Here is a 57671-nt window from a genome sequence, read left to right as displayed (position 1 = left end):
AAAAGTTCCTGCAGGATGGCTTATAGAACAGGCTGGTTTTAAAGGAAAAACCTTTGGCACTTATGGAGTACATAAAAAACAAGCCTTAGTATTGGTGAATTATGGTGAAGCAAAAGGCACAGAAATTTTAGCACTTTCCCAACTTATTCAAAAAACTATAGCGCGTATTTTTGATATTAATATAGAAGCTGAAGTCAATATAATGTAAAAAAAAGCCTCAAATTAATGAGGCTAATGTTCACTACAGAATAGTTTTTTGAAAATGCTATTAATCAATTTTTCTATCAAGGAAGAAAAAATTCTATTCCACAGAAATTATATGTTATCGGAATAAATTCCGTTTTAGTATTATTTTACTAATTTTACTATCTTAATCTTATATACGTATGAAAGTTATTTTTAGACGTTTTAAAATTCATTTTTTTTTAAATAAATATTTAATTACAAGCTTTTGAGCAATTCTTTAGAACAACAAATCGTCGACTTACTAGCGAAAGGCGACAAAAAAGCATTAAATCTTCTTTATGAAAATTATGCAGACAGTCTCTATGGAGTTATTTTAAAAGTGACTATCAATGAAGAATTAGCTCAAGATGCACTCCAGGAAACTTTTGTCAAAGTTTGGAAAAACGCAAAAAAATACGATGCTAAAAAAGCCAAATTATTTACCTGGCTGTTTCGAATTGCTAAAAATACAGCCATTGATAAACTAAGAAGTTTTAATAATAGATTTGAAAAAGAAGTCCAAATTGACAAATCTAACGTATATATCTTACCGACAGCAAGTTTAAACCAAGATGTTTTGGATTTAAAGGAGCATGTTGCAAGATTGGACGAAAAGTATCAAATAGTCTTGAAAGCATTGTTTTTCGAGGGAATGACCCAACAAGAAGCAAGTGAAGAACTAGACATTCCGTTAGGTACAATTAAGTCCAGATTAAAAATAGGATTACGAGAACTTAAAAAGGTCTATGATCCAGAAATAAATTAAAAATGGAAAAAAAATTACATACTTTTTTTCAATCTGGTTTACTTGACAAGTATATACTAGATGAAACTTCTGCTTCAGAAAGCCTGAAAGTAGAACATTACATTGAGACCTATCCAGAAGTGGAAAGCGAGTATTTAAGGTTACAAGATAACCTTCATATATTAGCTAAAGCTGATGCTGTTGAAGCTCCTAAATTCATTTTAGATCAAATTAAAAATGAATTAGAAGAGGAAGAAACACCTGTGATTACCTTAGAGACATCTAAGCGAAGAACACCTTGGTATAGTATTGCTGCAAGTATTGTAGCGCTATTATTTGCTGGTGGATACTACATGAAAAATGAAGAAAACAAAGCTTTACTTCAAGAAAATCAAGTCGTAGTTGAAGAGATTTTTGACTTAAGAGATGATATTGAGAACAACAATGCAAAACTTGACAATTTAATGCGTCAATTTTTAAAACTCAATAACCCTGAAACAGAAAAGTATGTCTTAAGAGGTAACGAAAGAGCAAAAGAATTAAAAACAGTAGCTTATATTAATGCTGTTGAAAAAACATCTATGATTGATGTGGTCTCTTTACCTCAATTATCTGAAGATCAATTTGTACATGTATGGGCAGAAATGGCAGACCATTTTGTTAGCCTTGGTATTATTGATCCATCTGAAAAAAACATGCAATCTTTACCTTATATGGAAGATGCTTTAGGCATAAGCCTTACAATTGGACCTAAAGAGGACACTAAAAATGCAGATAATGCTGTTGCAGAAATTGCTTTAAAAGGTAAAAACAATTAAGCATCACCTGAATAAAAATAAAAAGCCACTTTTAATAAAAGTGGCTTTTCTTTTTTTATGCATCAAAGTTAGTCTTTATCAAAAAATGCTTTATGAATAAATCCAGCTACAATAGCACCTGCAATTGGAGCTAACCAAAACAACCACAATTGGGCTGTAAACTCACCTCCAGCAAAAAGAGCCTGACTTGTAGAACGCGCAGGATTCACTGAAGTATTAGATATCGGAATACTGATTAAGTGTATTAAAGTTAAAGCCAAACCAATAGCAATTCCGGCAAAACCTTTTGGAGCTTTTGGATATGTACTTCCCAAAATAATAAGTAAGAAAAATATAGTTAAAATAAACTCAGTAATGAGTACAGCCATCATACTATAACCTCCTGGTGATAATTCACCATAACCATTTGCAGCAAAACTTCCAATGTCTACAAAATCAGATTTTCCAGTTAAAATCAAATACAATGCTCCAGCTGCAACACAAGCTCCTATAACTTGAGCAATGATATAACCTATAAGATCCTTGGCAGGAAATTTTCCTCCAGCCCATAGACCAAAAGACACTGCAGGATTAAAATGTGCTCCCGAAACATGACCAACGGCATAAGCCATAGTTAATACTGTTAAACCAAACGCCAAAGAAACACCTACAAAACCGATTCCTAATTCTGGAAAAGCAGCTGCAAAAACCGCACTACCACATCCTCCAAACACAAGCCAAAATGTTCCGAAGAACTCTGCTAATAATTTTTTCATAATGATTAATATTAGTTAGTAAAAAATTTAAATTATTAACTTTTAGACACTTAAACCAATCGATAAGTCACAATTCATTTAAATTAAAGCATATTACTATGATCTTTATTTATCATAAAAGATTCAAAATCTTTACCTTTGCATAAATTAATTACTCTGGAGCATCTTGGGCATTAAACCAATGACATTAATCATAGATGTAACAGCTTTTAAATAAATGATTTCCTAAAGCAAATGAAACTTATTCTTATTACATTATTACTTTTAGGCTTAGCCGTAGCTGGTATAGCTATAAAATTATGGGCAAAAAAAGACGGAGAGTTTGCTGGTACTTGCGCTAGTCAAAACCCAATGCTTAACAAAAATGGCGACGCATGTGGATTTTGTGGAAAGACTCCTGATCAATTTGAAAATTGCAACGAACCGCAACACTCATAATTGTTGATGCTGATTTTTGAAATTCTCTTCTACAGCTTCATTGCCATTGTAGCGATTCAACTTATTTATTACGGAATTATCTTTGGAAGTTTTGCAGCTCATACCCCTGTAATACCTTCAGAAAAAAACATTGGTGTTTCAGTCATTATCTGCGCAAAAAACGAAGCCGACAATTTAAAGGAAAATATTCCACTTATTTTAAATCAAAACCACAAGTTGTTTGAATTGGTTCTTATCAATGATAATTCTTCAGATAACAGCTTGGAGGTTATGGAAGGCTTCAAAACGCAGCATAACAATATCAAAATTGTTGATGTTAAGCCTGTTGAAAAATTTTGGGGCAATAAAAAATATGCGTTAACCCTCGGTATCAAAGCGGCAACTCATGAGTTTTTATTATTTACTGATGCCGACTGTAAGCCGCTTTCTAATCGGTGGATTTCAGAAATGACCAATCGGTTTAGCACTACCAAATCAATTGTTATTGGTTATGGACCTTATAAAAAAATTAAAGGTTCTTTACTCAACTTACTTATACGATTTGAAACTTTCATGACAGCTGTTCAATATCTGTCATATGCTAAATTAGGCCTACCTTATATGGCTGTAGGAAGAAACCTTGCATATAAAAAAGCTCAGTTTTTTGAAGCTAATGGTTTTATGAACCACATGAATATCATGTCAGGTGATGATGATCTCTTTGTTAATCAAGTAGCTACAACATCTAATGTAGTTTTATGTGTTTCTAAAGATAGTTTTACAGAGTCTATACCAAAAACGACATTCAAATCTTGGATACTTCAAAAACGAAGACATATTAGTTCTGCAAATCATTACAAACCGCTACATAAGTTTTTATTAGCGCTTTTTTACTTGTCACAAGTTTTATTTTGGACGCTAGCAATTGTACTATCACTACTTACATTTCAATGGAAAATTGTAATCGCTTTAGTGGCTATTCGATTTATTGTTCAGTACGTTACACTCCTTTTGATATCAAAAAAACTCAATGAGAATAGATTATTATTTTTTCTTCCGCTTTTAGAAATTTTATTAATTACTTTTCAATTCTTTATATTTATAAAAAATCTCATATCAAAACCTCACCATTGGAAGTAAAAGACGCGATAGAAAGAGCCAAAAAGAATGATCAAATTGCGTTCAACTTTCTATTAGACACCTTCTGGAATCCTGTTTATGGGTTTCAACTTAAGCGTACCGAAAATGAAAATGATGCTGAAGACATTACCATTCAAACTTTTTCAAAAGCTTTTGACAAAATTCATACTTATAAGGATACCTACGAGTTTAAAACATGGTTATTTACTATTTCAAAAAACATTCATATTGATTTAGTTAGAAAGCAAAAATCTACAATCACAAGCCGGTCAAACAGTGACGAAGAAGATGATTACTTTACTATTATAGATGCATCTCCTTCACCTGAAGATAAATTGATTACTGAACAAAACTTAGCGAAATTACTACGAGACATAAAAAAACTAAAACCACATTATCAGGAAGTCATTAATCTAAGATATTTTCAAGAATTAAGCTATAAGGAAATTTCCGAACATTTAAATGAACCCATGAACAATGTTAAGGTGAAACTGTTAAGAGCAAAAAAATTACTGGCTGAGATTATTAAAAAAGAATAATGGCTTTAAGTTTTAAAAAAATAGGTCCAGGATTACTATTTGCAGGTGCTGCTATTGGCGTATCTCATTTGGTTCAATCAACAAGAGCTGGTGCGGATTTTGGTTTTGGACTCATTTGGGCCTTACTTTTGGTCAACATTTTTAAGTATCCTTTTTTTCAATTCGGACCCCGTTATGCCATGGCTACAGGTGAAACTCTACTGGATGGTTACAAAAAGTTAGGTAAAGGTGTTTTAATAACTTACTTTATATTGAGTTTTGCAACGATGTTTACCATACAAACTGCTGTAACTATTGTCACTGCAGGATTGGCATCGACAATCTTCGGAAATTTTATTTCAACAGAAATCTGGACTGTTATCATTTTAAGTGTTTGCTTTATTATTTTAACTATAGGCAAATACAACTTTTTAGATCGACTCATGAAGATTATCATCATAACACTGACCATTAGTACCATCGTAGCTGTTTATTTTGCATTTCAAGGCGCAACACAAAGTATATCTTTACAACAAGTGTTTCCTAATGCTCTAGAATTTGGGTTCTTAATTGCTTTTATGGGTTGGATGCCTGCACCTTTAGATATATCAATCTGGCACTCACTTTGGGCTATAGAAAAGAAAAAAACAGAACAAGAATATTCAGTAAAATCATCACTTTTTGATTTCAACGTTGGTTATCTAGCGACAATTATTTTAGGTTTAGGCTTTTTAGCTTTAGGTGCATTAGTCATGTTTCAAAGTGGAAGTAACTTTAGTGGAAAAGCTGGAGAGTTTTCAAATCAGCTAATTTCCATGTACACCAAAAGTTTGGGAGACTGGTCTTATATTATTATTGGTATTGCAGCATTTACAACCATGTTTAGTACAACTTTAACAACACTAGATGCTTCACCGAGAGCTATGGCTAAAACCACCAGTCTTCTCTTTGGCAATATTATAAAGCGAAGTTACCTGTTCTGGATTTTGCTTTTAATTCTAGGATCTATACTCATTTTCTTTTTCTTCAAATCTGAAATGGGATTACTCATTAAAATTGCAACGATTTTGTCATTTTTAACGGCTCCTTTTTATGCCATAATCAATTATAAACTAATTAGTAGTCACCATACACCAAAGGCCTGGCGACCTTCTAAAAAGCTTCACGTTTTAAGCTGGATAGGCATTGTATTTTTAATTGGTTTTGGCCTATGGTATCTGAGCATTTTATAACATTTCATTAATAATTTACTTCGTATCTTTGCAATCCATAAATACAATACATGGATACAAACATTGCATCAAAATCAACAGCCATTCGGGAACCAAAACCAAAATGGCTTCGTGTAAAATTACCTACAGGTAAAAAATATACCGAATTAAGAGGTCTTGTCGATAAGTATAAATTAAATACAATTTGTACTTCGGGAAGTTGCCCAAACATGGGTGAATGTTGGGGAGAAGGCACCGCTACATTTATGATATTAGGAAATGTTTGCACGCGTTCATGTGGGTTTTGTGGTGTTAAAACAGGCAGACCAGAAACGGTTGATTGGGACGAACCTGAAAAAGTGGCGCGTTCTATTAAAATTATGCAAATCAAACATGCTGTATTGACAAGTGTTGATCGAGATGACCTTAAAGACATGGGAAGTATTATGTGGAGTGAAACTGTTAAAGCCGTTAGACGTATGAATTCTGAAACGACTTTAGAAACACTTATTCCTGACTTTCAAGGTATTGAAAAGCATATTGACCGAATCATAGAAGTTGCTCCAGAAGTGGTATCGCATAATATTGAAACTGTAAAGCGTTTAACTCGTGAAGTTCGTATTCAAGCAAAATATGAAAGAAGTCTAGGCGTTTTAAAATACCTAAAACAACAAGGACAACGTCGAACAAAATCTGGAATTATGCTTGGCTTAGGTGAAACCCGTGAAGAAGTTATTGAAACTTTACACGACCTCAAAGCTAATGATGTGGATGTGGTGACTATCGGACAATATTTGCAGCCAAGTAAAAAACACTTACCTGTTAAACAATTTATCACTCCCGATCAGTTTGAGGAATACAAACAAATAGGTCTCGATCTCGGATTTCGTCATGTTGAAAGTAGTGCTTTGGTGAGATCGTCTTACAAAGCTCAAAAACATATTAATTAATGATTCGTGTTGCTATTAATGGCTTTGGTCGTATTGGGCGTCGTGTGTTTAGACTTATTCAAGACCGAGAAGACATCCAAGTTGTTGCCATCAATGATCTCGCCGATGCTAAAACATTAAGTCATTTACTTAAATATGATAGTATCCATGGTGTTTCGAAACAAGATATTTCGTATACTCAACATGATATAGTGCTTAGTGGAAGAGCGATACCTTTGCTCAATTCTAATCATCCAAAACTTATAGATTGGTCACCATTTAACGTAGACTTTGTTATTGAATCTACTGGAAAGTTTAAAACGTCTGAAGACCTCATCCACCACATTAATAATGGTGCCAAGCGTGTCATTTTATCAGTACCTCCAGTTGAAGATGATATAAAAACTGTAGTGCTTGGTGTAAATGATCATGAAATTTCTGGAGATGAACTTATTATTTCTAATGCATCTTGTACTACTAATAATGCAGCACCGATGATTTCGGTAATCAATGAACTTTGTGGCGTAAAACAAGCATATATTACAACAGTACATTCATACACTACTGATCAAAGCTTACACGATCAGCCTCATAAAGATTTACGCCGTGCCAGAGCAGCAGGTCAATCTATAGTTCCTACAACAACAGGAGCAGCAAAAGCATTGACTAAAATTTTTCCAAAACTATCCGATGTTATAGGAGGCTGTGGCATTAGGGTTCCTGTAGCTAATGGCTCATTAACTGATATCACGTTTAATGTTGAAAAAACGGTTACTATAGATGATATCAATCTTGCGTTCAAGACAGCCGCAGAAACACATTTAAAAGCGATTCTACAATATACCGAAGACCCAATAGTATCTATAGATATTGTTGGAAATTCTCATTCCTGCATATTTGATGCGCAGATGACTTCTGTAATCGGAAATATGATAAAAATAGTAGGCTGGTATGATAATGAAACAGGATATTCTAGTAGAATTTTAGATTTAATTTGCAATTTATCGATGAAATAGTGTCTTTTATCGAATAAATATTTATATTTGTCCAAATGAAAGTGGCCAAATATGTCCCAAACCAAATACTACATAGTTGCTTTTTTGATGTTTTTTTCATGTGCTCTATCTGCTCAAACCAATGAAAATGAGGATATAGAAGTGCTAAAAATGCGTATTCAAAACACCATAACCAAATCAGATTATGATAGGGAACGAGGTGATTATTTTAATGCAAAAGACAATCTAGAAAATGCTTTAGAACTTGCTATTAGTATAGAAGATCAGAAAAGTCAAGGTATTATCCATACCAAAATTGGAAAACTTCAATTTACCGTTAATGAGTTTGATAAAGCTTTAATATCACTTACCAAAGCAGCAGAAATTCAACGAGAACTAGATGACAAACCAAATCTAGCGATTACCTATAGTATCAAGGGTGTACTTCATGCTAGTATGAAAGAATATAAAGATGCATTAGGTTATCTAAGATCGGCTAAAACTTTATTTGAAGAAGAGGATTTAGAAATCAATATTCCAGAAGTTACACTTAATCAAGCCAAAATATATTTAAAGTTAAAAGATTATAAACAAGCAAAATCATTGTTAGAAAAAACGATTGTTTCTGCTAAAAAAAATAATCAGAATGATATTTTAGCCAGTGCATTAATTTTTAGTGGTAAAGCCTTAGATAAACTTGGAAATAATCAACAAGGAATCAATTTAACTAACGAAGGTTTAGACATTGCTCAAGCTAATGAACAAATTGAAAATATTAATGAAGGCTTACTCACATTAAGCAAAATTTATGAAAATGATAAAAACTTTGAATTAGCACATCAGTATCTTGAAAAGCATGTTCATTTAACAGATTCAATTTTAAATATTCAAAGAGCAAATTTATCACCAGAAAAACGCGCAGAGTATATAGATACGTACAATGCTGCTGAATTTCAAAAACTCAAAACGAAAGTTGAAGAACAAGAATCGGATAGCAACCTGGCAAAAATCACTACCATATTAAGTATTGCCTTAATTACGATTTTATCTTTACTCACCTTATCGCTTTATAAAAACAATAATATTAGATTAAAATCTAATAATATGCTTCAAGAAAAGAATGACGATTTAATTGAAGCAATGAAACGTGCCGAACTGGCATCAAAAACTAAGGCTAACTTCCTTTCGACAGTAACTCACGAGTTAAGAACACCACTGTATGCCGTTACTGGTTTAACCAATATGCTATTAGAAGAAAAGCCCAATCCTGAGCAAATTCCACATCTAAAGTCTCTTAAGTTTTCAGGTGATTATCTATTGACATTTATAAACGATATTCTTCAAATTAATAAAATTGAAGCTAATAAAGTAGAATTGGATCCTGTATTATTTAACCTTAAAACCAAGGTTGAAAATGTATGTTCTGCCTTAAATAATTCGGCCTTAGACAATAACATTCAAATGCATTATGATTATGAAAAAGGACTTCCAGAAACCTTTATTGGTGATAATCTAAAAATTTCTCAAATCCTCATCAACCTCATTGGCAACTCGATTAAGTTTACAAAAGATGGTGATATATGGGTAAGAGTGTATAGCATTTCAAAAAATAACAACGACCATATTCTTCGCTTTGAAATTGAAGATAATGGTATAGGTATATCTAAAGAAAAACAAGACAATATGTTTGAGAGCTTCTCCCAAGGCTCTATTCAAATCAATAGGAAATACGGAGGAACAGGTCTTGGCTTGTCTATCGTAAAAGGTCTTATTGAAATATTAAAAGGAAAAATCTACCTCAAAAGTGAACTCGGAAAAGGCACAACATTCTTCTTCGAAATTCCATTAACCTACGCTCCAGAAACTGTTGAAATCAAAAAAGAAGATTATTCTAAAAACATTAGCAAATTGGACATTAGCAACATTAAAATCTTAATTGTCGAAGACAACAAGATTAATCAAATGATCACTAAAAAGATTCTCAATAAAATGAATCTGGAATGTGATATCGTAGACAATGGTGAAGCAGCCGTAGAGAAAGTTAAACAAAACGAATATAAAATCGTTTTAATGGACATTCATATGCCTGGAATTAGCGGATTAGAAGCCACTAAGATTATTAGAACCTTTGATAAAGAATTAACCATTTTTGCACTTACTGCGGTAACGCTTGAAGACAAAATGCACGAATTTGACGAAGCTGGGTTTGATGATATTATCTCTAAACCATTTAAGCAAGAAGACTTTGAAAAGAAATTGTACGAAGTCTTAGCCGAGAACCAAAATTCAACAGCGTCATTTTAATTTGAACCTACAAATGCTGTCACTTGTTGCTCAAACGCATTATGATTATCTATTTGAAATCGTATCGGTAAATAGTATATAGAAGACGTTTGAGATAAAAATTCACCACGTAACCTTACATAATCCTTCTCTGTAGTTAACACAATTTCTTTCTGTTTTAAAGTCTCAATTTCTGAAACTGAAAAGCTATGATGATCTTGATATTTTAAATGTTCAAAAGCTATCGACTTAGCTGTTAAATAATCTAATAGCGGTTGCGGATTAGCAATTCCCGTAACCAATGTCACTTGCTTATCTTTCAACTGAGTTAAGGGAAAGCGTTCATGCTCATTACATACATCTTCAGAATAAAATATCGAACTGAAGTACACCGACTGATGACTCAATGGCTTAAGCTTATTTTTAATGTGTTCTTTTTCTGATACTGAAAGCGACTGCGGACATTTAGTAACCAAGATCATATCAGCACGCTTTGCTCCTGCCCTTGGCTCTCTCAAATCACCTGTAGGCAATACGATATCATCAACATATAAATTTCCATATGATGTTAAGAGAATATTCAAACCCGCTCTCACTTTTCTATGCTGAAAAGCATCATCTAATAAGATAACATCTGGCTGTACTTTACTAAGGAGTTGAGAAATTCCATGCTGGCGATTTGCATCAACACTAACGACAACATCATCAAATTTTTTATAAAACTGAAAAGGTTCATCACCAATAGTTTTGGCAGTTGCATTATCATCTGCAATAATAAAACCAGAGGATTCACGCTTATAACCTCTACTCAATGTTGCTACCTTATGTTTTTCTTTCAATACCCTAATCAAATATTCTATTGTAGGTGTCTTTCCTGTTCCACCAGTGCTCAAATTCCCAACACATATGATTGGAAAATCATAAGATCTTGATGACATCCATCCCAGATTATAAAATTTATTTCGCAACCAGGTGATGCCAAAATAAATAGGAACAATAGGAAAGAGTATTTTTCTAAGTAGCTTCATTAGAACGAAGTTAATATTTTATATTTGTTTTTAAACTAACACTATAAATAATATGAAAGTTCAAGATGTGATTAACCACTTAGAAGCATTAGCGCCTTTAGATTATGCTGAAGATTTTGACAATGTTGGACTCCTCGTTGGTGATAAAAATGAAAACCTAACTGGTGTCCTGGTTACTTTAGACACTCTAGAAGCTATAGTTGATGAAGCTATTGAAAATAACTGCAATCTTATCGTGAGTTTTCATCCTATAATTTTCAAAGGGTTAAAATCACTTACAGGAAAAAATTATGTGGAGCGTACAGTCTTAAAAGCTATTAAAAACAATATTGCTATTTATGCAATCCATACCGCTTTAGACAATGCACTAAAAGGAGTTAATGATATCATATGTAATACTCTGGGTTTAGAAAACAAATCTATTTTAATACCTCAAAAAGGAACCATTAAAAAACTAACTACCTATGTTCCTATCGCAAATGCAAATACTTTAAGAACTCAACTGTTTAAAGCTGGCGCAGGAAACATTGGCAACTATGACCATTGTAGTTTTAATACTGAAGGTACTGGTACTTACAGAGGCAATGCTAGTTCAAATCCAACTTTAGGAAAAAAAGGGGAACTTCATGAAGAAGGAGAAGTACAAATTTCAATGACTTTTAATAAGCATATAGAATCAAAATTATTAAGCACCTTGTTTGAACACCATCCTTACGAAGAAGTCGCTTTTGAAGTTTCTACACTTGATAATTACGATCAAAATATTGGCATTGGCATGGTTGGAGACCTAAAAAAAATGCAATCTACAGAGGCTTTTTTTGAATTTGTAAAAGAAAAAATGAATGTATCATGTATCAGACATTCCAAAATCATAAAAAAATCAGTACAGAAAATTGCGGTTCTTGGAGGTTCAGGAAGTTTCGCGATTTCAGCAGCTAAGCGTGCTGGAGCGGATGTTTTAATTACGGCCGACTTAAAATACCACGATTTTTTTTCCGCAGAAAACACTATTATTTTGGCAGATATTGGTCATTATGAAAGCGAACAATTCACAAAAAACTTTTTAGTAGACTATCTCTCAAAAAAAATCACTAATTTTGCAGTCGTTTTATCAACGACAAATACAAATCCGGTAAAGTATTTATAAATTATGGCAAAAAAAGCTGAAGCAACTGTTGAAGATAGGTTAAGAGCACTTTATGATTTACAATTAATAGATTCTAGAGTTGACGAAATTAGAAACGTGAGAGGTGAATTACCTCTTGAGGTTCAAGATTTAGAAGATGAAGTTGAAGGTTTAAATACAAGACTTGAAAAGTTAGCAACTAATCTCGATTTAATTGACGATCAAATTAAATCAAAAAAGAATTTAATTGAAGAAGCTAAAGCGCTTATCAAGAAGTATTCAGAACAACAAAAAAATGTTAGAAATAACAGAGAATACAATTCTTTAACAAAAGAAGTTGAGTTTCAAGAATTAGAAATCCAATTAGCTGAAAAGCATATTAAAGAATTTAAAGTTCAAATTGAACAGAAAAAAGAAGTCATTGACGAAACAAAAGGTCGACTTAAAGATCGTAAGACACACTTAAAACACAAGCGTGGTGAGTTAGATGCTATCTTAGCCGAAACTCAAAAAGAAGAAGAAGCTTTAATTAAAAAATCTGAAGATTTCCAAAAGAAATTAGACGAGCGTTTAGTAAATGCTTACTTACGTATTAGAAATAATGTAAAGAACGGATTAGCTGTTGTACCAATTGAAAGAGGTGCTTCTGGAGGATCATTTTTTACCATTCCGCCTCAAATTCAAGTTGAAATTGCTTCTCGTAAAAAAGTAATTACAGATGAGCATAGTGGAAGAATATTAGTTGACGCTGAATTAGCTCAAGAAGAAAAAGAAAAAATGGAGAAAATGTTTTCTAAACTTTAATATCCGTTACACCTATACATTTAAAGCCTTTATCTCATTTGATAAAGGCTTTTTATTTTAATAAAACTTTCACATACTTTACATTAAGGTTTCTTATCTTATTACGACTCATAGAAAAAGAAAAGAACACATGAATAAAATCATATCTACGTTAGCAGTAATTTTACTATTTAGCTGTCAAAATAATGCACAGTCCAATACAGCACAAAAAGCAGTAATTAATGCCGAACCTGTTGAAGTTCCATTAGAAAACGGAAAAGCCAGAGCTTATTTTGCCAGCGGTTGTTTTTGGTGTGTTGAAGCGATTTATGAAAGTGTAAAAGGTGTAGAAGAATCCATTAGTGGATACGCTGGAGGACATACCGATAATCCCACTTACGAGCTAAGCAACACAGGAGCAACAGGTCATGCCGAAGCTGTTGAAATCATTTATGATCCTAATGTCGTAAGCTTTTCAACATTAGTTGATGTCTATTTTGCATCTCAAAACCCAACGCAAGTTAATGGCCAAGGACCAGATCGCGGTTCGCAATACCGTTCAATAATTTTTTATCAAAATGAAAATCAGAAAACTATTATTGAAGAAAAAAAATTAGCACTAGCCAAAAAACTCAATGCTAAAATCGCTGCAGAAGTTTATCCATTTCAGAAATTTTGGGTTGCAGAAGATTACCATCAAGATTATGAAAAACTGCATCCAAACCAAGGCTATATCAGAAACGTTTCTATCCCTAGATTGCAAAGATTTAAATCTAAAATGCCTGAAGTTTTGAAAGAAAATTCACATTAAAAAATTCGTTTTATCGATAATATTTGTTTTTTTGTCGACAATATATGTACTTTACCGATTCAGTAATTAGAGATTACCCAAATCTAAAATACATTTATGATGAAAAAAATTACCTGCTTACTACTTTTTGCGATGCTTTCTAGTGTAGCATTTTCACAAACACCTGGCGTTTCTGAATTTTCAAATCCTAATGGCTATATCGAATACATCCCTGGAAATTTACCAATAATTATATCTGCTCCTCATGGAGGTGTCATCAATTCTGGTGAAACCATTGGTGGAGTTTTCTATCCTGATGAGGATGCTAATTTACCCGACAGGACTTGTGGAAATAACGAAAGAGATGATAATACGGATGTACTTGTAAGACGTATTCAAGATGAAATATTTGCTCAAACAGGCGGATACGCTCATGTTATTATTAATAATTTACATCGCTCAAAAATGGACCCAAATCGTATAGTTAGTCAGGGATCTTGTGGTAATAGTCATGCAGCATCTTACTGGAGTGATTTTCAAAACTACATCAATGTTGCAAGCCAGTCTGTAGAATCAAACTGGGGCAAAGGTTTGTATATTGATCTACACGGACAAAATCATACAGTTCCTAGAATTGAAATTGGGTACAACATTTCGGCTTCAGAATTGAATGCATCAGATTTAAATAGTGCTTCAATTGTAAACAAGTCTACAATAATGAATCTTGTATCAACAAATTTAAATGGTTACACTCACGAAGAACTTGTTAGAGGTGCATTTAGTCTCGGACAATTGTTTCAAGAGGCACCAGCAACATTTTATAATTCGATTGACCCATCTGGCTCAGATACCAGTTATCCAGGATGTGGTGTAACATCAGGTTACAGAGCGGTTCCTAGTAATTCAGATTATGGAGATACAAGTTGTGATGATACAACTCCACATAGCTACTCCTACTTTGATGGAAATTATTACAATAACAGAAGGCACGGTTCAGGTGATGGCACTGGAGGACCTGCTAGCGTTGGAGGAAGCGGAACAATCGATGGCATCATGACCGAAGTTAACAGACGCGTAAGAGATTTGGGAGCTCCTTATGATTCTAACCCAAATACTTTAGAGCCGTTTGCTATTGATTATGCCCATGTGGTTCTGGAATACCTGAGCATACATTATGATGATTTTTCAAGTTTCGATTATGCCACCACAAGCTATGACATTACAGATGCTGATCCTACTCCTGTAGTAACTAATGGAGGCCTTTCTGGCGGACTTTATTTAAGTACGCCTTCAGGTTTAGTGATTGATCAAAATACGGGAACAATAGACCTTTCAGAATCTACTGCTGGGACCTATACTATCACCTATTCGGTAGGACCTAATTCAACTATTACTGCACCACACAGGTATTATAACACAGCAAAAAGTATTGAAATAACTAATAATAATTTAAGTATTTCAGAAGAAACTGCCTTATCAGTAAAACTGTATCCAAATCCGACTTCAGGCATCATAAACTTTGAATCGAACACTCAAATTTCAGAAGTTAAAATTCATAGTGTTCTTGGTCAACGTCTTGTCGTAAAAAGTATTAATAATAATGAGTCATCAATAGATATTTCTCAATTAAGAACAGGTTCATACCTCATAACGTTTTATATTGATGACAAATCTGTTGGATCAAAATTAATTGTAAAGCATTAAATTTTAGTTGCTTTAATCTCAAAAATAAGAGGATATAATTTATCCTTTGTCACATAATTGCCAGATTCGGTTTCGACTAAATCTGGCAATACATTATACGGACTTTCATCATATTCATTGAGATAGTCGATATGTAAACCAGCTTCGGTAAGAGCGTTTATGACTTCACTCAAACCATGATTCCAGCCGTATTCTTTACTCATCATTTTTGAATCCTGATTGGCATACGTTCCTTCATATTCTTCATATATGGCTTCCTCTTGCATGTATCCATAGCGCATTACTGGTGTTTCTTCTAAATAATCAAACATCCATACTATGGGATGAAATTCGACCATATAAAATATCCCTCCTTTATTTAAGCGCTCTGCAATCATTAATCCCCAAGGCTTTAGATCTGGTAACCAGCCAATAACTCCATAGGATGTATAAACAATATCAAAAGTAGATTTTATATGTTTTGAGGTATCTAAAACATTACAACATACAAATGTAGCCTCGAGCCCTAATTCGTCATTTAACGCAGTGGCAAGCTTAATGCCTTCATCACTAATATCAACTCCAACACAATTGGCTCCCAACCTACTCCAACTCAGCGTATCCTGACCGAAATGACATTGCAAATGCAAAAGCGTTTTCCCTTTAACATCTTTAAGCGCATTATGTTCGTAAGACATTAATGAAGACTTTCCTTTTTTAAAGGCCTCTAAATCATACATTTCACTTTTAGAATGAACTTTTACCTTCTCATTCCAAGTGGCTTTATTAACTTCAAAATAATCTTCATTCATAACTTTAGTAATTTGACCCTAAAGTAATAATTACTTCTGAAATGCAGATATTATCCTACCTTTACAAAAAAACTAATGACACGATTATTGACTTTTTTGCTTGTAATTACAGTTTTGATATCCTGCAAGCCAGAATCTAAAGCGCAAAACCATACAACTGAGACCATTTCCGAAAAACAAATCGAAGTAACAGTAGCCGAAAAAATAGCACAAGCTCACGGTTATGACCATTGGAAAAACGTTAATACAATTGAATTTACGTTTAATGTCGATAGAGGCGATAAGCATGTTCAACGCTCTTGGCAATGGCAACCCAAAGCGGACTATGTTGTATCGATGGTAAGTAAAGACTCGATATCAATGTATACAAGACAAGCTCCTAGCAACACCATAGAAACTATTGACCCGAAATTTATAAACGTTGATAAAAGCTTTATCAATGATAAGTTTTGGTTGTTAATACCTTTCCAAATAGTTTGGGATGATGGTACAACGCTATCTGAGCCGATAAAAGCAGTCGCTCCAATAGCTAAAACTGAAATGAATAAAATCATTTTAACCTATAGCAATGAAGGTGGTTATACTCCTGGAGATGCCTATGATATTTTTTATGATGAAGATTTTATAATTCGAGAGTGGGTTTTTAGAAAAGGTAATTCTGAAACTCCTACAATGACTACCACTTTTGAAAATTACGAAGACTTTAATGGGATTAAAATTGCTAAAGATCATAAAATGGCTGACGGCAATTTTAATCTGTATTTTTCAAATATTAAAATTCAATAGATTAGTATTTATCTGACATCTTAAAAAAATAAAGTTTCATTTTTTTGTAATCAAAACATCCAATTAGCGACTTATTGACGTATATAAAGTATATTAATATTCCGCCATTGGCGTCCATATATATTCAAAGCGCTTCAATTATTTAGTTGAAGCGCTTTTTACTTATCCTTGAAATCCATCTTTAACATGCGCACCATCACAGTATGGTTTATTTTGTGAAGCGCCACATCTACAAAAAGCAGTCGTTTTATTTTTTGTATCCTGACTGCCATCTTTATAGGTTACTTTTAATGTGCCATATACCAATAGTGGTCCGTTTTCTAAAACTTCAACTTTGGTTTCTAATACTTCGGCTTCTTGCGTATCTTCTCCATTCATATAATACCCAAGAGCTCCGGAAGGACATGCTTTTACCTGATTTACTAAAGCTTCAGAAGAGGCCGCATTTATTTTAATCCAAGGACGTTCTTTAGGCTGAAACACCTCTCCCAGCCCTTTTACACATATTCCTGAATGAATACATTTTTCGGCTTCCCAAACGACAGTAACATCTCCATTACTATATTCTTTAACTTTTCCCATAAGACGATCATTTCTTTAAAGATAGTAAAAAAAGAGATTCATTTTTTCATCTAAAAATGCCGCTTTCAACAGTTCATTCCTTTCATAATTATTCTTACTTTTGTTAGATACCATAAAACCAACAACTTTGTCTAATTATAAACTAGGTCTTGAATATGCGCTGCAGCAAGATCAAAATGACGAATTTTCCACATATCGAAATCAATTTCATATGCCAAAAGATGCCGATGGCAATGAGCTCATATACATGACTGGAAATTCGCTGGGATTACAACCTAAAATCACAAAAGACTATATTAATCAAGAGCTTGAAGACTGGGCTAATCTAGGAGTTGAAGGCCATACTGAAGGCAAAAATCCGTGGTTACATTATCACGAGTTTTTAACTCAAACCATGGCTGATATTGTTGGAGCCAAACCTTTGGAAGTTGTCGTTATGAACTCTCTTACAGCCAACCTTCATTTTATGATGGTGAGTTTTTATAAACCAACTCCTAAACGTTATAAAATTTTAATTGAAGCTGATGCTTTTCCAAGTGACAAATATGCTGTAGAATCGCAGTTGCGTCATCATGGCTATGATGACAAAGAAGGCTTAATTTTGTGGAAAGCCCGAGAAGGTGAAGAGCTAGCCAATTATGACGATTTAGAAACTATTTTAAAACAACATGGTGACGAAATTGCCTTAGTTATGATTGGTGGAGTAAACTATTATACAGGTCAGTTTTTTGATTTAAAACGCATCACGCAATTGGGACATAGCTATGGTTGTATGATCGGATTTGACTGTGCACATGGCGCCGGAAATGTGCAATTAAACCTTCATGATTCTGGAGCCGATTTTGCGGTGTGGTGCAGCTATAAATACTTAAACTCTGGACCAGGAAGTTTATCTGGAGCTTTTGTTCATGAGCGTCATGCCAATCGAAAAGACCTCAACCGATTTACAGGCTGGTGGTCACATAACAAGACTACCCGTTTTAGAATGCGTGACGACTTTGACCAGTTACCTGGTGCCGAAGGCTGGCAACTTAGTAATCCGCCTATTTTATCTATGGCTGCTATACGTGCATCATTAGATGTGTTTGCTGCAGCAGGATTTGATAAATTATGTCAAAAATCGAAACAGCTTACAGGTTATTTTGAGTTTCTTTTAAATGAACTCAACAATTCTGATATTAAAATCATTACACCTAGTAGTCCTGACGAACGTGGATGCCAACTATCCATCCAGGTTAAAAATGCCGATAGAAGCTTACATACAAAACTTACTGAAGCTGGTATCATAACCGATTGGAGAGAACCAGATGTGATTCGTTGTGCACCTGTCCCACTCTATAATTCCTTTAAGGATGTTTACGGATTTGTAGAGCGTTTAAAAACAATATTGAATTAAATAATGAGATTCTGAAACAACTTCAGAAGAACAACAATTATATGCATAAACAACAAAACATATTAATCATTGGAGCTGGACTCTGCGGAAGCTTACTCGCGTTACGCCTGGGTCAACGAGGTTATAACGTAACGGTTTATGAAATGCGTCCCGATTTACGCAAAACAGATATTTCGGCAGGACGATCCATTAACTTAGCATTTTCTGATCGTGGCAATAAAGCCATGAAATTAGTTGGCATTGAGGACAAAGTAAAATCGCTTTGTATCCCAATGAACGGACGAATGCTACACGATAGAGAAGGCAATACCTTTTTATCAAATTATAGCGGTAGAGATCATGAGTACATCAATTCTATTTCTCGAGGCGAGCTTAACGGCCTCCTATTAACCGAAGCCGAAAAACACGATAATGTCACCATTTATTTTAATAAAAAATGTAAATCGGTAGATTTTGAAAAAACAACAGCACTGTTTCAAGATTATGAAACAAAAGATGAGTTTATCGAAGATGCAGATACCATTATTGCAACTGATGGTGCTGGTTCTGCTTTGCGTAAAAGTTATTATTTAGGCAAGAAGTTTTTATTCAGTTTCTCGCAAGATTATCTCACGCATGGTTATAAAGAACTCTCTATTTTACCTACGGAAACTGGAGATTATAAAACCTATAAAAACGCATTACACATTTGGCCTCGAGGTGATTTTATGGTAATTGCCTTACCAAACTTAGATGGTAGTTTTACAGTCACTCTGTTTTTGAGTTATGATGAAGGCGAATATAATTTTAATAATCTTACTACTCCTGAACGTGTGACCGAATTCTTCCAGAAAGAATTCCCAGACGCTTCAGAACTTATGCCAAATCTTGTTGAAGACTTTTTTGAAAACCCAACAGCACCACTCGGAACGGTTAAGTGTTCGCCTTGGCATTACAAGGGCAATACCTTACTGATGGGAGATTCTGCTCACGCTATTGTCCCTTTTTACGGGCAAGGCATGAATGCGTCTTTTGAGGATGTTGTAGAATTTGATGCTGTTTTAGATAAACATGATGGGGATTGGGAAACTATTTTTTCTGAATATGAAAAAACCAGAAAAAAAGATACCGATGCCATTGCCGATTTAGCTATTGATAATTTTCATGAAATGAAAGACCATGTCGGACAAGCCTTATTTCAGGAAAAACGAAAAATTGAAATGGCGCTTGAAAAAGAGTTCCCAAATGATTATGCATCAAAATACAGCCTAGTCACTTTTAATGAGCACATCGGTTATCGTGAAGCTATGCTTAGAGGTCGTGCTCAAGATAAGGCCATACTCAATATGCTAGCAGATGGTATCATCTCTACTGCAACACCTATTAAAACGATTTTAGACAAAGTAAAAAGTGAAACCGAAGCGATTTTAGAAGATGATAGAATTGCTGGATTACATTAAATAATTATGAGCGAAAACACCGTAACACCAAGAGGCGCTTATCCGCATGTTAAACAAGTTGGCGATTTTATTTTCGTTTCTGGAACCAGTTCTAGACGACCAGACAATTCTATTGCTGGTGTTGATATTATTGACGAGATGGGAACAAAACGCTTAAATGCTTATACTCAGACGCAAGAAGTTTTAAAAAATATTGATAAGAATTTACAAAAGGTAGGAGCCAGCCTTAAAGATGTTGTTGATGTGACTTCATTTTTAGTAAATATGAATGACTTTGCAGACTATAATAAAGCCTATGCAGAGTTTTTTGATAAAGCCACAGGACCAACCAGAACGACTGTTGCTGTTCATCAATTACCACATCCCGATTTGGTAGTTGAAATTAAGGTCATGGCGTACAAACCTAAATAGATTCGTAACATTTATTAAAAACAGACTACTAACTAATAGAATTACTTAAATTTAAATTCACCTCAAACCAACCATCACTTAGTCACTTTTAATTTTTTTAATTGTGATAAAATTCTTTCGGAAAATACGGTTAAACCTTCTCTCAAAAGGAAATACCTCTAAATACTTTAAATACGCCATTGGTGAAATTATCCTTGTGGTTATTGGTATTCTTATTGCGCTTCAGATTAACAACTGGAATGAATCAAAAAAAGAACAAGCGCAATTAAACGGGTATTTAAAAAACATCTCAAAGAATATCAAATCAGATATCGAAAACCTGACAATAATCAAAAATTTTAGAGACAGTTCCAGACTGGGTTCAAAAGAATTTTTAAAACTTACTGAAAGTCCGCAATTAATTGCCGAAGACTTACACTATTTTACCTCGACCTATCTTTTCAAATACAACAGCCTTTTTGATGTGTACTTTAAATCGGATAAGAGCGGATTTGAAGCACTCAAAAACTCTGGATATCTCAATAAAATTCAAGAGACAGAACTTGAAACCAAAATTTATAACTATTACAATATAGTTGCCGAAATTGGAGAGGAAGAAAAGAGCTTGAATAATTTTATTGAAGAAATGGAATATGACATGTTCAAGTCTGGTATCGTTCTTCAATATATCAATGTGCTTAAGGCGATTAACAAACAACCTACTGAAGCCCATTTAAAAAAAGCGCATGAACTTATGAATTTCCCTGCATTTAAAGGCGCCAACTTTAGGGTTTCTAGCTTAAAAAAAATTATGTCAAGCTATGAAAACGCCATTGATGCTGCCAGTGAAACTGTTGATTTAATTGCCGAAATGGTACCTGAAAATCACTAAATCATTTCAATTCAAAGCAATGAGTGATCATGAAAAATTAGACCTAAAAATAGAATTTCAGCTAAATAAAATTTAACTTGTAGGCTAGAAATAATAGTTCAAAAAATGAACATTCAAAACTACATTAACGGACATTTTCACAACCCCATTGACAACAACTGGATAGACAACTATAATCCGTCTAATGGCGAGATATATGGGCAAATTCCTAACTCATCTAAAGATGATGTTGAGAATGCTTACATCGCTGCGAAATCTGCATTTCCTGGCTGGTCGCAAACTGATTTAGAAGAACGCAGTCGTATTCTCATTAAAATTTCAGAGTTAATAGAAGCCCATCTTCAACGTTTTGCAGAAGCAGAATCTAAAGATAACGGGAAACCTGTTTCATTAGCAAAAGCTGTTGATATTCCGAGGGCAGCAAGTAATTTTAGATTCTTCGGAAACGCGATAACTCAATTTGCAAGTGAAAGCCATGAAAGCATAGGTCAGCAAGCTATAAACTATACTTTACGTCAACCTATTGGCGTTGTAGGTTGTATTTCGCCCTGGAACCTTCCGCTTTATTTATTTACCTGGAAAATCGCACCAGCACTTGCCGCAGGAAATTGTGTTGTGGCAAAACCAAGTGAAGTCACTCCTATGACCGCTTATTTATTAGGTGAAATTTGTAATGAGGCTGGCTTACCTAAAGGTGTTTTAAATATTGTTCACGGACTTGGTGGTTCGACGGGTCAAGCCATTATAGAACATCCAGATATTAAAGCCATCTCATTTACAGGTGGCACAGCAACTGGAGCTCATATTGCTAAAGTAGCTGCTCCAATGTTTAAAAAATTATCGCTTGAGTTAGGTGGAAAAAATCCGAATATCATTTTTGCCGATTGTGATTATGAAGACATGCTTGAAACCACTGTACGTTCATCTTTTGCCAATCAAGGTCAGATTTGCCTCTGTGGAAGTCGCATTTTTGTAGAAGCATCAATTTATGATAAATTCAAGTCCGATTTTGTTGCAAAAGTTAAGCAACTCAAGGTTGGACATCCTTCGGAAGCCGACACCAATATTGGTGCTTTGGTTTCTCAACCTCATTTAGAAAAAGTAAAGGATTATATAGACATTGCGAAAAAGGAAGATGGTACTGTATTATGCGGTGGAAATGATATTACACTTAAAGGCTACGAAAACGGATACTATCTAGAGCCTACAGTTATTGAAGTCCCAAATGATGAGTGCCGAGTCAATCAGGAAGAAATTTTCGGACCAGTAGTAACCTTAATGCCATTTCATACCGAAGATGATGTACTACAAATGGCCAACAAAGTCAAATACGGATTATCAGCGACACTGTGGACTAACGATTTAAAACGGACCATGCGTATGAGTCACCAATTACAGGCTGGTATTGTTTGGGTGAATACCTGGATGATGCGAGATTTAAGAACACCTTTTGGAGGTGTTAAAGCCTCTGGAGTTGGTCGTGAAGGTGGATTTGAAGCTCTTAGATTTTTTACCGAAGCTAAAAATGTGTGTATTAAATATTAAAAAAAACATATGAAAAAAATTATAACAATATTCGCCTTATTAATAGGCATGACAGGATTCGCTCAAAGCGATTGGAATCAAATAACCAAAAATGATTTTACTATTAATTATCCTGAAGACTGGGTTTCTAGTGACCAAAAACAAACGCCTGCGACACAGTTTCTTATTCTTGCAGATGAAAAATCTCAAGAAAGCGATAATTTTAGAGAAAACATCAACTTAAACTTAGAAGATTTAAGTGGCAAGAACATCAGTTTAGAAGCTTATGTCAAACTATCCTTAGAACAAATTACTGGTCAGATTCCCAGCGCTAAATTCTTAGAGAATAAAGCAGTTACAATTAACCAGCAAGAAGCGCATTCAATTATATGGACTGCCAATTTTGGCACTGGTATAAATGTCAAGTTTAAACAGGTATTTCTAATACATAAGGAAAAAGCCTACATATTGACATTCACATCCACAGCATCTGATTTTGATGATTACTCCTCTGTAAGTGATGCGATTATTAACAGCTTTAAATTTATCAACTAAATGAATCTCGAATTAAATAATAAATACGCATTAGTCTGCGGAAGTACAGCAGGCATAGGAAAAGCCACGGCTTTAGCCTTAGCTGAAGAAGGTACAATCGTGACTTTAATTGCCAGAAATGAAGACAAACTTAAAGCTACACTAGCCGAATTACCTCAGCATAGAAATCATGATTATATCGTTGCCGACTTTTCTGACCCAAAGACTTTAAAAGCTAAGGTTTCAGACTACATCTCTAAACATCACGGATTTCATATTTTGGTCAACAACACGGGAGGTCCGAAAGGCGGACCCGTTTTTTCTGCAGAAGTTGAAGAATTTGAACATGCTTTTACACAGCATTTAAAATGCAACCATGTGTTGGCACAGGCTGTAGTACCATTTATGAAAAGTGAACAGTATGGTCGTATTATTAATGTGATTTCAACGTCTGTTAAGCAACCTTTAGACGGTTTAGGTGTGAGTAATACCATTAGAGGAGCTGTTGCCAATTGGAGTAAAACACTGGCTAATGAGCTTGGACAATTTGGAGTTACAGTAAACAATGTTCTTCCTGGTGCCACAGGAACAGAACGTTTAACTGAAATTATAAAAAATAAATCTGCTAAAACAGGTAAAACAGAAGATGAAGCTGCGAATGCCATGAAAAATGCTGTACCTGCAAAACGCTTTGCTAAACCAGAAGAATTGGCTGACGCTATCACATTTTTAGCCAGTGAGCGTGCAGCTTATATTAATGGTATTAATCTTCCTGTTGATGGCGGAAGAACAAAGTCTTTATAAGTCTGAAAAATCGTTTTTTATTACTAATTTTATTGAATTGATGAATTTGCGTTAAGGATTGAAGCGGCATCCTCTAACGGTGACGTTAGAGATACAGCGGAAAGCCTGACCCTTTTAGGGTAACGCCCAAAATATAATACTATGAGCACATTATTTCCACCGATAAATTTTAAAGCCTGGATTGAAGAAAACCGCCATTTACTGAAACCTCCTGTTGGAAATAAAGTGGTTTGGAAAGATGGTGATTTTATTGTGATGGTTGTTGGTGGACCCAATAGCAGAAAGGATTATCACTATAATGAAACTCCAGAATTTTTCTATCAGGTTGAAGGTGATATGGTTTTAAAAGTGATTGACAAAGGCACGCCTAAAGATATTCATATTAGAGAAGGTGATATTTTTTTACTACCTCCAAAAGTACCGCATTCACCTCAGCGTGGAGCAAATACAGTAGGATTGGTTATTGAATATCCGAGAGAAAAAGGCGTTCAAGATGCGCTATTATGGTTTTGCGAGAACTGTACAACAAAACTGTATGAAGAAGATTTTACGCTCGATAATATTGAAACCGATATGCCTAAGATTTTTGACAAATATTATGGTGATACCGAAAAACGCAGCTGTCCGAATTGTGGCGAAGTAATGCAACCTCCTAAAAAGGTTCAAATTGAAGAATAAACGTATTTAGTTTTTAAATTAGATTTAGACTCCCAGCTATGGAAAAAAGAAAACTTAGAATAAATGGTCACTCTCATCTCCTTCCTTACCCGGAAGAAATTCCTCAATTTATGCAGGATAAAGGTATTTTTTGGGTGGATAAAGACCGAAAATTTATGCTTCAGAAAGATTGGAATCGTCCAATTACAGATTCGAGTTTCTTTTTAAATGAAAAGTTAGCCTGGATGGAGAACTTTAAAATAGACCATGCTGTCGTTTTAAATCTATCGCAACTTTATGGCAATGGGCTACGCGTTGAAGAAATGAAGCAAGCGCTACGTTTTCAAAATGATTTTAATGCCAAAGTACAACATGAAAACCCGAGTAAATTCACCTGTGGTTTTGTGGTACATCCTGGTTTTGTTAGAGGTGCCTGCTGGGAAATTGAACGTTGTGTGGAAGAGTTAGGCATGCAGCTTTTATGCTTACCAACGCACTATATGGATACCATTGGAACCTGGCGTTGTATCTTTGATGAAGAAAATGAGCCCATTTTTGAACTGGCAAACAAATACAATCTTGCTGTAGAAATCCATCCTTATGATGGTGAGAAATTTATCAAATTAGAGAATACGTCTTGGCGTTTTCATTTAATCTGGATGTTAGCCCAATGTGCTGATGCTTATCATTTTTTAACGCTTAATGGCTATCAGGATAAATATCCGAATATGCGAACCTGTTTTGCTCATGGTGGCCAATTAGCGCAAATAAATTTAGGACGCCGTATTCAAGGTTTTGATGGTCGACCAGATTTATTTGAAGGTAAAAGCCACCCTCGAAAAGCTGTAGGTCACAGAAATATCTTTTTTGACACCTTAGTACATGATACTGGCGGACTTCAACTCTTAATTAAAAATCAAGGCTATAAACAAGTTTTAATGGGATTAGATGATCCTTATCCTTTAGGAGAAATGGAAAGTGAAAAACAATCGTCGTATCCAGGTAAAATTTTAGATTTAGCTATGGATCGTGAAATCATTAATGAGACTGAACGCGATGCGATTTGGGAAGACAATGTTATTCAATGGCTTTGTGGTGATGATCAAAATGCGAAAGATAAATTAGTAAAACGTATTTTAGGATAATGCATTTTTTACCTGAAAAATTAGATGATTATATTGTAGCACATTCTGAAGAAGAACCAGAATTACTACAACAACTCACACGGGAAACGTACCAAAAGATTTTACAACCTATCATGCTTAGCGGACCTTATCAAGGTCGTGTGTTGAGTATGATTTCGAAATTAACTCGACCAAAAACCATATTAGAATTAGGCACGTTTACTGGTTATGCGACCTTATGTTTAGCTGAAGGTTTAGTAAGTGATGGTGAGATTCATACTATTGATGTTAATGAAGAACTTATCGACTTTCAGAGGGCTTACTTTGACAAATCAGATTATGGTGAGCGTATCCATCAGCATTTGGGAGATGCGATTAGTATCATTCCAACGCTTGATATGACTTTTGATCTGGTGTTTATTGATGCCGACAAACCCAATTATGTCAACTACTTTCATCTTATTATTGATAAACTGAATTCTGGTGGTATCATCATTTCTGACAATGTACTATGGCATGGAAAAGTTATCGCACCTGTTGACGATAAAGACATTTCAACCAAAGCTGTTTTAGAGTTTAATACATTATTAAAAACAGACAACAGAATTGAAACTGTGATGCTTCCTATACGTGATGGCCTTACTATTAGTCGGAAAAAATAAATTTAAGACACCTTAACCAATTTAAAATCGGCTTTATCATCATGTGATTTTGCCTGTTCGATATGCTCTGAAATGGTTTGAAAAAATTCATAATTATCAAATGGTTTTGTGATAATTCCGTTGAAACCTACAAGTTCATAATCGTCTCTTATTTGTTCAATATCGGCAGCTGTAAGTGCTAAAATAGGTGTTTTTGAATCGAATTTACGTATTTCGGTTGTTGCTTCATACCCATTCATCACAGGCATATTGATATCCATTAAAATCAAATCAAAAGTTGCATTTTTATGTAAATCTAATGCTTCAGAACCATTTTTTGCTATGACACATTCGTAGTTTTCACGTTGTAATAAATTTTGAGTCACAATCTGATTGATCTTATTATCTTCTGCTACCAAAATTTTATACTTCTTAGTTTCACCTATTGGACTGCCTTTAGACTTTTTAATTGTTATCGTTTCAGATTTGGCGTCTCTATCGATTTCAAAGGTTAATTCAAAACTAAAGGTTGTTCCTAAATTAGGTTCGCTTTCAACTTCGAGAGAACTCCCAAAAAGTTCGATAATATTTTTGGTAATAGGTAGTCCTAATCCCGTTCCCTGATAGTTTGTATTGTTGTTTTTATCTAATTGAGAAAAGTTCTCAAAAATCATTTTTTGCTTTTCTTTCGGAATTCCTGGTCCATCATCTTCGACTTCAAAACGTAAACTCACATCATCGCCTTCAATATTTAAAAGTTGAATTCTAATATGGATTTTTCCGTTTTCAGTAAATTTAATACTGTTCCCAATGAGATTGATTAACACCTGAGATAGTCTAACATTATCACATTTAAAAAACTCTGGTACATTTTTATCTATGTTTACCTGAATTTGATTGTTTGTCTCTTCTAATCTATAATCAAATGAATTGACAATATTTTCAAGCAGCAATCTGATATTAACCGTTACATTTTTGAGTTCTATTTTTTGAGACTCTATTTTTCCAATCTGTAAGACATCATTAACAAGGTTTAGCAGATAATCTCCTGAGTACTTTAACGACTTGAGAAACTTTGTGTCTTTTGCACTTAGGTCGTTATTTTTAAGCAATAATGATGTTAAACCCACTACACCATACAAAGGCGTTCTTAACTCGTGAGTTACATTAGAAATAAAATTACTTTTTAATTCTGACGATTTTTCAGCTTGATTTTTTGCAAGCTCCAACTCGTCATTTCTTACTTTTAAGATATTACTAAGTTTTCGCTTTGACACATAACTTTTATACATTGTAAGCAATGAAATAATCAATAAAAATACGGTGATTGATATGATGATATTCACATTTTTAATCTTGTTACTTTGTGCCAGTTGTTCTATACGTTCAGAATTTGCCAGCTGAGCTACATTTTTGTAATTCTCAATTAAAAATTTTGATTTCACAATAATATCCTGACGTGTTTTATCTTCATTTATAAACTCATCTCTATACGTATTATGCATAAGTAATGCCTGATAAGCTTCATTAGATTTTTCCAGTTGAGCGTAGGTTGAGGATAGCGATTTATAAATATCACTTAATAAGGCATTCTTATTGATGTGCTCTGCAGTACTTTTAGATTCTAAAGCGTTGGCAGCTTCACTATATTTAATTATGGCATTGTTGTAAAACTCTTTTTTGAAAAAATATTGCCCCTGAATGAAGTTCCATTGTGCAGTAGCATAGTTACTATCATCTATATACTTTAAATTTTCTTGAGCTCTAGATAAGTACACCAGTGTTTTACTAGAGTTATTAGCTGCTAGATATAGTTTTGACAAGTTCAATCTGATATTAAACAAAAGGACATCTTTCTGATCTTTATTATTGTAATCTTGAACATCATCTTTCATTGCGTATACGAGAGCTTTCTCAAAATAGGGAATTGGATCACTTGCTGGTGTTTTGTGCATCAACACTTTTCCTAAATTTAAATAAGCACTTGCAATTAAGAAGTTATCATCAGCTTTTTTTGAAACCTCAATTACAGTATTGAAACTAGATTCGGCTTTATCGTATTCTTGCATAAAGTCATAAATCTTTCCAACGGTAAAATTAGCAAGAGCATTACCATAGTTATCATTAATAGAATCGGATAAATGAATGGCTTGATTAAATATATTGAATGACTGAGCCATATCATTATTACTGAAATGACTTAAGGCTATTGTATTTAGGCTATCTATTTTATTGATAATGTCTCTTTCAGTTTGACTAAAAGATAAAAAGAAGCATAACAGAAAACAGCATAGTAATTTTGCTTTCATAGTAGGTCTAAGTTTGTTTGGGACAGTTAAAGTATCTTTAAGCTAACAACATTCAACAATATAATCGATGAATATACTTTTTTTTCGGTTGAACGTCATAATCACAAGTACAAAATCGACGAAATACATACTGGCTATCAATTCATTAACAAAAAAACTCTTCATAAACTGAAGAGTTTTTTATCGTTTATTTAATTGTTTTAATTACTGAACCGCTTGCCAAGCATCAATATTTCCATATCCAAAATTACTGCTTTTTGAAGGATAGAAATCGGCAGATTGCTTCAACCTGTTTAATACTTGTGTTCGGCTCCAATTTGGATACCTAGACCAAACCAAGGCTGCAATTCCTGCAGTAGTTGCAGTCGCTACAGATGAACCACCTGTATAACGTCTTTCGCCATTATAAAAACTTAAAACAGGAGGTGCTTTACTTGTATTATTATCACCTTCCATTATGATGGTAAAGTCAATTTTACTACCACTGTGGCAGGTATCACAACGATCGTAGTTATTGCCATCATCAACACCTGTTACTGCTACTGTTTCGCTCATTGTCGCTGGAAAAATCACACCAAATCCGTTTGTAAAACTTGTTGATGTTCCTCCAGCAGCAAAAATCAATTTACCTTTACTATAAGCATATCTTACAGCATCTTTAATATTTCCGATAGACCAAACATATCCAATAGACATTGAAATGATTTTAACATCACTCCTGTTTCCTAATTGTGTTAATGCTTTTGACACACCTTTTCGTTCATGGTAATCATTTAACAATACATCCTCAGTTGCACGATACGCTACTAAATTCGAATTATAAGCGACACCAACAGGCATACCATTATCGTTACGAGGAGAAGCCATAGTTGATCCCATAGCAGTTCCGTGACCACATTTATCATGCGGTCCGTCATAATTACTTGACCACCACCAATTCGAATCTATAAATGTTCCATACTTCTGAACAAAACGTCCGCTTGAATATCCATCATTTATCCCTGAAGCGTTTAGTAAACTTTGTGATGCCGAAACACCAGTATCAATTAATCCGATAGTTACACCAGATCCTGTTGATAATCCCCAAGCTTGCTGAATGTTATGCTCACTGAAATTCCATGCCACTTGAGCATTATTTGGACTTATAGTCGTGTAATGAGCCGGATTTATATAATCGCCATTTTTATCACATCCAGAACTAGATTTTCCTTCAACTTCATTATAAGTAAACTGGCTATAGCCATTTGGTTCCAAATATCGAACATCTTTATGTGCTCTAAGTGCGATTATAGTTTCTATATTTTCTACACCTATATCAATAACATTAAGGATATCCTGATCTACAAGTTTGAGTTTATTTTTATCAATTTGTTCATTGTCAAGAACTAATTCAATTAAACCATTTTTTTTAGCTTCTAAAACAGGGTCGCGTTCTTCGCTAAAACTCTGACCTTCATTTCCATAACCAATAGTCAATACATTTTGACCATGAACAACAGCACTCCATAAAAAATGGGCATCCTCATTACTCCAATCAAAATCACCTGTTGCTCTTAAAGTTTCACTAATACGATCATTGATTTGCTTAACAGTAAGTGGTTCACTTGGAAATTGGATGTCTTGAGATTCGGTTTCAATAAAAGCTTCTTCTTTAGCACAAGAAACTATGGTTATTGCCAGGAGAAGCAACACCTTAACGTACATTTTTTTCATTTAATATAATTTAGTGGTTAATGATGTTCTAAATATATTAAATAATTAATAACAATTCGTTATTAAAATTACGATTTCAGTAAAAAATATTATTGAAAATTACAGATACAGCAATTAAGGATTTCGTTTAACAGAACCTGTAAAGTCACCAAGTTCATCTTTTACCTTATTGATTTCTTCAGTGATGTCTTTGGTTACATCGGTATCGATACCTTGTTGTTCAGCTGTTTTAGTGATTTCAGATTTAATATCACTTGAGGCATCTCTTAGCATACGCATTCCTTTACCCATACCACGAGCGATATCTGGCAATTTGTCGGCACCAAATACCATCACCACGATAAGGAGAATAAACATTACCTCTGGTGCACCAATAAATAAAAATGTTGCTAATTGTATCACGATGCAAATATAAAGAGATGTTTTGACATTAATAATAGATTAACTGTTTATAAATTGATAAAATCTCATCAAAATTATTCTTTAGGCCATGAGTTATTTGAAATATTAATATCAGCTGTTCGTTTTTCAGGATCAACTATAAAAGATTCAATTTCTTTTTCCGAAGCAATTACTTTGGTGACTTCTTTATCATTAAATCGCCAGATTTGAGCAGGAAATATTTCGGTCTTAGTAGTACCATCTGTATATTTAAGTTCTAGTATAATTGGCATAACGAGTCCGCCAGGCTTTTCAAAAGTGATACTATAAAAGTATTTGGGCTGCTTTAGGTTTTTAAGTTCTTTTCTGGAGAAATTGTCCTTTAAAAAAGTCTTTAGATATGGAGAATTATCTGCTGATGAGCCTTCTCTTATACTATCGTCAAACTCGACACTTCCGTCTTCATGAAAATAGACCCAGTGTAATTGTTCTAAATTGAGGTTTCTGCTCAGTGCATAATTTTTAGCGTATTGATTAGGTTTTGAAGACACGTAATAGGTTTTTACATCTTTAATTCCAATATCTACCCAGTCTGTTGTATAAAACCATCCTCTCCAGAACCAATCTAAATCTACTGCTGAAGCATCTTCCATAGTACGAAAAAAGTCTTCAGGTGTTGGATGTTTAAACATCCATCGATTTGCATATTGCTTAAATGCATAATCAAACAATTCTGGTCCCATGACCACATCTCTTAAAATATTTAAAGCTGAAGATGTTTTAACATAAGCATTACTACCCGATTTATATAAATTTAACCCAGTACTCATAATTGGAGCCAACCGATCCTGATCTCCGCTCATATAGCGTATAGCCTTTGTTGCTGGTCCGCGACGTGACGGAAAAGCAACATCACCTTCAGACAATGCTTCTGGATATCTTTTTACAAAATCCTGTTCGGCTAAATACTGAACGAATGCGTTAACACCTTCATCCATCCATTTCCATTGACGTTCATCACTATTTACAATCATTGGAAAAAAGTTATGTCCTATCTCATGAATAATAACACCCATCATTCGGTATTTTGTATAGTCGGTATATTTTCCATTAGGTTCTGGTCTGCCGTAATTCCAGCAAATCATCGGGTATTCCATACCTTGACCAATTGCATGCACAGAAACCGCTTTGTGATATGGATAATCAAAAGTTCTTTCGGAATACGATTTCAATGTAGAAGCAACTACTTTTGTTGACCACTCTTCCCATAATGGATTACCTTCTTTGGGATACAAAGAGGCCGCCATAACCGTTTTGTCCCCAATAGCTACAGCCATCATATCCCATATGTATTTTCTCGACGTTGTAAACGCAAAATCTCTTACATTTTCAGCTAAAAACTTCCAGGTTTTTTTTGATTTTGCATGTCCTTTTTCTCTTACTTCCGCTTCTTCCTGAGTTGCTATAACCACTGGCTTTTTATACGATTTTTTTGCTGTTTCATAGCGTTGCATCATAGCTTCTGTAAACACATCTTCTCTGTTCATCAGTCGTCCGGTTGCATCTAATAGATGATCGGAAGGCACCGTAATATTTACTTCAAAATTTCCAAAGGATAACGCAAATTCGTCACTGCCCCAAAATTGAAAGTTTTGCCAGCCATCAACATCGTTGTAGGCTGCCATTCTCGGATAAAACTGAGCGATAATATAGTTTCTATTTCCATCGGGAAACAATTCATAACCTGATCTTCCTCCATCTTTAACATGATCATTAATTTTATACCACCATTGGATATCAAATGAAAATATATCACCAGACATCATTGGCTTAGGCAAATCAATACGCATCATCGTTTGATTGATTGTAAATGACAGTGGCTTACCATCTGTAGTGGTAACTTTTTCAATGTGAAATCCGCCATCAAACTCGTGTTCCATATAAGTGGAGGTGAAATTTGAAGGAGATACTGCTGGAATTAATCGGTCTGTTGTAATCGACTTTCTAGGTAGCTCTTTTGTCCTAACATTTTGATCTAACTGAACCCATAAATAAGACAATTCATCTGGAGAGTTATTAGTATAGGTGATGGTTTCATATCCATTTAAAACTGCAGTCTTATCGTTGATAGTGACATCAATTTTATAATCAGCCTGCTGTTGATAGTACGCAGGACCTGGTGCTCCTGACGCTGTTCTATATCTATTTGGAGTTGCAAATTCGTCATTAAGCTGTCTAAACTTACTCAGGTTCGTATGACCTGACTTAGTAACATCCTCGGCGTTTTGAGCTGATATATTAAAGCTGATAAACACAACTGACAACAAAATATATTGTATAAATTTCATAAATGTAAAATAAGTATCAAAAGTAGCTATTAATCTTCAGAAACAGAACCTGTATCTTCATACTCATAGAGTTTTTTAAGTAAAAATTCATAGGTTTTTAAACTGTTTTTAGCTGCACATAATTCTAAAGTTTTTGGGTCTTCAACAACATAATAAAAGAAGTCAATTTTTAAACCCGATTCAATATCATAACCATCAAATAGCATATCAGAGAACTCAGCAGATAATGATTTAATGCAGTTTTCATGCTGCTCCAGTAAAACGATACGTTTTAGCTTTTTTGTTCTGCCAGAAATTTTATTCAGAATTTTATGAATATTAATTCCAACAAATAAAGGCGCTATAATGATTGACTTGCCAGCATCTGCCTCATAAAGTCTGCGTTCTTTTTGAGTTTTTTGTTTTCCTGTATATCCTGGAATACCAACATCGTAAAAATTAATATCGCGTTTGGCATCACTGTTTTCAATATCAGATAACAAATTTCCCGTAAGCACTTTTCCGACGACAACCTCATCTAGTTCATTAACTCGATCAGAAAGCGTAATAGTGATAAACTTCATTTCGATATTAGCTTTACTCACAACAATACTTTGCGGTGTATATTGAATGCTGGAAATTAAAATGGTATCATTTTGTTTAGCAGAAATTTCAAAGGCTCCTTGCTCATCTGTTATTGTGTTTTTTTGTGCTGAAATATTAAGAACATGAATACTTCCCAGTTCAGAACTTGCAATGACTTTTCCTTTTAAACTGGTAGTTTGAGCTCCACAAATCATAACACAACCGATGGCGAAGCATAAACAAATTATGTTGTTAATTATTTTCAATGTGTAGTTTAAATGCTTTTAGTTTTTCCTTTAGAAACTGAAACATCTGCATCTTGTTTTTAGTCTTACTCAAAGTTAAAAATTTAGGATCATCAGCGCTGTAATAAAAGAACTCCATATGCTTAGATTTTTCTAAAGTATCCGTTTCAAAAAGCAAACCAGAAAATCCTGCATAGGCTTCGTTGACAGCACTATCAATTTCCTCTTGTTTGATTTGGCCTTTTAATCGTTTTGTTCGACCCGAAATCCAGTTTATCAAAGGGTTTAATGGTACTAATCCTGCGCCACTTTTCGCCTCATACAAACGTCTTTCGCTCTGCGTTTTTTGTGGTCCGGTATAACCCGGAATTCCTAAATCATAGAAATTGAGGTTTCGCTTCACATCACTATTTTCGATATCAGAAATCAAATCTCCCGTTAATATTTTACCAACGGTAACCTGATTGAGCACATTTATATTTTCCTCTAAATTAACCGTTACCGTTTTGGTTTGCATAATTATGTCGGTAACTACAAATTCCTTGGGCACATACTGTATTCCTGAAACAATTATAGTATCGTTTAATTGTGCCGGAATCTCAAAGAGACCTTCAGCATTAGTAATAGTAAATCTACTAGCCGTTTTATTAATGATATGAATTCTATCCACATCACCACTAGCTTTAACTTCACCAATGATATCTTGTGTTTGGGCGTTCATTTCCGAAATACAAAATGCAGCAAGAAGAAATAGAAACAACTTAATCCTTTTCACTATTAACTTTTAAAAAGGCTTTACTCTTTTTGTTAAGTAGCTCTAGAAATTCGAGCTCATTTCCATAATTAAGTAATGCAAAATCAAACGTTTTATCGTCTTCTACATATTGTATAAACTCTTCAACACGATGCTCAGGAATATTAAAATTATCGATAATAAATTCTGACCCAAAATAGTACTTAACGGCACTAACGGGAACATTTGGAATACCCTTCGACTCCTTATCTTTCACTTTGCTTCGAAACAAAGGAATGAGTAATTGATCTACAACATTTATGACGTTTAACCCATTAACCATCGTTTGCGATTGAGAGTGCATTGCATCATTATTAACTTCGGACCGAAGGTCATCTGAAAACTCGTATTCGTCTAGCTTTTTGATTCCGAAATAAAGCGCATCCAGCTTTGGATTAAATGTTTTAACAGTAGCTACATCCGTTTTTAATTCGCCCGAAAGTCCTTTAGTGAGTACTAATATTTCATCAAGTTTATTAATTTCCTCAATTAAAAAAATTCGCATTCGTTTAGAATCGATAATGGCCTGACTTACCTGTAAATCAAAATTCTGATACTGTAAAGCTCTTATTTCGATAAAATCATTGAGAGCAACTTCTAATGTAAATTCGCCATTTTCATTGGTTATAACGCCTTTATTTGACGAGGTGTTAAAAACTGTAATGCCTTCAACATCATTACCTTCAACAATAATTTTTCCATTAACTTCTACACGCTGAAACCTTTGAGCTGTAACACTTATGGATAGTAATGTGAGTAAAACGAGTGTAATTTTTTTCATATTTGGTGGTTTTGTATGGTAAAGTAACTCTTTGAAAACTTAATTTTGTAATAATGACTGGCTAAACTTTTGTTAAATTAGAGCCTTTCCCTTATTTTGCTTTTACCTAAATTTACAATAAAAAATTACGAATGAAAAATATTATCATAGCTAGTACTTCAACAATTCATGGTGGAGAACCATTAGATTATTTATTAGATGAATTGCAAATATTTTTCAAAGACACTTCCGAAGTTTTATTTATTCCATATGCCAGACCAAGTGGCATTTCTCATGAAGAATACACTGCAAAAGTAAATGTTGCATTTCAAAAGATAGATAAAAATGTTGTTGGCATTCATGAGTTTGATAACCCAAAAGAAGCTATACGCGATGCTAAAGGTATTTTTACGGGAGGAGGAAATACATTTGTATTGGTCAATCAACTGTATAAAAATGACCTTATTGATACTATCAAGACTGTTGTGAAAAACGGCACACCTTACCTTGGAACAAGTGCTGGAAGTAATATTTGCGGACTTACAATTAACACAACCAATGATATGCCAATTGTGTATCCTCCGAGTTTTAAAACTTTTGGTTTTGTTCCGTTTAATATCAATCCGCATTATTTAGACCCAGATCCAACAAGTAAGCACATGGGTGAAACTAGAGAAACGAGAATTAAAGAGTTTCATAAATTTAATACGCAACCTGTTGTTGGTATTAGAGAAGGTAGCTGGCTGGCAGTTAGAGGAGATAAAATTGTTTTAAAAGGTGCGTTAGATGCTCGAATTTTTGAGTATGACAAATCACCTTATGAGGTAAAAACAGAAACAGAACTGAGTCATTTAAAATAAAAAAGCCTCACATATATTGTGAAGCTTTTGAGCGAGAGACCGGGTTCGAACCGGCGACATTCAGCTTGGAAGGCTGACGCTCTACCAACTGAGCTACTCTCGCATTTCGGGCGCAAATATAAAATAACTTCTCATTTGTTAGAGAAAAAATTATAGTTTTTTTAAAAAATGATATCCTAAAATTTCAAAACCTTCGTTGTAATAAAATTTATGCGACGGATAATTTTGAACATAAGTATTGAGTTCCAAAGTATTACAACCTTTGGTTTTGACATAATTATAAATCCAGTTTAAAAACTGCTTTCCTAAACCTTTATTTCGATAGTCATCATCAATATAAACATGGTCGATCTCTACCGTTTTTCCTGCATAATGCCGCGTACAAAACCATAATCCCGAAACACCAATAATCTCAGCCTCATGCATAATAACTGCACACTCATAATTTTGAGATACCATTTCAGTAAAACGCTCCTTGAGTATTGCATCAGAAAACTTATGATTTGTTAGCTTTTGTACTAATGGAATAATCTTATGGATCTCTGAAGCCTCTATTAATTTAAACTGAAATGACATGACTTATAATTTTAAGTGAAGATAAATATTTTGGTTAAGTTTGACCTAGAAACATAGTTCAAATTAAAATGACACACATCTTAACTACCGAACGTCTTTACCTTAGAGAATTTCTACCTGATGATGCTATTCATTTTTATACTATGAATGCTGATTATGATGTTTTAAAATATACTGGTGATGTCGCTTTTAAATCGGTTGATGAAGCAAAACTGTTTTTAAAAAATTATAAACAATATAAACTTCACAATATGGGACGCTGGGCTGTTTGTTTAAAAAGCAACGACGAATTTGTAGGTTGGTGCGGACTCAAGTTTCATCCTTCGGAAAATTTAGTAGAAGTTGGTTATCGCTTTTATAAGTCCCACTGGAACAAAGGTTACGCTACCGAAAGCGCCAAAGCATGTATTGATTATGGTTTTGAAACATTAGGTCTTAAAACAATTTATGCTCATGCTCACGTAGACAATCTTGCATCACATCATGTGATCAACAAATGTGGTTTCACCTTAGTCGATGAAGCCATATATGACGGCATGCCTGCAAAACTGTACAAAATTGAAAACCTAAAGTCCTGAAATTGGCATAACTTGTGCAATACATTTGATATGATAAACAGACGCTTTTTTATAAAAACTTCGGCACTGGCAGGATTAGGCTTATTGACTTTTCCACAGCTTGCTTTTCAAAATAAGAACGTTGATATTTCGTATGATGAACTCATTGGAAAAGGACAACCTAAACTATTTGGCAAGGATTTCAAACTTCGAAAAGCAGCATATGATGCATTTTTAAAACTATCTGCTGAAGCCTTAAAAAGTGACATTCGCATTCAAGTTGTGTCTAGTTATAGAAGCTTTGATCATCAAAAGAGAATTTGGGAACGTAAATACAAAAGGTATATCGCAAACGGTTTGAATCCACAAGACAGTATAAATAAAATTATAGAGTACTCGACAATTCCGGGAACATCGCGTCATCATTGGGGAACTGATCTCGACTTAATCGATGCTAATGTAAAGCAGCCCAGTCATGTTTTAAATCCAAATCATTTTGATGAAAACGGCTGTTACTCTAAGTTTAAATCCTGGATGGATCAACATGCTAATACTTTTGGTTTTCATTTAGTTTACACTGATATAAAGGAACGGAAAGGATTTAAATATGAACCTTGGCATTATAGTTATAAGCCACTATCTAAGCCTTATATCGAAGCTTATCAAAAACTGAATTTAAAAGATATTATCATTTCTGAAGAATTAATGGGATGCACTCATTTTTCTCAAGAATTCATAACCAATTACTTAAACGAAAATATTTTGGATATAAATCCAGAACTTTTGTAAATTTATAGATATCAATACCCACTATTATGAGAGGAAGAAATTTTAAAGTAAGATTGTTAATAGGCGTAGCTATAGCACTCTTTTTTGTAATTAAACGTTGTAGTCAAAGAGAGGAAAACCCTTATACAGGTCGAATGCAAACCATTTCTATGACGCCAGATAAAGAAATACAAATTGGCTTGGCTAGTGCACCACAAATGGCACAGCAACATGGCGGATTGCATCCAAATAATGAGTATCAGGCCTTAGTTGATAATGTCGGAAACAAGCTGGTAAATAATAGTATTGCACGTGAAACACCATATAATTATGAGTTTCACTTATTAGCTGATCCTAATACAATTAATGCTTTTGCATTACCAGGCGGACAAATTTTTATCACCTTCTCTCTGTTTTCTAAATTAGAAAATGAATCACAACTTGCTGGAGTTTTAGGTCATGAAATTGGTCATGTTTTAGGTCGTCATAGCGCCGAACGTATTGCCGAAAGTGAATATTGGCAAGGCTTGGCTACTGCTGGATCTGTGGGTGGCGATATCGGTGGCCTAGTGAGTGGGATTGGTCAAAACACATTATTAACTAATGGTAGAGATGACGAATTAGAAAGTGATGATTTAGGTGTGAGATTTATGATTAAAGCAGGCTACGACCCAGAAGAAATGATTGGTGTAATGGAAATACTAAAAGCTGCAGCAGGTCCAAACCGTATTCCTGAACATCAAAGTACACATCCAGATCCTGATAATAGAAAAGAAAAAATTAGAGAATCTATAGAAAAATACAAAAATGCACTTTAAATCATTAAAGTGCACTTTTTGCTAACTAACTCAAATAATTGTCTTGTTAAGACTTTGTTTTTAAGATTCAAGCCCTTCAATATAGACTAAAGTATCTTTTGCATTAGATAATTTTGCATATTGCTTAGCTGTCATTCCTTTTTCTGACTTCAGTTTTAATTTTGCACCTTTTTCTACTAAAAGCTTCAAAATATCTAAACGATTAAATTTTGCTGCATACATTGCAGGTGTCAAACCATTCGATTTTTTGTTAACATCTTGACCTAAGTCAATTAATTTTTTTACTGTGTCAATGTCTCCCTTAACAATAGACATACAAAATGGATTGACTGCTCCTTTTTCTACAGCTACAGTTTCGTAAGAAGATGTTGTAGTGATTTCATTTTTTGCATTTAAGGATGTAAAAGAAAATCCTAATGCGATTGCGATAATTACTGCTGATTTTTTCATGATGAAAGATTTAAATTAATTGATTGTTTTTTGATTATATTAAAAAGACGACTTATTTTTTAAAGTGTTACACAAAAAAATCTTTAATAACATTTATTTAACTCTTTGTAAACAAATCTGTTAATACCTTCATAAGGTATGTTATAGTGGTAACATTAAATATTTATATAAATAATTAATTGGTAATTAGTTACATTTTGTAAAATCAATCGCAAATAAACTGCCTGAAACTTTTATCTTTGGTTTTTAACTCTTCGACAATGAATAAAAAAGTTATTTTAATGATTTTAGATGGCTGGGGAATGTCTCCAGACCCAAAAGTTTCTGCTATTGACAATGCAAAAACACCCTTTATCGATTCGCTGTATCATAATTATTCTCATGCCACATTAAGAACAGACGGTTTACATGTTGGATTACCTGAAGGTCAAATGGGTAATAGTGAAGTCGGGCACATGAATCTTGGCGCTGGTAGAATTGTATATCAGGATTTAGTTAAAATAAATCTGGCAGTTAAAAATAATACGTTAAAAGACGAAAAAGTTTTAATTGATGCATTTCAGTATGCAAAACAACACAATAAACCTGTCCATTTTTTAGGCTTGGTAAGTGATGGTGGCGTCCATTCGCATATTAATCATTTATTTGGTTTGGTTGATGCGGCTAATGATTATGGCGTTCAAAACTCCTATATTCATGCCTTTACTGATGGTCGAGATGTTGACCCAAAATCTGGATTCGGATTTATCACTTCGGTTGAAAATCATATCAAAAACACCAATACCAAACTCGCTACAGTAACTGGCAGATATTATGCCATGGACAGAGACAAACGCTGGGAACGTATTAAACTAGCCTATGATGCTATGGTGAATGGAGCTGGTGTGAAATCACACTCTGCTACCGAATCTATTCAAAATAGTTACAATAATAATATCACCGATGAATTTATTGAACCTATTATTATGGTTGATAATAACAATCAGCCGGTTACGCAAATTAAAGATGGAGATGTTATTGTGTTTTTCAATTTCAGAACTGATCGTGGTCGTGAATTAACTGAAGCGCTTTCACAAGAAGATTTTCATGAACAAAACATGCATAAGCTCGATTTACACTATGTAACGCTTACAAATTATGATGATTCTTATCAAGGGATTCAGGTGGTATTCAATAAAGACAATCTTAGTGAAACCTTAGGAGAGGTATTAGAAAAACATAATAAAACTCAAATTAGAATTGCTGAAACTGAAAAATATCCTCATGTCACTTTTTTCTTTTCTGGCGGACAAGAAGAACCTTTTAAAGGGGAAAGCAGAATATTAAGAAATTCACCAAAAGTAGCGACCTATGATTTGAAACCCGAAATGAGTGCCTACGAATTAAAAGATGCACTCATCCCTGAGCTTAAAAAAGGTGATGTCGATTTTGTATGCTTAAACTTTGCAAATGGAGATATGGTAGGACATACTGGTGTTATGGAAGCCGCAATTAAAGCTTGTGAAGCAGTCGACAACTGTGTCAAAGATGTGATTGAAGTTGCATTAGATCATAATTACACTACGATTCTTATTGCAGATCATGGTAACTGTGAAACTATGATTAATCCTGATGGTTCTCCTAATACTGCGCATACGACAAATCCAGTTCCTGTGATATTAATTGACAATGAAAAACCAGTAATTAGAGATGGTATTTTGGGTGATATTGCACCTACTATTTTAAAACTGATGGGAGTTGAACAACCTAAATCGATGACGCAACACACATTAGTTGGATAATTTTTTAAAACTCGTACCTTTATAACATAACAAAAATTAGCTCATGAATTTCCAAGACAAACTCGTTATAGCCATTGATTTTGACGGTACTATTGTTGAAGATGCTTATCCTAAAGTAGGCAAACCTCGAATTTTTGCATTCGAAACAATGAAACGCCTTCAACAAGATGGTCATCGTCTTATTCTTTGGACATATAGATGCGGACAAAAATTAGACGAAGCTGTTGCCTTTTGTAAAGCTAATGATATTACATTCTATGCTGTAAATCAAAGTTTCCCTGAAGAACAATATGACAACTCAGTCAGTCGAAAAATTTATGCAGACATTTACATAGACGACAGAAATATAGGTGGTATTTTAGGTTGGGGCGAAGTCTATCAATTGATTACTAATGAAGCGCCAAACATGAATATCAAACCTAAGAAAAAAGGCTTATTTTCATTTTTAAGGCGTTAAAAATTACCATAAAATTTTTGTTTACCTTCCTTTAAAACGACCTAGTTAACTCAAAAGGAATTACATCTTAATTTTAAGTATCTTTGCACATATTTTTTTAATATGATTATAGTAAAAACAAAAGAAGAGATTGAATTAATGCGCCAGAGTGCTCTCGTTGTATCCAAGACCTTAGGTATGCTTGCAACCGAAGTTAAGGAAGGCGTAACAACAATGCAATTAGATAAACTGGCTGAAGACTTCATTAGAGCACAAGGTGCTTTACCAGGGTTTTTAGGACTGTACGATTGCCCATCTACTTTATTATGCAGTGTGAATGAAGCTGTTGTTCATGGTTTACCTACTGATAAACCGCTACAAAATGGTGATATAGTATCTATTGATTGTGGTGCTTTGATGAATGGTTTTTACGGTGACCACGCTTATACGTTTGAAATTGGCGATGTAAATCCCGAAACCAAAAAGCTAATAGAGGTGACCAAAGAATCTCTGTATGTTGGAATAAGAGCATTTAAAGCTGGAAATCGTGTTGGAGACGTAGGGTTTGCCATACAGCAGCATTGTGAAGCTCAAGGATATGGAGTGGTTAGAGAACTTGTTGGACACGGCTTAGGTCGTAAAATGCATGAAGATCCTGAAATGCCTAACTATGGTCGTAGAGGTCGCGGAAAGAAATTTGTTGAAGGGATGGTTGTAGCAATAGAACCAATGATTAATGGTGGAACGCATCGTGTAAAACAACTTAAAGATGGTTGGACCATAGTCACTCAAGATGGCAAACCTAGTGTTCATTTTGAGCATGATATTGCACTTGTGGATGGGAAACCTGAAATTCTTTCAACCTTTGCTTATGTTCATAAAGCCTTAGGTATTACATCTAATGAAGAAGATGAGTTTAGAAAGGAAGCACTAGTATTATAATATAAATTTAATCCTCTTAAAAGCTTAAACTAATTATAGTCGGATATCACAATTTTTCTCAACAAAGGAGAGAAAATCATAACCCTTGAAAAAACTCTTTAAAATAATTCTAAATGTAGTTCCTAGACCTCTGCTTATAAGGTTAAGCTATGTAGCGCGTCCGGTTTTAGCATTTATTTTAAAAGGTAACACTTATGTTGATCCCATTGATGGAAAAAGCTTTACATCGTTTTTACCCTATGGTTATGGCAACCAGCGCAATAATGTCTTATCACCTTCGACATTAAGTTTAGAGCGTCACAGGCTATTATGGTTGTATCTTAAGAATGATACTGATTTTTTTTCAGCTGAAAAGAAGGTGCTTCACTTTGCACCCGAACAATGCTTTTTAAAACGATTTAAATCACTTCAGCATATGGATTATACTACAACCGATTTAGAATCTCCAATTGCTGATGTTAAAGCCGATATCTGTAATCTACCGTTTGAAGACAACAGTTATGATGTAATCTTATGTAATCATGTGTTAGAACACATTCCAGATGACACAAAAGCCATGCAAGAACTATACAGAGTTATGAAACCTGGTGGTTATGGTGTGTTTCAGATTCCTCAGGATTTGAAAAGGGCTGTTACTTTTGAAGATGACACCATTACAGATAGATCAGAACGCGCTAAAATTTTTGGGCAATACGACCACGTTCGCGTGTATGGTCGTGATTATTTTGATAAACTTCGAAATATTGGTTTTAAGGTAGAAGAAGTTGACTATACAACTCAGTTTTCCGAAGAAGAGATAAAAAAATACTGCTTAGCTAAGGGCGAAATTATTCCGGTAGTCTATAAATAAAATAGTATTTATTTAGAGCGTTCTTCAATAAAATCCTCCAATAGGTGTAAAGTTTCATTTCCTTTTATCAATACATCCTTTCCGTTGTTTTTTTGTAAGATTTTAAATTTCCCCTGGTCAGTTTTTACAAATTTCGTTGTACCAGAGTACGCTCCGCTAAGGTTTTCATTACTGTAATATTTAATCCCTTCGGCATCCATCCAAATCGTTTTACCATTTTCGATAACTTGAAATTTGTTATCACAAAAGCCTCCAAAACTGCTATAATAATCTGAAGTATAAACACGTCCATCAGATGCACTTATAAACCCATGTAGTTCTTTATCTTCATTAAACAACGCATAAAAACTACCTCCTACAGAGTTTCCAATAGCATACCACTGCTTTTCAATTCTCACATTTAAGTCCTTATCATACTTATCGATAATATCATTTTTCTTTAAATTTTTTAGCAGTTCCTTTTTATCTTCAATAGCTCTAAACTCTTTAGATTTTAAATTAAACACAACTACGTCTTTACAATTCTTAGGGTAGGTTACTAGTAATCCATTAGCTCTAGGCAGCATAATTTCACCATAATCATAAGCTTGCGGATTGAATGCTGTAACATCTGGTAGCAAGAATTTTTCTTGAGTTTTTGAATTGAAACAAAACAATCGTGTTGGACGCTCTAAATCATTCATAAAAATAATATACCCATCATAGGCAATAGCATGAGGAAAAGTATCTGCTTTCATGAGTATTCTACCGTAATCATCCATAATGCCTAGGTAGTCTTTAGACTTGTATATCGCAAGATTATACTTATTAAAATCTCCAATACTATCTATCTCGATATAAAACTTTTGAGATTTTTCATGCCACAAATTTGTAAGAGAATCTAAACGTCTTTTTTCTTTAGCCAGTTTAAGCTGTTCTAAGCGATTACGCTCTTCTTCAATTGCCCTCTGTTTTATAGCTTCATCGATTGTGACATACAATTCTAACATTTCGAAATAATCCTCGCTTGTTTTTTCTTGTTCTAATTCAAAGTAACGCTGTGCTAATATTTTTGCTTTAGTATAATCCTTGATATCAAAACTCAAGATAGTCCCAATTCTCGCAACTCGACTGTCATTTATTTCTTTAATATAAGTTATGGCTTTATCAAAATACTCTCGTGCTTTACCCATCTCATTATCGAGATAACTTTGCTCTGCTCTTTTGATGTATACAGAACCAATCTCGAGATCGGTTTGAGCATTACACATTGACATAGATATAAAGAGTAATAGAAAAGTGGTGAGGGATTTCATAATGGTTGGTTGTTACAAATGCTAATTCGTCATTAATATTTAAACATCAATGCGTTAGTTACTAAAATAATTAGTTTTTTGTAGGAAAATACAATATTCTGAGAATTTTCGGTCAAATGATTATTTCTTTCTTTGAAAGGCTTTATTTCGTCTAACAGAATTATAAACAACCTCATTTTTTCTAATGAAGTAGAAGAATGACAATGTAACGTGATAAAAACAAAAAAAGCCGAACCAATAACATTTGGCCCAACTTTTTTAAATTGATTAATAGCACTAATAAGACCCATTAAATTTCAATAGGTCACAATCAAATGTTATTCTATTCTGGAAAATTATTCAAATTTAAAGTCTCAAACACTTTATTGTCATTTTCAAAAATGATATATACTTTTAGTTCTGGATGTGATTTAAGAAACGTTGTTACCTTTTCAATTCCCATGGCTTGAAATGCAGTCGCATAAGCATCAGCAGTCATACAATCTTGAGCAATAACAGAGACACTTAAAATGTTTGTTTTAGAAGGATATCCTGTCTTGGTATTTATAATATGGGCGTAACGATTTCCATCGTCATCAATTTTAAACTTACGATATGTACCAGAGGTTGCCATAGCTTCATCTCTCAGTTGAATGGCTTTTAAAACCGATTGTTCACCGTCAAAACGCGGTTCGTCCAATCCGACATTCCATGGGCTACTTTTTTCTTTATTGATACCTCTCGTTCGAATCTCTCCTCCTATTTCAACTAAATAATTCTCAACACCTTGAGCTTCTAGAAATCTTCCAATCACATCAACGCCATAACCTTTAGCTATAGCATTAAACTCCAAATAGGTATTTGGATGTTTGGTAATTACAGTAGGTTTATCATCAACTAGTGAAACTTTATCAAAACCTACAAACCGCATTAGGCTGTCTATGGTTGTACTATCGGTTAAAAACTTATTTTGATTTGCACCAAAACTCCACGCGTTTACAACATCGCCAATAGTAGGATCAAAGGCACCATTGGTTGCTTTAAATATCTTTTTAGATGCTAGGAACACTGTTTTAAAATGCGTATCAATTATGTACGGCTCATTTCTGTTAAATTTTGATATTTCTGAATCTGGAATGTACGTTGACATTGATTGGTTAATAACAGTAAACAAACTATCAAATTGTCTGGAGTAGTCAATTTCAGAATCATAAATCGCAGAATACGATGTGCCAAAAACCGGACCAGAAAGCTTGGTGTTTTTAGCAATTGAACTCTTTTGATCATTTTTGCATGAAACAAAAAACAAACTAAAAACTAGTAGAACATAAACCTGTTTCATCTAATTACGATTATCTTCAATAACTTGAATTCCGTTATACTCGATGAGATAGTCTTCATTTAAATACACGGGTAAGTCATCACTATTAGGGTTTCCTAAACCAACGCCTGCATATAAGACTTTGGCATCTTTTTCAAGAGCATGTTTTTTAAATGTTTCCATCCATACAATATCATAATTATTTGGATTTTCAGGAAGTTTTACGGCTCTTACAATTACAAAAAAATACTGGCTGTTTTTATCAATACATACAAATTGAGGGTGACGTTTCAACTTGCTATTAATAGCCACGAACTCAAATCCGCGTTGTTCTAAATCTTTTCCAACATGGTTCATGGCAAGGTTATGCAACTCTTGTGGTGTTAAAGCTTTACTCATGATGCAAAGATACAAAGAAGCTTATTTAAATCGCACAAACTTTGCGCTACTAAACGTATAATTTGACACTGGTATAGTCGCATTATTTTTTAAGTCATACCATGGCGACATATCTGAATCTTCAAGATTTTTAACTAAATGAACACTTTGAGCAGGTGTATTGCCTTGAAACAACAGGAATAATTTTTCTCCTTTATCATTGATAACTTCATCACAAATCATAACAATATGACCAGGAGTACCGCCCTTTATAAGCATATCTCCAATATGCAAATTAGAATCATCAACAGATTCTAATTCATTATAAAGTGACAAGGTACCAGAATACATATATATTAAATTAAGGTATTTATAAAAGTTCTCTTTGGAATGATTAGCGCCTGCAGTTTTATTGAAGACAACTTTATTACCATTAATTTTTGGTCTGTAGCCTTCTGCATAGTTCTTCCATGAGCAATAGTGACCTGACGTAAAATTAAAGCCTATTTCATTTTTTCTGTTGTTATCCCATAGGTATTCACTACGGATTCTGATAAGTGCATCAGCACATTGTTGTAAACCATTTTTAGGCACAGGAACCTCTAGTATTCCGATATGACCTCCTTGCCAGAAATATTCTGACTCATCATAATTTATAATTTTACTTCCGAAGGGTTTCAACTTATAATTCCGAAGGTACTCTGCAAAACTTCCGCTCTCGTAAGCAACACGTTGGTAACCTTCAGGAATCTTAACTCTGGATTTTATCGTTAAACTATCTTTAACGACAAGGTTTTGAGGCTCTACGCTAGCCACAACATTATGTGCTATTTGCTTTACGGGTTTGAATTGAAATGCTAGAACAATTAGCGATATCAAAACTAAAAAAGTGAGTACTATTTTTTTCATATGAATATTAAACGTCAAAACATTGAATTTTGTTATCTACTAGATAAAATAACGTATTTTTGATTCATGTGTAAGTTTAAATATTTCAGGATAACAAAGGCCTTATTTTTGGTTTGTTTTTTCGTATCATGTCTTGTCTTTTGGGGTTGTAATGAAAACTCAACCTTGCCTGTCTTGCCAGACCCGTTAGAAGCCGGTTGGAATAACGAGGCTGTCTGTGAGGTTGTTGAAGACAATGCGAAAATTAGGGTTTTAAAATGTACTTTTGCTCCAGGTGTTGGACATGAGAAACATTATCATAATCCGCATTTTGGCTATACCTTAGCTGGAAGTCAATTCAGAATTAAAGACACTACAGGAATCAGAGAAGTTAATGTACCAACAGACTATAGCTTTAGTAAGGAAGCTATCTCAACACATGAAGTTCTTAATATTGGTGATAGTACAGCAGTATTTTTAATTATAGAATATAAATAAAGCATGGACGGATTTGATATTGTTATGGTCATAGCCATCATACTCTTTGCAAGATTAGGAGTACGTTTGGTAACGGGTTATATCAAAATGAAAAAGGACAATAATAAAGAGGATTCTAACAATGACTCTTAAATAATCAAGTAATACATTTAAAACAAAAAACCAACTCATGTGAGTTGGTTTTTTGTTTTAGACGCGATTCTGAAACAAGTTCAGAATGACGTTATATTGAATTTTGAATATTATCCTCCGAAATCATCGAATCTGATGTGTTCATCTGGAATTCCAAAATCTTCTCCCATTTTCTGAACCGCCTGGTTCATTAATGGAGGTCCACAGAAATATAATTCGATATCTTCAGGAGCTTCATGGTGACTTAGGTAATTATCAATTACGCAATTGTGAATAAATCCTACAAATCCGTCTCCCTCTTCATCATTGATATCCTTTTTTACTTTCCAGTTATCTTCTTCCATAGGCTCTGATAATGCCATATAGAATTTAAAGTTAGGGAAGTCTTTTTCTAATTTTCTAAAGTGTTCGATATAGAACAACTCACGTTTTGAACGTCCACCATACCAATAGGTTACTTTACGTCCAGTTTTAATAGTTCTAAATAACTGGTATAAGTGTGAACGCATTGGCGCCATACCTGCTCCACCACCAACATATAACATTTCGCTATCAGACTCATTGATAAAGAATTCACCATAAGGTCCTGAAATGGTAACTTTATCACCTGGCTTTTGAGCAAAAATATATGACGATGCAATACCTGGATTCACATCCATCCATCCGTTTTTAGCACGATCCCAAGGTGGAGTCGCTATACGTACGTTTAACATAATTTCACGACCTTCGGCTGGGTAAGAAGCCATAGAGTATGCTCTTTCAACCAATTCGGTATTTTTCATCACCAATGGCCAAAGTCCGAATTTATCCCATTCGGCTTGAAACTTGTCAGGTGTCTCGTGTTCTTCTGGGTGAGCCGTGATATCAATATCAGAATATTTAATTTCACATTCTGGAATTTCGATTTGAATATATCCACCAGCTTTATATCCCATATCTTCAGGAATTTCAACAACAAATTCCTTGATAAATGAGGCTACGTTATAGTTTCTTACAACAGTAGCTTCCCATTTTTTAATTCCGAAGACTTCTTCAGGAATGGTAATTTCCATATCCTGTTTTACTTTTACCTGACATGATAAACGCGCACCATGTTGTAATTCTTTTCTACTAAAGTGAGGCGTTTCTGTAGGTAATGCTTCACCACCTCCTGAAAGGACGTGACATTCACATTGAATACAGGTTCCACCACCACCACAAGCAGATGGTAAGAATATTTTTTCACTTCCTAAGGTAGACAGTAAAGTACCACCTGAAGCGACTTGAATTTCTTTTTCACCATTAATTTTAATTGTTACTGGGCCAGATGGTGATAATTTTTGTTTAACAAATAATAGTAAGCTTACGAGTATTAATGTCACCAATAAAAACGCTACTACGGTTGCTATAACTGTCCCTAATGTTCCTGCTGCTAAAATCATACTACTCTTCTATTTTAGTGTTATTAGCTAATTCTGTATTATCATCAGTTGGTGTGACTTGCACTTCAACTGTTGTATCTTCTTTTGTCTCTTCGTCACCACCAGTTAACATACCTCCAAAGCTCATAAATCCAATAGCCATTAAACCAGTAATGATAAATGTAATACCAAGACCTCTTAAAGCAGGTGGTACATTAGAATATCTGATTTTTTCACGAATAGCAGCAATTGCCAATATCGCTAAAAACCATCCAATTCCTGAACCGACACCATAGGTTGTTGCTAAACCTAAAGTTTCAATTTCACGAGATTGCATAAATAATGAACCTCCTAAAATAGCACAGTTTACAGCAATAAGCGGTAAGAAGATACCAAGTGAGTTATATAATGACGGAGAGAATTTCTCAACGACAATTTCTACCAATTGTACCATGGTTGCAATGGTTGCAATAAACATGATAAACGATAAGAAACTTAAATCATAATCGGCATATTCTGGTCCCATCCATGACAGTGCTCCAGGTTGTAAAATATATTGATCTAACAACCAGTTTAAAGGTACTGTAATAGCAAGTACGAAAATTACAGCTGCTCCTAGTCCTACAGCTGTAGATACTTTTTTAGATACGGCAAGGTACGAACACATTCCAAGGAACGTGGCAAATACCATGTTATCTATAAATATTGATTTGAAAAATAATTCTAAGTGCTCTAACATATCTTTTAATCTTCGATTAATGTTTTATTTCTTGTACGTTGTACCCAGATAATGATTCCTACAACAATTAATGCCATTGGTGATAATAACATAAATCCGTTGTTTTCATAGCCTAAGGCATATAGCCCTGTTTTTTCAATTGGATCTCCAAGTACTGGGATTCCTAGTAAAGTTCCAGAACCTAATAATTCTCTAAAGAAACCTACTATAATTAAAATCACGGCATATCCTAAAGCGTTACCTATACCATCTAAGAACGACCTCCAAGGACCGTTTCCTAGAGCGAAAGCTTCAAAACGTCCCATAATGATACAGTTGGTAATAATTAATCCAACGAAAACCGATAGGGTTTTACTCAACTCGTAAGCAAATGCTTTAAGAACCAAATCTACTATAATTACAAGCGTAGCAACGACAATAAGTTGTACGATAATTCTAATTTTTGAAGGAATGATATTTCTCATTAGAGAGATAACAACGTTTCCGATACCTAATACAAACAATACAGAAATTGACATTACTATTGATGCTTCTAATTCTGCAGTAATCGCTAGAGCTGAACAAATACCAAGTACCTGAATTGTAATTGGGTTATTATCTGCTAATGGATCTTTTATTAAGGCTGCGTCTTTTTTTGAAAGTAGTCCCATATTAGTTAGCTTGTTTTTTTAAGTTATCAAAATAAGGCTTGTATAGTTTCAAGTCACTTTTAATCATAGCTGAAACTCCATCACCTGTTATCGTAGCACCTGCAATTGCATCTACTTCGTTATCAGTTTTATCTTCATTTTTAGGATCTGCATTACCTTTAGCAACAGTGATTCCTTTGAAAGCACCATTGGATGTCAATAGATGTTCTCCATAAAAATCATCCATAAAATAACGTTGCTTGATATTGGCACCTAAACCTGGTGTTTCTCCTTTATGATCAAAATAAGCGCCTTGAACGACCATATCTTTATCAATAGCAACATAACCCCAAATGGCATCCCAAAGTCCTTTACCATAAATTGGAGCCACATATACTGTTTTTCCTTCTTTATTTTGTCCTATAAATAAAGGTAACTTTCTAGCTTCTCCTTTTTTGGCATTACTCTGCTGTTTTTTCACATCAATCAAATATGGTTCTTGCCCATTGTTAGCATCCATATATTCTTGTCTTGTCATTTGCTTTTCGATCTTACCATCTTTAGAAAATAAGACCATTTGCTCTTTTACATTTTCAGTAAATAACGCTTCAGCTTTATCAGACGCGACAAATTCTGCGCTAGTATCATCATTATTATTTACACCCATAGCGTAAAGAATATTTTGCTGCTTCTCTATTTCTTCATTAGCAGTAATCATAGGTTTAGTCCAACCAAATAATCCTGATAATATTACACCTACTATAATCACCATTCCTATGGCAAAAATTATGGTATACGAATTTTTATCTGTTCTCTTTTCCATCGTTAAGCAGTTTTAACTTTTAGACGTTTCATTCTTTTCTTTACATTACCTTGAACCACATAGTGATCAATTGTTGGTGCAAATACATTCATTAACAGAATCGCTAACATCACACCTTCTGGATAAGCCGGGTTGAATACACGAATCATAATTGATATAAAACCTACTAAGAATCCATAAATCCATTTCCCTTTATTGGTTTGTGAAGCAGTAACAGGATCGGTTGCCATAAAGACAGTACCGAAGGCAAATCCACCTATTAATAGATGATGCCACCATGTTGTACTCATCAATCCGTAGAACTTACTACTTTCAGTAATCCATTCAGAGCTTACAGCAAAATTGAAAATTAATCCCATTGCCAAAGCACCTAATACTGAAGATAACATAATTCTCCAGCTTCCTATTTTTGTAAAGATTAAAATCCCAGCACCAATTAAAATGATTAAGGTCGATGTTTCTCCAACAGAGCCAGGAATTAATCCGTAGAACATATCCATCACATCATAACCTGCGCCTTTATTTTGAGCCAGACTTCCTAAAATTGTCTCTCCAGAAATAGCATCTAGATTCTCACCAGCAGCAATCGCTTTATCTCTTGCAACAGCACCTTGAACCCATACCTTATCTCCCGACATCCATGTTGGATAAGCGAAGAATAAAAAGGCTCTAATGGTTAAAGCAGGGTTTAAGATATTCATTCCTGTTCCACCAAAGACTTCTTTACCAATTACAACTCCGAAAGCTACAGCAACTGCAAGCATCCATAATGGTGTATCAATTGGTATAATTAAAGGCACTAACATTCCTGTTACTAAATAGCCTTCTTCTACTTCGTGGCTGTTTTTGATGGCGAATAAAATTTCAATCGCTAAACCAACGCCGTAAGATACAATGACTAAAGGCAGTACTTTCCAGAAGCCAACCATAAAGTTATCCATCGTCCAGAATTCTGAACTAAAAAATCCTCCAGTAGCTTGTTGAATATCTCCAAATGCGACATGGTGTTGGTATCCAGCATTAAACATTCCGAAGATTAAACATGGTACCATAGCCATAATCACAATGTTCATGGTACGCTTTAAATCGTCGGCTGCTTTAATGTGTGTTCCGTTATGAGTGGTCTCATTAGGTAAGAATAAAAAGGTATGTATTGCAGAAAATGCAGGTAACCATTTTTTGTCTTTATTCTTTTCTCTAAAATTATGTAAACTATTTTTTAAACCCATTATCCTATCTCTTTAAGCATTAAGTCTAAACCTTTTCTAATAATATCTTGATGCGGTTGTTTAGACACACATATAAATTCTGTTAATGCGAAATCTTCGGGAGCAACTTCGTACATTCCTAAAGCTTCCATTTCATCTAAATCCTCATACTTACACGCTTTTAAAATTTGTAACGGATAAATATCTAAAGGAAACACCTCTTCATAAGAACCTGTAACTACAAAAGCTCGATGTTCACCATTCGTATTGGTATTTAAGCTGTATTTTTTCTTAGGCGTTAACCAAGAAAATGTCAAAGCTCTTGAGGTAGAAATTTTATTAAAAACGGGTTTGTTCCAACCGAAAAACTCATAATCATCACCTTCAGGAATCACTGTAATTAAGTTATCGTAATATCCTAAACTTCCGTCTGGTTTTAACTGTTTTCCAGTAAGCACATTTCCGGAGATAATACGATCGTTACCGTCTTTTTCAACACCATTATCGTAGACCATAGTAGCCACTTCACTTCCGATTTTAGTTTTGAAATATCTAGGTTTTTTTACTGAAGACCCAGCTAAAGCAACGATACGTTCGGCATTGAATTTACCTGTAAGTAATAATTCACCAATGATCACTAAATCCTGCGCATTGACTGTCCAAACCGTTTCCCCTTTGTTAACAGGGTCGATTTTATTGATATGCGTTCCAACATTACCTGCAGGATGCGGACCAGACACTTTGTGAATTACAGCATCGTTCATACTTGCCAATGGTGAGTTGTTAGAACCAACTCCTATATGAACCTGTCCTTCAGTTAACTTTGATAAGGCAGAAACAGCAGCTTGCAATTCGGCTTCTTTACCTTCAAGTACAAAATCCAAATTAGCAGCTAAAGGCGCTGTAGAATGTCCAGAAATAAAAATCGCTTTAGGTGATTTCTCAGGATTTGCTACAACATCATAAGGCCTTTGTTTGATAAATGACCAGCAACCTGATGCCAAAAAATGAGCTTTTATAGCTTCAGCATTGGTATCAGTATTGAACTTTCCAAAGTCTTTATAAGATTGTGTTTTATCTGCTTGAATCTTAATAGCATCTATACGACGCTTAGGACCTCTTTGTATTTCTACAACGGTTCCAGAGACTGGAGATACATACTTTATTGCTTCATTTGATTTATCATGAAAGATAACATCACCTGCTTTTAAAGTAGTACCTTCTTTTGCTATGAGTCTTGGTATAACGCTGTGAAAATCTTCAGGTCTGATAGTGCAGAAATTACTTATAATGGCTTGTTCAACTGTTTTTTCAGCTTCACCTACAAGTTTTATATCCAGACCTTTTTTAATCTTAATGTCTTTTGACATACGCTTTATATTGAAATTAGTTGTCTAAAAATCGGTGCAAATTTACGAATTTACCACGTAATAAAATAGTCAGTCTTTCTAAGTTTGTTATTTTTATCGATTCTAAATAGTGTTCAGTATCAGATAAATAATAGTCTGCTTATATTAGAATAAAAACAGTCAGGCAAATTTAAATCGTATACATGTTCATTTAAAACAAATTCCCGATACTAATTAACCTGAAATTCATTCGAATTTAATAGCTTACAAAAAACAAACCATTAACCTTCCAAAACATGAAAAGAAAATTATTTTTTATATTAATTCTAGTAGTTAGTTATACGTATTCTCAGGAATTAAATGAGCATACATTTGATTTTTGGATTGGCCATTGGAATGTGTCGTGGACAAATGCTAATGGCGAGAAAGTTTCGGGAGAAAATGACATTAAGCGTATTCTTGACGATAAAGTGATTCAGGAGAATTTTAAAGACCCAACAACAAATTATACTGGAATGAGTTTATCTATTTTTAATTCAACAACAAAAGTCTGGAAACAAACCTGGGTTGATTCGGCAGGTAGTCATTTTAATTTTACTGGAGCTATTATAGATGGACATCCTGTATTTAAAACTGAAATGATAAATAATACTCAGCAACGGATGGTATTTAAAAATATTAAACCCACAGGATTTGACTGGATATGGGAAGGCACAAAAGATGGTGGCAAAAGCTGGAAGAGATTATGGCTAATTACCTATACGAAAAAGTAACTCTTTTAATTAAATATTTAAGCGCATCCCTGTAGTATGATACTTTGATACAGTTTAGTAATGGTTAAGAAATAAAAAATGTGAAAGCCTAATATATCCTATTATGCTTCCACATTTTTTTAAAAAACTATTTATCTTATTTAATTAACACTAATTCAAACAACTTTAATTAGTTAAAACAAATAGTTAAACACGTTATTATTTAGTTCTTGGTTAACATGATTGTCATTTCAACATCAGCCTGACCACAGTCACCTGAACCTCCAACAAAGTCTAAAAGATTTAACATGATTACATCATCACCACATGGTAACTCTGCTGCATCTCCTGTATCTAATAGAATCTCAGCTCCACATCCAACTCCTGTTGATATTGGTCCTGAAATTGTTGTTCCGCCTTGAGCAAATGTAAAGTCTACATCTACAACTGGTAATCCTGCTCCAATCCCTGGCAAGTAATCTGCCTGAAATACTCTTGTAAACTCTCCACCTGATCCTTCGGTTAAAGTAACTACTGTTCCGTCAGCAAATGGCGCTCCAAATGGTCCATCTCCTGTTGGTACTGTAAGTGTGTAATCACCTAAAGCAAAGCCTGTAGTAGACTCTACTGCCGGACAAATAGTCATTCGTTGTACAGTTGGCTTTTCATCGTTAAATCCAACTTGTATCCCTGCATCATTTGTAGTGGTTAATACAATATCAAATACCATTGGCTCTGTTAATACAGGTAATTCTGTAAAATCAAACTCGATATTAGCCAAATACACATAATCAAATCCTGTACCGTTATCTGGTCCTGCATAGCTTGATTCTCCCGCCGGACTTACAATAGATCCAGAGTTAGAGAATGCTGAATTTGGATCTAATCCAGATACACTCACCAAGTTATACCCGATAGTCAAATCATTTTCAACTTTAGGCACTTGAATATCGACACCTACTCGTGCTGCAATATCAAAAGATAAGTTGTAATTAAGCGATACTGGATTGCTTTCAGGAAACTGAATCCAACCTATATTTTCTGTAGGTCTAAATTTTAAATCATCATTATCATCACATGCCGAAAAGCACATAACTAAACAAATCACACTAAATAGTTTTATAATATTTTTCATAGTTCTGTTTTATATTTTAGTTAGTGTAAAATTCTGAACAGATGCTGGTCCACAATCAGCCTCTATATCTTCAAGATAGTTTACTGTATGAACAGTTCCTACATCATCAACATCTAAGTCGTACATTGAATTGGAAGCTCCTGCATTACCAATTATATAAGATAAAGGTCCATCAACATCACATGTCACATTGATATCAACAGTTGAAAGGCTAAAGAAATTACACCCTAATGTTAAATTAACTTCAACATCTTGATCTACTCCAGAACCTGGAAGAAATGTAGCTGTAAATAATCTTAGTGTAGGCTCATCTGGATCTACAGTAATTGTTACAGGAACATTTTGTCCGAAGTTACCATTTCCATTATCTGTTAAGATATAGTCACCAACCAAGTAATCTGATGGTACTGGACAAACCTGAAAGATATTTACAGTATGCTGTTGATTTGAAGTAAACGCAGGGTTACTTGCAGTTGTATCTTCTATATTTAATACAATTGTTTCTGCCTGTGGCTCTACACTTACATCTACACCATTTATAGTTAATAATCCAGAGTAAGATCCTGCTGGTATTGTAACCGTATTAGAAGCTAATGCATAGTTCTCTGTTGCTGCAGTACTACTCTCATCAACTGAAACAGTTACTGTTCTATCTGAATCTGATACGGTAGACACTTCGATTTGAACATCTACACTTCCTGTTCCATCAATAACTACTGCTAAATCTGAACTTGAAGCAGCAAATGCAACTAAACTCTGTCCGTTTACGTTATCAAATACTGTATTGATATTATCATCCTGATCACAACCAAAGAAGGCTACAACTATTAATGATAATATGGTTATTTTAATGTTTTTCATAATCATATATTTTTTTTATTAATACCCAGGGTTTTGTTCCGCTGCACTGTTTGCAGTTGTTTCTGATAGTGGAATAGGCATTGTAAATCTGAAATCATCATTTCCT

General features: G+C 34.2%; 61 protein-coding genes and 1 tRNA gene (1 of these 62 running past the window's edge). 36 read left to right on the top strand and 26 right to left on the bottom strand.

The window, feature by feature from the left end; translation table 11 throughout:
• The 3 genes from murB to H7350_RS15075 form a co-directional block, all read left to right on the top strand.
• A protein-coding gene (gene murB / locus H7350_RS15085) for a UDP-N-acetylmuramate dehydrogenase (protein ID WP_204346761.1) crosses the window boundary here: on the top strand, positions 1 to 208 show its 3' portion. Its footprint begins 806 nt before the window's first position; only the last 208 of its 1014 coding nucleotides appear in the window; its start codon lies beyond the left edge, outside the window; the stop codon is at positions 206 to 208.
• Between the two features lie 243 nt (positions 209 to 451).
• Positions 452 to 991 carry an RNA polymerase sigma factor gene (locus H7350_RS15080; RefSeq protein ID WP_204346760.1) on the top strand — a complete coding sequence of 180 codons (540 nt, stop codon included), beginning with the start codon at positions 452 to 454 and terminating at the stop codon, positions 989 to 991.
• A 2-nt stretch (positions 992 to 993) separates the two neighbouring features.
• Positions 994 to 1788, top strand: coding sequence for an anti-sigma factor (locus H7350_RS15075; RefSeq protein ID WP_204346759.1), 795 nt, complete (start codon positions 994 to 996; stop codon positions 1786 to 1788).
• A gap of 68 nt (positions 1789 to 1856) precedes the next feature.
• Here H7350_RS15075 and aqpZ read toward each other — a convergent pair whose 3' ends face one another.
• Positions 1857 to 2543, bottom strand: a complete 687-nt coding sequence (gene aqpZ / locus H7350_RS15070; RefSeq protein WP_204346758.1) for an aquaporin Z — start codon at positions 2541 to 2543, stop codon at positions 1857 to 1859.
• A gap of 234 nt (positions 2544 to 2777) precedes the next feature.
• Between aqpZ and H7350_RS15065 the strand changes: the two genes are divergently transcribed.
• Genes H7350_RS15065 through H7350_RS15035 form a run of 7 tightly spaced genes read left to right on the top strand, consistent with a single transcriptional unit; the run spans position 2778 to position 10057 of the window.
• Positions 2778 to 2981 (top strand): membrane or secreted protein, encoded by a 204-nt coding sequence (locus H7350_RS15065; protein ID WP_204346757.1) that lies wholly within the window; start codon positions 2778 to 2780, stop codon positions 2979 to 2981.
• 6 nt (positions 2982 to 2987) lie between these two features.
• Positions 2988 to 4100 carry a glycosyltransferase gene (locus H7350_RS15060; protein WP_204346756.1) on the top strand — a complete coding sequence of 371 codons (1113 nt, stop codon included), beginning with the start codon at positions 2988 to 2990 and terminating at the stop codon, positions 4098 to 4100.
• Positions 4091 to 4639 (top strand): RNA polymerase sigma factor, encoded by a 549-nt coding sequence (locus tag H7350_RS15055; RefSeq protein ID WP_204346755.1) that lies wholly within the window; start codon positions 4091 to 4093, stop codon positions 4637 to 4639. Before H7350_RS15060 ends, H7350_RS15055 begins: the two co-directional genes overlap by 10 nt.
• Positions 4639 to 5850, top strand: a complete 1212-nt coding sequence (locus tag H7350_RS15050) for an Nramp family divalent metal transporter (RefSeq protein WP_204346754.1) — start codon at positions 4639 to 4641, stop codon at positions 5848 to 5850. Before H7350_RS15055 ends, H7350_RS15050 begins: the two co-directional genes overlap by 1 nt.
• A 50-nt stretch (positions 5851 to 5900) precedes the next feature.
• A complete protein-coding gene (lipA, locus tag H7350_RS15045; RefSeq protein ID WP_204346753.1) occupies positions 5901 to 6779 on the top strand; it encodes a lipoyl synthase in 879 nt (292 codons plus the stop codon).
• Positions 6779 to 7774: a type I glyceraldehyde-3-phosphate dehydrogenase gene (gap, locus tag H7350_RS15040; RefSeq protein WP_204346752.1), complete on the top strand. Its 996-nt coding sequence runs from the start codon at positions 6779 to 6781 to the stop codon at positions 7772 to 7774. Before lipA ends, gap begins: the two co-directional genes overlap by 1 nt.
• A 51-nt stretch (positions 7775 to 7825) precedes the next feature.
• Positions 7826 to 10057, top strand: coding sequence for an ATP-binding protein (locus H7350_RS15035; protein ID WP_235989365.1), 2232 nt, complete (start codon positions 7826 to 7828; stop codon positions 10055 to 10057).
• On the opposite strand, the gene lpxK is transcribed toward H7350_RS15035, so the two are convergent.
• Entirely contained in the window at positions 10054 to 11064 is a 1011-nt protein-coding gene (lpxK, locus tag H7350_RS15030; protein WP_204346751.1) for a tetraacyldisaccharide 4'-kinase, read from the bottom strand. The genes H7350_RS15035 and lpxK overlap by 4 nt on opposite strands.
• A gap of 52 nt (positions 11065 to 11116) precedes the next feature.
• On the opposite strand from lpxK, the gene H7350_RS15025 reads away from it, so the two are divergent.
• The 4 genes from H7350_RS15025 (at position 11117) to H7350_RS15010 (ending at position 15467) form a co-directional block, all read left to right on the top strand.
• The gene (locus H7350_RS15025) at positions 11117 to 12211 is read left to right on the top strand and encodes a Nif3-like dinuclear metal center hexameric protein (RefSeq protein ID WP_204346750.1); all 1095 of its coding nucleotides are present in this window, start codon (positions 11117 to 11119) and stop codon (positions 12209 to 12211) included.
• Positions 12212 to 12214: 3 nt separating this feature from the next.
• Positions 12215 to 12994, top strand: coding sequence for a zinc ribbon domain-containing protein (locus tag H7350_RS15020; protein WP_204346749.1), 780 nt, complete (start codon positions 12215 to 12217; stop codon positions 12992 to 12994).
• Between the two features lie 130 nt (positions 12995 to 13124).
• Positions 13125 to 13784, top strand: coding sequence for a peptide-methionine (S)-S-oxide reductase MsrA (gene msrA / locus H7350_RS15015; protein WP_204346748.1), 660 nt, complete (start codon positions 13125 to 13127; stop codon positions 13782 to 13784).
• 99 nt (positions 13785 to 13883) lie between these two features.
• Complete coding sequence (locus tag H7350_RS15010) at positions 13884 to 15467, top strand: T9SS type A sorting domain-containing protein (RefSeq protein WP_235989364.1); 1584 nt, start codon at positions 13884 to 13886, stop codon at positions 15465 to 15467.
• Here the strand turns inward: H7350_RS15010 and H7350_RS15005 are convergent.
• A complete protein-coding gene (locus tag H7350_RS15005) occupies positions 15464 to 16258 on the bottom strand; it encodes a class I SAM-dependent methyltransferase (protein ID WP_204346747.1) in 795 nt (264 codons plus the stop codon). The two genes, H7350_RS15010 and H7350_RS15005, sit on opposite strands and share 4 nt — an antisense overlap.
• A gap of 75 nt (positions 16259 to 16333) precedes the next feature.
• Here H7350_RS15005 and H7350_RS15000 point away from each other — a divergent pair, with 75 nt between their 5' ends.
• Entirely contained in the window at positions 16334 to 17044 is a 711-nt protein-coding gene (locus tag H7350_RS15000) for a hypothetical protein (RefSeq protein ID WP_204346746.1), read from the top strand.
• Between the two features lie 162 nt (positions 17045 to 17206).
• Here H7350_RS15000 and H7350_RS14995 read toward each other — a convergent pair whose 3' ends face one another.
• On the bottom strand, positions 17207 to 17626 hold the full coding sequence (locus H7350_RS14995) for a (4Fe-4S)-binding protein (protein WP_204346745.1): 420 nt from the start codon (positions 17624 to 17626) through the stop codon (positions 17207 to 17209).
• A 127-nt stretch (positions 17627 to 17753) separates the two neighbouring features.
• Between H7350_RS14995 and kynU the strand changes: the two genes are divergently transcribed.
• From kynU to H7350_RS14945, 10 genes are all read left to right on the top strand, one after another.
• Complete coding sequence (gene kynU, locus H7350_RS14990) at positions 17754 to 19022, top strand: kynureninase (protein WP_204346744.1); 1269 nt, start codon at positions 17754 to 17756, stop codon at positions 19020 to 19022.
• A 41-nt stretch (positions 19023 to 19063) separates the two neighbouring features.
• Positions 19064 to 20461 (top strand): FAD-dependent oxidoreductase, encoded by a 1398-nt coding sequence (locus tag H7350_RS14985; protein WP_204346743.1) that lies wholly within the window; start codon positions 19064 to 19066, stop codon positions 20459 to 20461.
• A gap of 6 nt (positions 20462 to 20467) precedes the next feature.
• Entirely contained in the window at positions 20468 to 20872 is a 405-nt protein-coding gene (locus H7350_RS14980; RefSeq protein WP_204346742.1) for a RidA family protein, read from the top strand.
• 103 nt (positions 20873 to 20975) lie between these two features.
• Positions 20976 to 21743: a DUF6090 family protein gene (locus H7350_RS14975; protein WP_204346741.1), complete on the top strand. Its 768-nt coding sequence runs from the start codon at positions 20976 to 20978 to the stop codon at positions 21741 to 21743.
• 105 nt (positions 21744 to 21848) lie between these two features.
• Complete coding sequence (locus tag H7350_RS14970) at positions 21849 to 23288, top strand: aldehyde dehydrogenase (protein WP_204346740.1); 1440 nt, start codon at positions 21849 to 21851, stop codon at positions 23286 to 23288.
• Between the two features lie 9 nt (positions 23289 to 23297).
• Complete coding sequence (locus H7350_RS14965; protein WP_204346739.1) at positions 23298 to 23822, top strand: PsbP-related protein; 525 nt, start codon at positions 23298 to 23300, stop codon at positions 23820 to 23822.
• Positions 23823 to 24605: an SDR family oxidoreductase gene (locus H7350_RS14960; protein ID WP_204346738.1), complete on the top strand. Its 783-nt coding sequence runs from the start codon at positions 23823 to 23825 to the stop codon at positions 24603 to 24605.
• A gap of 141 nt (positions 24606 to 24746) precedes the next feature.
• A complete protein-coding gene (locus H7350_RS14955; protein ID WP_204346737.1) occupies positions 24747 to 25283 on the top strand; it encodes a 3-hydroxyanthranilate 3,4-dioxygenase in 537 nt (178 codons plus the stop codon).
• A gap of 38 nt (positions 25284 to 25321) precedes the next feature.
• Positions 25322 to 26407: an amidohydrolase family protein gene (locus H7350_RS14950; protein WP_204346736.1), complete on the top strand. Its 1086-nt coding sequence runs from the start codon at positions 25322 to 25324 to the stop codon at positions 26405 to 26407.
• On the top strand, positions 26407 to 27048 hold the full coding sequence (locus H7350_RS14945) for an O-methyltransferase (RefSeq protein ID WP_204346735.1): 642 nt from the start codon (positions 26407 to 26409) through the stop codon (positions 27046 to 27048). Before H7350_RS14950 ends, H7350_RS14945 begins: the two co-directional genes overlap by 1 nt.
• A gap of 2 nt (positions 27049 to 27050) precedes the next feature.
• Here the strand turns inward: H7350_RS14945 and H7350_RS14940 are convergent, their stop codons facing one another.
• The 7 genes from H7350_RS14940 to H7350_RS14910 all read right to left on the bottom strand — a co-directional run bounded on the left by H7350_RS14940 (position 27051) and on the right by H7350_RS14910 (position 36161).
• Positions 27051 to 29336 (bottom strand): ATP-binding protein, encoded by a 2286-nt coding sequence (locus H7350_RS14940; RefSeq protein WP_204346734.1) that lies wholly within the window; start codon positions 29334 to 29336, stop codon positions 27051 to 27053.
• A 204-nt stretch (positions 29337 to 29540) separates the two neighbouring features.
• Positions 29541 to 31049, bottom strand: a complete 1509-nt coding sequence (locus H7350_RS14935) for a S8 family peptidase (protein WP_204346733.1) — start codon at positions 31047 to 31049, stop codon at positions 29541 to 29543.
• Positions 31050 to 31163: 114 nt separating this feature from the next.
• Complete coding sequence (locus tag H7350_RS14930) at positions 31164 to 31451, bottom strand: twin-arginine translocase TatA/TatE family subunit (protein WP_204346732.1); 288 nt, start codon at positions 31449 to 31451, stop codon at positions 31164 to 31166.
• A gap of 74 nt (positions 31452 to 31525) precedes the next feature.
• Entirely contained in the window at positions 31526 to 33778 is a 2253-nt protein-coding gene (locus H7350_RS14925; protein WP_204346731.1) for a M1 family metallopeptidase, read from the bottom strand.
• A gap of 29 nt (positions 33779 to 33807) precedes the next feature.
• Positions 33808 to 34608: a carboxypeptidase-like regulatory domain-containing protein gene (locus H7350_RS14920; RefSeq protein WP_204346730.1), complete on the bottom strand. Its 801-nt coding sequence runs from the start codon at positions 34606 to 34608 to the stop codon at positions 33808 to 33810.
• Positions 34595 to 35308, bottom strand: coding sequence for a peptidase associated/transthyretin-like domain-containing protein (locus H7350_RS14915; protein WP_204346729.1), 714 nt, complete (start codon positions 35306 to 35308; stop codon positions 34595 to 34597). The genes H7350_RS14920 and H7350_RS14915 overlap by 14 nt, the downstream gene beginning before the upstream one ends.
• Positions 35309 to 35348: 40 nt before the next feature.
• On the bottom strand, positions 35349 to 36161 hold the full coding sequence (locus H7350_RS14910) for a carboxypeptidase-like regulatory domain-containing protein (protein ID WP_204346728.1): 813 nt from the start codon (positions 36159 to 36161) through the stop codon (positions 35349 to 35351).
• Positions 36162 to 36292: 131 nt separating this feature from the next.
• Here H7350_RS14910 and pepE point away from each other — a divergent pair, with 131 nt between their 5' ends.
• Entirely contained in the window at positions 36293 to 37000 is a 708-nt protein-coding gene (pepE, locus tag H7350_RS14905) for a dipeptidase PepE (protein WP_204346727.1), read from the top strand.
• Positions 37001 to 37030: 30 nt separating this feature from the next.
• Here the strand turns inward: pepE and H7350_RS14900 are convergent.
• Positions 37031 to 37103, bottom strand: a tRNA-Gly gene (locus H7350_RS14900).
• 47 nt (positions 37104 to 37150) lie between these two features.
• Positions 37151 to 37576, bottom strand: a complete 426-nt coding sequence (locus tag H7350_RS14895) for a GNAT family N-acetyltransferase (RefSeq protein WP_204346726.1) — start codon at positions 37574 to 37576, stop codon at positions 37151 to 37153.
• Positions 37577 to 37644: 68 nt separating this feature from the next.
• On the opposite strand from H7350_RS14895, the gene H7350_RS14890 reads away from it, so the two are divergent.
• Genes H7350_RS14890 through H7350_RS14880 form a run of 3 tightly spaced genes read left to right on the top strand, consistent with a single transcriptional unit; the run spans position 37645 to position 39719 of the window.
• Complete coding sequence (locus H7350_RS14890) at positions 37645 to 38154, top strand: GNAT family N-acetyltransferase (protein ID WP_204346725.1); 510 nt, start codon at positions 37645 to 37647, stop codon at positions 38152 to 38154.
• A gap of 30 nt (positions 38155 to 38184) precedes the next feature.
• Entirely contained in the window at positions 38185 to 38922 is a 738-nt protein-coding gene (locus H7350_RS14885; protein ID WP_204346724.1) for a M15 family metallopeptidase, read from the top strand.
• Positions 38923 to 38948: 26 nt separating this feature from the next.
• Complete coding sequence (locus H7350_RS14880) at positions 38949 to 39719, top strand: M48 family metalloprotease (protein WP_204346723.1); 771 nt, start codon at positions 38949 to 38951, stop codon at positions 39717 to 39719.
• A gap of 60 nt (positions 39720 to 39779) precedes the next feature.
• Here H7350_RS14880 and H7350_RS14875 read toward each other — a convergent pair whose 3' ends face one another.
• Positions 39780 to 40169 (bottom strand): ankyrin repeat domain-containing protein, encoded by a 390-nt coding sequence (locus tag H7350_RS14875; protein ID WP_204346722.1) that lies wholly within the window; start codon positions 40167 to 40169, stop codon positions 39780 to 39782.
• 260 nt (positions 40170 to 40429) lie between these two features.
• Here H7350_RS14875 and gpmI point away from each other — a divergent pair, with 260 nt between their 5' ends.
• From gpmI to H7350_RS14855, 4 genes are all read left to right on the top strand, one after another.
• The gene (gene gpmI, locus H7350_RS14870) at positions 40430 to 41950 is read left to right on the top strand and encodes a 2,3-bisphosphoglycerate-independent phosphoglycerate mutase (RefSeq protein WP_204346721.1); all 1521 of its coding nucleotides are present in this window, start codon (positions 40430 to 40432) and stop codon (positions 41948 to 41950) included.
• Positions 41951 to 41993: 43 nt separating this feature from the next.
• A complete protein-coding gene (locus H7350_RS14865; protein WP_204346720.1) occupies positions 41994 to 42407 on the top strand; it encodes a BT0820 family HAD-type phosphatase in 414 nt (137 codons plus the stop codon).
• A 102-nt stretch (positions 42408 to 42509) separates the two neighbouring features.
• The gene (map, locus tag H7350_RS14860; RefSeq protein ID WP_204346719.1) at positions 42510 to 43328 is read left to right on the top strand and encodes a type I methionyl aminopeptidase; all 819 of its coding nucleotides are present in this window, start codon (positions 42510 to 42512) and stop codon (positions 43326 to 43328) included.
• An 85-nt stretch (positions 43329 to 43413) separates the two neighbouring features.
• Positions 43414 to 44178, top strand: coding sequence for a class I SAM-dependent methyltransferase (locus H7350_RS14855; RefSeq protein ID WP_204346718.1), 765 nt, complete (start codon positions 43414 to 43416; stop codon positions 44176 to 44178).
• 8 nt (positions 44179 to 44186) lie between these two features.
• Here the strand turns inward: H7350_RS14855 and H7350_RS14850 are convergent, their stop codons facing one another.
• From H7350_RS14850 to H7350_RS14835, 4 genes are all read right to left on the bottom strand, one after another.
• A complete protein-coding gene (locus H7350_RS14850) occupies positions 44187 to 45473 on the bottom strand; it encodes a hypothetical protein (protein WP_204346717.1) in 1287 nt (428 codons plus the stop codon).
• Positions 45474 to 45795: 322 nt separating this feature from the next.
• Positions 45796 to 46794 carry an FAD:protein FMN transferase gene (locus H7350_RS14845; RefSeq protein WP_204346716.1) on the bottom strand — a complete coding sequence of 333 codons (999 nt, stop codon included), beginning with the start codon at positions 46792 to 46794 and terminating at the stop codon, positions 45796 to 45798.
• On the bottom strand, positions 46795 to 47172 hold the full coding sequence (locus H7350_RS14840; protein WP_204346715.1) for a Na(+)-translocating NADH-quinone reductase subunit F: 378 nt from the start codon (positions 47170 to 47172) through the stop codon (positions 46795 to 46797). It lies immediately after the preceding gene.
• A 21-nt stretch (positions 47173 to 47193) separates the two neighbouring features.
• The gene (locus H7350_RS14835) at positions 47194 to 48060 is read right to left on the bottom strand and encodes a DUF4846 domain-containing protein (RefSeq protein WP_204346714.1); all 867 of its coding nucleotides are present in this window, start codon (positions 48058 to 48060) and stop codon (positions 47194 to 47196) included.
• A gap of 174 nt (positions 48061 to 48234) precedes the next feature.
• Between H7350_RS14835 and H7350_RS14830 the strand changes: the two genes are divergently transcribed.
• On the top strand, positions 48235 to 48537 hold the full coding sequence (locus H7350_RS14830) for a cupin domain-containing protein (RefSeq protein WP_204346713.1): 303 nt from the start codon (positions 48235 to 48237) through the stop codon (positions 48535 to 48537).
• A gap of 3 nt (positions 48538 to 48540) precedes the next feature.
• Positions 48541 to 48669, top strand: coding sequence for a hypothetical protein (locus H7350_RS17090; RefSeq protein ID WP_262891173.1), 129 nt, complete (start codon positions 48541 to 48543; stop codon positions 48667 to 48669).
• Between the two features lie 110 nt (positions 48670 to 48779).
• Here the strand turns inward: H7350_RS17090 and nqrF are convergent, their stop codons facing one another.
• From nqrF to H7350_RS14800, 6 genes are read right to left on the bottom strand one after another with little or no spacing between them, the layout of a single operon-like run.
• Entirely contained in the window at positions 48780 to 50090 is a 1311-nt protein-coding gene (nqrF, locus tag H7350_RS14825) for an NADH:ubiquinone reductase (Na(+)-transporting) subunit F (protein ID WP_204346712.1), read from the bottom strand.
• 1 nt (position 50091) lies between these two features.
• Positions 50092 to 50808: an NADH:ubiquinone reductase (Na(+)-transporting) subunit E gene (gene nqrE / locus H7350_RS14820; RefSeq protein ID WP_204346711.1), complete on the bottom strand. Its 717-nt coding sequence runs from the start codon at positions 50806 to 50808 to the stop codon at positions 50092 to 50094.
• Between the two features lie 5 nt (positions 50809 to 50813).
• On the bottom strand, positions 50814 to 51458 hold the full coding sequence (locus H7350_RS14815) for an NADH:ubiquinone reductase (Na(+)-transporting) subunit D (RefSeq protein WP_204346710.1): 645 nt from the start codon (positions 51456 to 51458) through the stop codon (positions 50814 to 50816).
• 1 nt (position 51459) lies between these two features.
• Positions 51460 to 52260 (bottom strand): Na(+)-translocating NADH-quinone reductase subunit C, encoded by an 801-nt coding sequence (locus tag H7350_RS14810; RefSeq protein ID WP_204346709.1) that lies wholly within the window; start codon positions 52258 to 52260, stop codon positions 51460 to 51462.
• Positions 52261 to 52262: 2 nt separating this feature from the next.
• Complete coding sequence (locus H7350_RS14805) at positions 52263 to 53489, bottom strand: NADH:ubiquinone reductase (Na(+)-transporting) subunit B (protein WP_204346708.1); 1227 nt, start codon at positions 53487 to 53489, stop codon at positions 52263 to 52265.
• On the bottom strand, positions 53489 to 54838 hold the full coding sequence (locus H7350_RS14800; RefSeq protein ID WP_204346707.1) for a Na(+)-translocating NADH-quinone reductase subunit A: 1350 nt from the start codon (positions 54836 to 54838) through the stop codon (positions 53489 to 53491). The genes H7350_RS14805 and H7350_RS14800 overlap by 1 nt, the downstream gene beginning before the upstream one ends.
• A 275-nt stretch (positions 54839 to 55113) precedes the next feature.
• Between H7350_RS14800 and H7350_RS14795 the strand changes: the two genes are divergently transcribed.
• The gene (locus tag H7350_RS14795; protein ID WP_204346706.1) at positions 55114 to 55590 is read left to right on the top strand and encodes a hypothetical protein; all 477 of its coding nucleotides are present in this window, start codon (positions 55114 to 55116) and stop codon (positions 55588 to 55590) included.
• A gap of 202 nt (positions 55591 to 55792) precedes the next feature.
• Here H7350_RS14795 and H7350_RS14790 read toward each other — a convergent pair whose 3' ends face one another.
• Positions 55793 to 56704 (bottom strand): hypothetical protein, encoded by a 912-nt coding sequence (locus H7350_RS14790; RefSeq protein ID WP_204346705.1) that lies wholly within the window; start codon positions 56702 to 56704, stop codon positions 55793 to 55795.
• A 9-nt stretch (positions 56705 to 56713) separates the two neighbouring features.
• Positions 56714 to 57565 carry a DUF1735 domain-containing protein gene (locus H7350_RS14785; protein WP_204346704.1) on the bottom strand — a complete coding sequence of 284 codons (852 nt, stop codon included), beginning with the start codon at positions 57563 to 57565 and terminating at the stop codon, positions 56714 to 56716.
• Positions 57566 to 57671: the final 106 nt, after the last annotated feature.

Origin of the sequence: Psychroserpens algicola (assembly GCF_014526325.1) — a bacterium.
Classification (GTDB): Bacteria; Bacteroidota; Bacteroidia; order Flavobacteriales; family Flavobacteriaceae; genus Psychroserpens; species Psychroserpens algicola.
The sequence above is the reverse complement of the archived record's forward strand: the minus strand, read 5'-3'. Positions and strand labels throughout refer to the sequence as shown.

What these genes read in the sequence shown, in the direction of transcription:
- H7350_RS14995 (WP_204346745.1), bottom strand. Translation starts at nt 17,626, where the DNA reads ATGGGAAAAGTTAAAGAATATAGTAATGGAGATGTTACTGTCGTTTGG.
- H7350_RS14850 (WP_204346717.1), bottom strand. Translation starts at nt 45,473, where the DNA reads ATGAAATCCCTCACCACTTTTCTATTACTCTTTATATCTATGTCAATG.
- H7350_RS14935 (WP_204346733.1), bottom strand. Translation starts at nt 31,049, where the DNA reads ATGAAAAAAATGTACGTTAAGGTGTTGCTTCTCCTGGCAATAACCATA.
- H7350_RS15010 (WP_235989364.1), top strand. Translation starts at nt 13,884, where the DNA reads ATGAAAAAAATTACCTGCTTACTACTTTTTGCGATGCTTTCTAGTGTA.
- H7350_RS15050 (WP_204346754.1), top strand. Translation starts at nt 4,639, where the DNA reads ATGGCTTTAAGTTTTAAAAAAATAGGTCCAGGATTACTATTTGCAGGT.
- H7350_RS14950 (WP_204346736.1), top strand. Translation starts at nt 25,322, where the DNA reads ATGGAAAAAAGAAAACTTAGAATAAATGGTCACTCTCATCTCCTTCCT.
- H7350_RS15005 (WP_204346747.1), bottom strand. Translation starts at nt 16,258, where the DNA reads ATGAATGAAGATTATTTTGAAGTTAATAAAGCCACTTGGAATGAGAAG.
- H7350_RS15025 (WP_204346750.1), top strand. Translation starts at nt 11,117, where the DNA reads ATGAAAGTTCAAGATGTGATTAACCACTTAGAAGCATTAGCGCCTTTA.
- H7350_RS14805 (WP_204346708.1), bottom strand. Translation starts at nt 53,489, where the DNA reads ATGGGTTTAAAAAATAGTTTACATAATTTTAGAGAAAAGAATAAAGAC.
- H7350_RS15065 (WP_204346757.1), top strand. Translation starts at nt 2,778, where the DNA reads ATGAAACTTATTCTTATTACATTATTACTTTTAGGCTTAGCCGTAGCT.
- map (WP_204346719.1), top strand. Translation starts at nt 42,510, where the DNA reads ATGATTATAGTAAAAACAAAAGAAGAGATTGAATTAATGCGCCAGAGT.
- pepE (WP_204346727.1), top strand. Translation starts at nt 36,293, where the DNA reads ATGAAAAATATTATCATAGCTAGTACTTCAACAATTCATGGTGGAGAA.
- H7350_RS14980 (WP_204346742.1), top strand. Translation starts at nt 20,468, where the DNA reads ATGAGCGAAAACACCGTAACACCAAGAGGCGCTTATCCGCATGTTAAA.
- gap (WP_204346752.1), top strand. Translation starts at nt 6,779, where the DNA reads ATGATTCGTGTTGCTATTAATGGCTTTGGTCGTATTGGGCGTCGTGTG.
- H7350_RS14945 (WP_204346735.1), top strand. Translation starts at nt 26,407, where the DNA reads ATGCATTTTTTACCTGAAAAATTAGATGATTATATTGTAGCACATTCT.
- H7350_RS14815 (WP_204346710.1), bottom strand. Translation starts at nt 51,458, where the DNA reads ATGGGACTACTTTCAAAAAAAGACGCAGCCTTAATAAAAGATCCATTA.
- gpmI (WP_204346721.1), top strand. Translation starts at nt 40,430, where the DNA reads ATGAATAAAAAAGTTATTTTAATGATTTTAGATGGCTGGGGAATGTCT.
- H7350_RS14790 (WP_204346705.1), bottom strand. Translation starts at nt 56,704, where the DNA reads ATGAAAAATATTATAAAACTATTTAGTGTGATTTGTTTAGTTATGTGC.
- H7350_RS14835 (WP_204346714.1), bottom strand. Translation starts at nt 48,060, where the DNA reads ATGAAAAAAATAGTACTCACTTTTTTAGTTTTGATATCGCTAATTGTT.
- H7350_RS15000 (WP_204346746.1), top strand. Translation starts at nt 16,334, where the DNA reads ATGACACGATTATTGACTTTTTTGCTTGTAATTACAGTTTTGATATCC.
- lpxK (WP_204346751.1), bottom strand. Translation starts at nt 11,064, where the DNA reads ATGAAGCTACTTAGAAAAATACTCTTTCCTATTGTTCCTATTTATTTT.
- H7350_RS14875 (WP_204346722.1), bottom strand. Translation starts at nt 40,169, where the DNA reads ATGAAAAAATCAGCAGTAATTATCGCAATCGCATTAGGATTTTCTTTT.
- H7350_RS14890 (WP_204346725.1), top strand. Translation starts at nt 37,645, where the DNA reads ATGACACACATCTTAACTACCGAACGTCTTTACCTTAGAGAATTTCTA.
- H7350_RS14955 (WP_204346737.1), top strand. Translation starts at nt 24,747, where the DNA reads ATGAGCACATTATTTCCACCGATAAATTTTAAAGCCTGGATTGAAGAA.
- H7350_RS14940 (WP_204346734.1), bottom strand. Translation starts at nt 29,336, where the DNA reads ATGAAAGCAAAATTACTATGCTGTTTTCTGTTATGCTTCTTTTTATCT.
- lipA (WP_204346753.1), top strand. Translation starts at nt 5,901, where the DNA reads ATGGATACAAACATTGCATCAAAATCAACAGCCATTCGGGAACCAAAA.
- H7350_RS14985 (WP_204346743.1), top strand. Translation starts at nt 19,064, where the DNA reads ATGCATAAACAACAAAACATATTAATCATTGGAGCTGGACTCTGCGGA.
- H7350_RS14840 (WP_204346715.1), bottom strand. Translation starts at nt 47,172, where the DNA reads ATGAGTAAAGCTTTAACACCACAAGAGTTGCATAACCTTGCCATGAAC.
- nqrE (WP_204346711.1), bottom strand. Translation starts at nt 50,808, where the DNA reads ATGTTAGAGCACTTAGAATTATTTTTCAAATCAATATTTATAGATAAC.
- H7350_RS15020 (WP_204346749.1), top strand. Translation starts at nt 12,215, where the DNA reads ATGGCAAAAAAAGCTGAAGCAACTGTTGAAGATAGGTTAAGAGCACTT.
- H7350_RS14880 (WP_204346723.1), top strand. Translation starts at nt 38,949, where the DNA reads ATGAGAGGAAGAAATTTTAAAGTAAGATTGTTAATAGGCGTAGCTATA.
- H7350_RS14895 (WP_204346726.1), bottom strand. Translation starts at nt 37,576, where the DNA reads ATGTCATTTCAGTTTAAATTAATAGAGGCTTCAGAGATCCATAAGATT.
- H7350_RS14885 (WP_204346724.1), top strand. Translation starts at nt 38,185, where the DNA reads ATGATAAACAGACGCTTTTTTATAAAAACTTCGGCACTGGCAGGATTA.
- H7350_RS14865 (WP_204346720.1), top strand. Translation starts at nt 41,994, where the DNA reads ATGAATTTCCAAGACAAACTCGTTATAGCCATTGATTTTGACGGTACT.
- H7350_RS14795 (WP_204346706.1), top strand. Translation starts at nt 55,114, where the DNA reads ATGAAAAGAAAATTATTTTTTATATTAATTCTAGTAGTTAGTTATACG.
- H7350_RS14785 (WP_204346704.1), bottom strand. Translation starts at nt 57,565, where the DNA reads ATGAAAAACATTAAAATAACCATATTATCATTAATAGTTGTAGCCTTC.
- msrA (WP_204346748.1), top strand. Translation starts at nt 13,125, where the DNA reads ATGAATAAAATCATATCTACGTTAGCAGTAATTTTACTATTTAGCTGT.
- H7350_RS14800 (WP_204346707.1), bottom strand. Translation starts at nt 54,838, where the DNA reads ATGTCAAAAGACATTAAGATTAAAAAAGGTCTGGATATAAAACTTGTA.
- H7350_RS14810 (WP_204346709.1), bottom strand. Translation starts at nt 52,260, where the DNA reads ATGGAAAAGAGAACAGATAAAAATTCGTATACCATAATTTTTGCCATA.
- H7350_RS17090 (WP_262891173.1), top strand. Translation starts at nt 48,541, where the DNA reads ATGGACGGATTTGATATTGTTATGGTCATAGCCATCATACTCTTTGCA.
- H7350_RS14910 (WP_204346728.1), bottom strand. Translation starts at nt 36,161, where the DNA reads ATGAAAAAAATTACACTCGTTTTACTCACATTACTATCCATAAGTGTT.
- H7350_RS14845 (WP_204346716.1), bottom strand. Translation starts at nt 46,794, where the DNA reads ATGAAACAGGTTTATGTTCTACTAGTTTTTAGTTTGTTTTTTGTTTCA.
- H7350_RS14925 (WP_204346731.1), bottom strand. Translation starts at nt 33,778, where the DNA reads ATGAAATTTATACAATATATTTTGTTGTCAGTTGTGTTTATCAGCTTT.
- H7350_RS14915 (WP_204346729.1), bottom strand. Translation starts at nt 35,308, where the DNA reads ATGAACGCCCAAACACAAGATATCATTGGTGAAGTTAAAGCTAGTGGT.
- nqrF (WP_204346712.1), bottom strand. Translation starts at nt 50,090, where the DNA reads ATGATTTTAGCAGCAGGAACATTAGGGACAGTTATAGCAACCGTAGTA.
- H7350_RS15060 (WP_204346756.1), top strand. Translation starts at nt 2,988, where the DNA reads ATGCTGATTTTTGAAATTCTCTTCTACAGCTTCATTGCCATTGTAGCG.
- H7350_RS14965 (WP_204346739.1), top strand. Translation starts at nt 23,298, where the DNA reads ATGAAAAAAATTATAACAATATTCGCCTTATTAATAGGCATGACAGGA.
- aqpZ (WP_204346758.1), bottom strand. Translation starts at nt 2,543, where the DNA reads ATGAAAAAATTATTAGCAGAGTTCTTCGGAACATTTTGGCTTGTGTTT.
- H7350_RS15075 (WP_204346759.1), top strand. Translation starts at nt 994, where the DNA reads ATGGAAAAAAAATTACATACTTTTTTTCAATCTGGTTTACTTGACAAG.
- H7350_RS15035 (WP_235989365.1), top strand. Translation starts at nt 7,826, where the DNA reads ATGTCCCAAACCAAATACTACATAGTTGCTTTTTTGATGTTTTTTTCA.
- H7350_RS14970 (WP_204346740.1), top strand. Translation starts at nt 21,849, where the DNA reads ATGAACATTCAAAACTACATTAACGGACATTTTCACAACCCCATTGAC.
- H7350_RS14960 (WP_204346738.1), top strand. Translation starts at nt 23,823, where the DNA reads ATGAATCTCGAATTAAATAATAAATACGCATTAGTCTGCGGAAGTACA.